This is a genomic window from Paenibacillus sp. TY11 (genome assembly GCF_059772165.1).
In genome coordinates this window covers 229,641-287,311 of sequence record NZ_JCBAIQ010000002.1, presented here as the reverse complement: position 1 = coordinate 287,311, position 57,671 = coordinate 229,641, and the positions used below count along the sequence as shown (strand labels likewise).

The window sequence follows — 57,671 nt, the reverse complement described above, 5'->3', positions numbered from 1 at the left end:
TTTTCGGTAAATTTTTATTTTGCGTGATTTTTATCATGGTTTTTATTGTTCGATTAAGTATGCATAAAAATAGCTTAACTTCATTTTTCTATAAACGAAGTTAAGCTGTTTTTTGGCTATAAGGATGGTTGAGAGTCAAAATTCAAAATGCTTTGCAGCTTTATGTTTAGTGGACATCAGACATTTAATTCTCCGACACGGTTGATGGCTTCATCAGTAACTGGAGCAGAGCGTCGCATCCAGCTGTTACGCCATTTCAACTGCATTATGATGACGAGGGTAAAGGCACAGAACGTGATCAGGCTCAGACAGATGAAGCCTGGCATGTAGGAACCCGTTGATTTGTACAGATGACCCAAGATAAGGGGAAGAAAGTATCCGCCTATGCCACCAGCAGCGCCGACGATGCCGGTCATGAGCCCGATTTCGTTGCCGAACCGCTGCGGTACGAGCTGGAATACGGAGCCGTTGCCAGCGCCAAGGCACATCATGCCTATGAACAGCAGCACTACTACCACGGCAAGTGGCGGTAAAAACGCAATGCCGGCGAGCATAATCCCGGCTCCGGCATACAAGTACATTAACATGCGTGAACCACCGATCCGGTCAGATAAAAATCCGCCTACAGGACGAAAGAAGCTTCCGGCAATTACACAAACGGTCGCAAAATCGGCAGCATGTACCGCGGAGAGGCCATATTGGGTATTGAAGAAAATGGTCAAATAATTAGAAAGACCAACGAATCCGCCGAACGTCACGCAGTAAAAGGCACAGAACACCCAGGCATCCCCTTGTTTGAGCACCGAGGCGTATTGCGACAGACTTTTTGGTGCTGGGCGGTGAGGGCTGTTGCGGGCAAAAATACTGAACAGAACGAAGACGATTAAGATCGGGATGATGGCCAATCCGAAAACGGCCTCCCAGCTGCCAAAATGTTGGGCGATGCGGTTGGCAAACAAAGTCGCGAGGACAGTACCGCTGTTGCCGGCACCGGCAATTCCCATAGCCAAGCCTTGATGCTCTTTGGGATACCATTGACCAGCCAATGGCAGCGCAGCTGCAAATGATGCTCCGGCCACACCCAGGAGCAGGGCGACAACGTACAAGTGCTCCAGCGAATCAACCCACAGCCAGCCGAGCAGGAGCGGGATTATCGTGACAAGCATACCGATCTGCCCGGTGAGCTTGGGGCCGATATAATCCGACATGAAGCCGAGCACGAGCCGCAGCAGGGAACCTCCGAGTACCGGTAGAGCGACGAGGTTGGCTTTTTGTACAGGGTCCATTGGATAATCATTAGCAATTACAACGGCCAACGGTCCGATCATTCCCCATATCATAAAGCTGATATCAAAATACAGAAAGGAGCCAAATAGGGTGGGCTTGTGTCCGCTTTGCCAGAAACTTTTTTTGTTCATTCTCCATCTCTCCTGTTCCTATTTTATTCTTTGTCTGCAAAATGTAATGTGAACATGAAAAGCCGCAAATCTCCCCTGCATGGTGACTGGGGACGATTTGCGGCTTCATTGCCGTGGTTGACGCACCTCATTGTGCGTCGACTTGGTATGATCACGTTGGAGTGAATTTAATTCAAATTATAAAAAGGGATCTGTTTTGTGTCAATATACATAACATAAAAATTATAAAAAATTAAATATCAGGTGAAAATATAGATTTCATGTATTGAATATTGACATGACATTCACAATTCAGTAATCTTAGGTACATATCGGCACAACGATGTGCCGACATTAATGGCAACGGTGCCCTTTTCCTTTGAATGGAGAAGGGCTTTTTCTGTCTTGTTTTAATTCGGAGAATGGGGCTGGTTCGTTATGGTGAAAAGACTGGTCGTCGTCGGTAACGGTATGGCAGGCATCAAATGTGTGGAGGAAATTCTCGGTCTGGAGCCAGAGCGGTTCCAAATCACGATATTTGGTGCAGAGCCCCGTCCCGGGTACAACCGAGTGCTCCTGTCCAAAATGCTTCAGGAGGAGAGCTCATTCAAACATATCGTTACCCATAACTGGGATTGGTATGAAGAGAACGGGGTAAGGCTGCACGCCGGTGAACGCGTCAACCGCATTGATGTTGCAGCTGGTAGGGTGGAAACGGAATCCGGCATTAAAGAGCCTTACGACATTCTCATAATGGCAACTGGCTCATTACCTTTCATACCTCCCATTCCCGGTGCCCGGAAGCAGGGAGTAATCGCTTTTCGTGATGTGAATGATTGTGAAACGATGGCGAGATATGCCAAAACGTACCGCAAGGCCACAGTCATCGGAGGGGGGCTGTTGGGGCTTGAGGCCGCTCAAGGCCTGCTGAATCTTGGGATGGAAACCGAGGTTGTCCACAATGCACAGTATCTTATGAACCGTCAGCTTGACCGGACGGCGGCTGTGCTTCTGCAACGGAAGCTGGAGCAACAGGGCATGCGGTTTCATTTGGCGAAGGAAACGGTCAACATCATAGGCCGGAACAGGGCGCAAGGACTGATGTTTGCGGACGGGAACAGACTGGAAACGGATTTGGTTGTGCTGGCAGTTGGCATCCGGCCGAATATCGAATTAGCGCATGACAGCGGTCTGACAGTAAACCGTGCCATTGTCGTGGATGATTATATGCGCACGAGTATTCCCGGTATTTACGCAGTCGGCGAATGCGCTGAGCACCGCGGGATTTCATATGGGCTGGTGGCGCCGCTATATGAGCAGGGCAAAGTGCTGGCAAAAGTTATTTGTGGTCGTGAAACGGCTCCCTATGAAGGGACGGTCCCGTATGCGCAACTCAAGGTTGCGGGGATCCATGTGTTTTCCGCAGGAGACATTCGCGAAGAGGGAAACGAGACGGCGGTCATGGAATATAACGGTATGCAGGAGGTTTACAAAAAAGTGATGATGCGCACTGGCGCTGTCACTGGCGCCATTTTGTTCGGAGATACGGCGGAAAGCACCTCGCTGCTCGGAATGGTACGGCGAGGCGCGCCGGCTACAGAGCTTATATCCCGAGATAACAGCGGGAGCAGAGCAGAGGATGCGGCGGACGCACTACCGGAAGAGGAGACGGTATGCGCGTGCAACGGCGTGAGCAAGGGGGCTATTTTGCGAGCGATCGCCACGGATAAGCTGAAGACGGTGGAAGAGGTGAAGAGCCGGACAAAAGCATCTGGTTCCTGTGGGGGCTGTCGGCCGCTGGTGGCTGCACTGGTCAAAAATAGTCTGTCCCGATCGACGGTTTCAGGGCCTGTAGTTACTCCGATTGCCCAAGAAGTTGTTCCTGTGTGCGGATGTACGCATTACGATCATGATTCGCTTAAGACAGCTATGTTGAACGCAGTCTGTCGGACTCCGGAGGAAGTGGTGTCCCATCTCGGTTGGACCAGACAGCAGGGGTGTGAATTATGTCGTCCGGCTGTACTTTATTACTTGGAATCTCTCGGGTTGCGGGACAGATCTGCGACAAATCAATTGGGCGCAGGCGTTGCGATTCAGACCACCGCACAGTGCAGAGGAGAATTGGCTTCCGCGGGCCTGCGCTTTACGGACCTGAATGCCGAGAATCGGGCTTTTGTTGAGCCGGTCCTGACGGATCAGGCTTTTGTAGAAGTAGCCTGGCTAAGAGAGCGGCTGGCGGCTGTATGGGGAAGTCTCGCATTGCCGTCGCCGGTTACGGTTGCTGTTTGTCCGGGATCGGAGTATCCCGGAGGTGTACTTGTCCACGACATTGGAATATCCCGATCGCCAGCAGGCTGGGAGGTTTATGCCGGTGGTCATGCGGAGCATCCGGTTCGCCAGGGGCAGCTGCTTGGATTGGAGGAGGACCCGGCAGAAGCGGTCCTGATGGCTGTAGCCTGCTTGCAAATATATCGGCACAGTGCCCGGTATGGGGAGAAAATGTGGGAGTGGATTGAACGGACTGGCGTTCTGGCACTGCGGGAATGTGTGCTCGATGCTGCTCTTCGAAGTGGACTGGCGGGCAGCCTGCGGACCACAATGCTGACAGGATAACGGGTTGAGTAGAATTGTAGCGACAGATTCGTGTGCAGACCATAAAATTGCGAAAAATGGAGAGGGGGAGGTGACTTTTATGTGTCAGTCAGGAGAAGGCAAACCGGAAGCTGGGCTACACGTACCGGCAGTGATGGATACACAGTGCCCGTTTTGCAGCGTGCAATGTAAGATGACCGTCAGCACGGGTACAGAGACACTCGCGGGTATCATCCGGACAGTGTATAAGGCGGAAGGGAAACCTAACGCAGCCTCGCAGGGGAGGCTGTGCATCAAGGGAATGAATGCGCATCAGCATGCAACTCATGCAGAAAGGCTGGTACAGCCCCTCATACGCAAAGCGGGCAGGCTTGTTCCGGTCACGTGGGAGGAGGCGATGGATGCTATAGCTAGTAGTTTCTCTTCGCTGCTGTCCACGCAGGGTCCTGATGCAATCGGCATTTACGGTGGAGGTTCGCTATCCAATGAAACGGCTTATTTACTCGGTAAATTTGCCAGAGTGGCTGTAGGTACGCGTTATATCGATTATAACGGGCGCTTCTGCATGTCGGCAGCGGCATCCGCTGGCAGCAAGGTGTTTGGCGTTGACCGCGGACTGACCTGCAGGCTGGCTGATATTCCGTTAGCTCGTTGTATTGTGCTCGTAGGTACGAATATCGCTGAATGCCAGCCGACGTTAATGCCTTATTTTCACCAGGCGAAGGAAAACGGCGCGTTTGTCATTGTAATTGACCCGCGCGCGACACCAACAGCAGCGGCCGCCGATCTGCACCTGCAAATCAGGCCAGGTGCGGATGCTGTACTGGCCAATGCCATGCTAAAGGTCATCGTGGACGAAGGATTTGCGAATGAAGAGTTTATTCGCAAGCGGACTAACGGGTACGAGCAGCTGTTGACTCATTTGAATGATGTGGATCTGAACGAATCGGCTGCGCTGTGCGGAATTGAACTGGAAATGATCCGACAGGCGGCACGCGCCTTTGGCAGTGTAGGGACTGGTATCGTTTTTACGGCCAGGGGTGTCGAGCAGCAGACAGATGGACATATGGCGGTGCGTGCATTTCTTAATCTGGTGCTGGCCACCGGCAAGATTGGAAGGGAAGGATGCGGTTATGGGGCCATCACAGGCCAGGGGAACGGGCAAGGGGGGCGAGAGCACGGACAGAAGGCTGACCAGCTTCCTGGCTACAGATCGATTGAGAATGAACAAGATCGAGTCTATGTGGCGTCCGTGTGGGGAGTTGAACCGGGTAGTTTACCGGGAAAAGGAGTGTCGGCCTACGAAATGATGGAGCTTGTTCATCAGAGAGAAATCCAAGCTCTGTTCGTGATGGGCTCTAATCCTGTTGTATCTAACCCGAATGTCCGGCTGGTGGAGGAAGCGCTGAAAAAGCTGAATCTGTTGGTTGTGGCGGATATGTTTCTCACTGAAACAGCGCGGATGGCCGACATTGTTTTGCCTGTGACGTCTTATTTGGAGAATACGGGGACGATGACCAATCTGGAGGGCCGCGTTCTGCTGCGGGAAGCGGCGCGGCCCGCACCGGGCGAGGCTAGAGATGACTGGAACATTTTATGTCAGATGGCTGCAAGGCTTAACAAGGGTAGCTACTTCTCGTACAGGGATGCCGAGCAAATCTTTGAAGAACTGAGGCTCGCCAGCCGGGGCGGTCCTGCCGATTATTATGGGATCACATATGACAGGCTGCGTCGTGAGGAAGGAGTATATTGGCCATGCCCGTCTACGGACGAAGCCGGTATGGATACGATGTTTCAGGAAACCTTTGCCCTTCCCGACCGAAGGGCGGTTTTTACAGTGGTTGAAAGCTGTGGAGCAGGAGAGGAGATATCAGAGGAATACCCGCTTATTTTGACAAACGGCCGCGTGCTGGCTCACTATTTGACCGGTGAACAAACACGCAGAAGTCCGTCGCTGGCCGCGCGAGAGATTGAGAATTATGTTGAAATTCATCCGCGTACAGCGCGACGCTGGCATATCAGGGACGGGGAGTGGGTAGAAATAGCATCACAGCGCGGCAGCTTCACCGTCCGCAGCCGGATCAGGCCACATATCCGCGAAGACACGCTCTTCGTACCTATGCATTGGGGTGGGGCGCAAAATGTAAATCGGGCGACCCGGCCCGACCTTGATCCGTTCTGCCGGATGCCCGGCTTCAAGACGGCTGCTGTACGCATCCGTCCCCTTCACCTGGCTGCAGCCGCAACCAGTGCAGATAACGGGGAGTGGTCTCAGTTCTAGAGCAGGAGTGTGTAAGTGGATTTTTCTTTTTCTTTGCATAAAAGGCCAGCCCCCTTTGTATGAGTGCGGGGCTGGCCTTTTTGGTCTGTACAGTTTATGGCCCACAATCGCTAGACTGCGTGACGCCAATATTATAAATGCAATCGGGTTTCGGCTATGCTGGCTCCCGTTTTTATTTCTTTTCTGAGCATAGCTTCACGCCAGCGACAATACAAATCCCAGGCGCCCCCGTTTTCTAGCAGCGGTTTGCAGGTATACAAACCTTCCTCTATGGAGTCGACTCGCCCTGCAACGAACAGTCGGACCGCGCCGTTGAGTAACACTTGATTCGAAAAGGCTATAGGAGCTGTGCCTTGCAGCACTTCCTCCGTTATGCGTAGCTGTTCGGCTGGCGTCCAGTTATGCTCTGGTACCACCGAATCCAGCCCGTACATTTCCGGATCAATAACCTGCAGTGACACCTCGCCGTCAGCAAGCAGGTAAGTCCGGGTCGGCCGGTCGATGAACAGGTCCTCCGATCCTTCGCTCCCCTGGACGATCAGAGCTCTGCGGTAATTCAGATTTTGCATGAGTTTCGCCGTCTTGTCGAACACGGTGTTGTGGAAAACGCCGAATACAATATACGGGGAACAACCGTAATCAACCAGTTTCTCGGTTGTGTTCAGCACTGTGCGAAGCCCTAGCTCTTCGCGAATGGGTCGCAGATCTCGCAGGGGCGCGCACCATTGTTCGGAGGCTACGAACAGTACACCCGTCAGCTTCGCGACATGAATGGCGGTTTCGCGTGTCATGTTCCCGGACGTTACCCCCATTTCCTGCAGCAAAAGCGGGAGCGTAACACCCCATTTGGGAGGGAGAGGTGCACTGCCATGCATCGTTACTGGTATTCCGTACGAGGTGAGTAGAAAGGCGGTTGCGAAGGTGGCGATAAATGATGACTTCCTGCCATCGTACGGACCGGCGAAATCAATACCTTCCTGCATGGGAAAGCGGTGGGTATATTTACGGCAGATATTTACGAATGCTTCCAACTCGGCAATACTTTCCATTTTGATGCGTTCCGCGGCAAAGAAAGCTCCGATTTGAGCAGGGGTTGCCGACCGGGTCATAATAAGTTCAGCAGCAGCTTCGGCTTCGGCGTAATTCAGATCCCGGGCGCCTCTTTTGCCGCGTCCAACTTCTTTTAATATTTCAATGATATTCATGTTCAGGCCCCTTTCAGACTTATGCTTTTAGCATTTGCTGTGCTTTAACAATGGAGATGGCCACATCAACGATCCGTTTGCGATCGTTCATCGCTTTTTTACGCAGTAGATCGTATGCCTCAGCTTCCGGGATTCCGTTTACTTCGCCAAGTATTCCTTTCGCCATATCAATCCATTTGCGTTCTTCCAGTCGAGCGGTCAGTTGTTTGCGTTCACTTTGCCAGTGCTGGCGTTCAAAAAAGCGTTTGGCGCTAAAATGAAGAGCCCAATTCAGCTCATGGGCTGCCATGGAAGGGGTTAGAATGCCGTCGACAGTAACATCGGCTTCACAAGCCTCCGTCGATGACAGTGCTGATTCCGCGCTGCACCACCAGAGCAACGGGACCGCTTTGGTTTGCTTCAGCCTGTCACCCCACATGCTGATCGTGCCGACAGGTATGTTTAGTACCGCCGCATCTGCATCATGGATTAGCTGTTTGATTTCAGATTCATTGCGGCAGGGTAGAGGTAGGTATCCGTTGGACTCTAAAAGGTGCTCAGGTCCTGCATGCCGTGGGGAAACGACGTGTGCCTGCTCGGATACATGGTCAGAATGTAAGTGAATTACCAACAAGGAACGCAAGCGGGCTCCTCCTCTCTGTAACATGAAGGGTAGTTAATGATGGGGATAGTATTCATTGATAACAAATATGACATGGGATTTTGTCTGGCTGCCTATTTTTTTCATCGTTATCAAGTTTAAACGGACTTTTAAACCATTTTGGCGTGTTTTTGACTGAAAATCAATCCTAATTTTGTAGGAGAGTGATATTTTATACGTCATAAACATGTTACATGGTGATAAAATATAATTTTTATAAGATTATGCGTAAGGAATATTGACATCTAACTTGAATCATTATATATTGGCTACAGTACTTTTTAATTCCATACTCTGATGGATACAACGGCGTATTCGATGAAACGGCAATGGAGCCTGTTTTCACATGTGGGAGGGATGTTTTGAATTCCCATATGTGAAGCAGGCTTTTTATGTTTTAGAGGATAGAAATGGAAGGGGAGTGACCTGATGAACAATAACAAAAAGTTAGTGCTGGTCGGCAACGGAATGGCGGGGATACGCACTCTCGAACATTTGCTGAAGATCGCACCAGGGACCTATGAGATTACGGTATTCGGGGCCGAGCCCCATCCAAACTATAACCGGATTATGCTGTCCTCCGTTTTGGCCGGAGGGGCTGGTTTGCAGGATATTGTCATCAACGACTGGAGTTGGTATGAAGACAACAATATCCGATTGTATACCGATGATCCTGTCACAGCTATCGACACGGAAAAGCGGCAGGTGACGTCACGCTCCGGCGTATGCGTCTCTTATGATTTATTGTTGTTGGCAACAGGCTCCAAAGCCTTCATTCTGCCGCTTCCAGGAGCTGACAAGGATGGTGTTATCGGTTTCCGGGATATCCGTGACTGCGAGACGATGATGGAGACGGCGAAGACGCACAAAAAAGCAGCCGTCATCGGCGGCGGATTGCTTGGGCTGGAGGCAGCCAGGGGGCTGCTCAACTTGGGGATGGACGTTACAGTTATTCATATTAACGGATATATTATGGATCGGCAGCTGGATGAGGCCGCTTCCCTTATGCTACGGCGCGAGCTGGAGGAGCAGGGAATGACTTTTCTGGTCAATAAGCGGACGGCGGCTATCACGGGGCGTCGCCGCGTGGAAGGATTGAAATTTGCCGACGGTAGTGAGCTGGAAGCGGACCTGATCGTTATGGCAGTAGGCATTAGACCAGACATTGAACTGGCGGTGTCGGCGGGAATCCCTGCAAATCGTGGCATTATCGTAAATGATTACATGGAAACGAATATCCCCGGCATATACGCCGTTGGCGAATGTGCAGAACACCGGGGAATCACTTACGGGCTGGTAGCTCCATTATATGAGCAGGGTGGTGTGCTGGCTCAGCGACTCGCGGGAATGGAGACTCCCGGCTACAGTGGTTCCGTCACTTCTACAAGGTTGAAGGTATCGGGTGTAGACGTGTTTTCAGCAGGGAGTTACAAGGACGAGCCGGGAACACGTTCCCTGCGGTATCAGGATGATATTGGCGGCGTCTACAAAAAAATCGTCATCAAGGAAGAAAAACTGATCGGAGCCGTTCTGTTTGGGGATACGTCTGACGGAGCTATGCTGTTTTCTCTGATCAAAAGTGGCGAGTCGGTGGTTGGCCGAGAGAAAGAGCTTTTACTCGGCTTCAATCCCGGTCAACCAGAAGCTAGTGGCGCCATGATGCTGGAGCAAATGCCTGATGACGAAATTGTATGCGGATGTAATGGTGTTTCCAAGGGTGATATCGGAGAGGCAGTTGCTGCTGGCTGTCGGAGCCTCGGGGAGATAAAGGCCTGCACGAAGGCATCGGCATCATGCGGCGGCTGCAAGCCATTAGTGGAGGGGCTGTTACAGCTGTACGCAGGCGCCGAAACTGGGGAAGCGATTAAAGAGGGTATCTGTGGCTGTACGACGCTTGACCGGGAAGCGATCATTGACGGTATTCGGAAAATGGGATTGAAGAGCGTCAAAGAAGTTATGAATGTGCTGGGATGGAACGAACCGGAAGGCTGCACCAAATGCCGCCCGGCCCTCAATTATTATCTTGGTATGCTGTGGCCGATGGAATACGCAGATGAGAAGGAATCCAGATTCACCAATGAACGGTACCATGCCAATATCCAGAAAGACGGCACATATTCCGTCGTACCCCGTATTTACGGAGGAGTTACTTCACCTGCCGACTTGAAGAAAATTGCTGCTGTGGCGGAGAAATACAATGTGCCTCTGGTAAAATTTACGGGTGGACAACGTCTTGACCTGCTTGGTGTAAAAAAGGAGGATTTGCCGGGTATCTGGTCCGAGTTGGATATGCCGTCTGGGCATGCTTATGGGAAGACGCTGCGAACGGTTAAGACGTGCGTCGGTAACACCTTTTGCCGCTTCGGCACTCAGGACGCTATGGGCATGGGCATCCGGTTGGAAAAGGCATTTGAACGACTGAATGCGCCATCCAAAGTTAAACTTGCAGTGTCTGGTTGTCCGCGGAACTGCGCCGAAGCGACGATCAAGGATTTGGGCGTCGTCGCTATTGACGGTGGCTGGGGGATCTACGTTGGCGGTAACGGCGGTATTAAGGTACGGGCAGCTGAACTGCTTTGTACCGTTAAAACCGAGGATGAAGTGATGGAATGGACCGGCGCCTATCTGCAGTATTACCGTGAGCAGGCGAATTGGAACGAGCGCACAGCCCACTGGGTGGAACGGGTTGGATTGGACTCGATCAAACAGGCGCTTGCGAATGCGGAGACAAGGCAGCAACTGGTAACCAGAATTGAGGAGACGTTAGGCACGACGACAGATCCGTGGCACGAAATCATTCATAACGAAGAGCTGCGCAAAAATTTTGTGCAGCTGCCGGAGCTTAAGCCAGTAACGGAATAGGGGGCTGACAAAATGAAGACCAATACGACAACCAGCAGAATCAGGGTAGCCGATCTGAACGAAATTGACCGACGTGGAGCAAGGACAGTTCGCGTTCATAATACAGAGATAGCCGTATTCCGCCTGAGCGACGGCAGCGTGCGTGCGCTTGAGAACCGTTGCCCGCACAAAGGGGGACGGTTATCTGAAGGAATGATATGTGGATCAACAGTCCATTGTCCGCTCCATGACTGGAAAATCGACCTATCCACCGGAAGGGTGCGAGAGCCGGATACTGGATGTGTGACTGCTTACCCCACGGAGATTGACAGTGAGAGCGGAGCTGTTTATATCGTAATCTAAGGGTTCTGTGTATATTGTGCTTGGGGCCGTACTTATTTTTTTCTTCTATATATAAGGGTCACAATAATAGAAGGATCTCAATGAAAAACTTTGCTAAGGAGGAAAGATAGGCCAAAGGAAGGGCAGCAGAGAGCTGAGTATACTAAAAAGTCGACCTTATTTTTCGGTCGGCTTTTTTATCTTATATGATTTTGATTAAAAAAATATTTTCTTGACTAAATCTTGACAAACGACCTGTTTTTCTCTTTTAACAGTAAACCGCTTTATCTCTAGACAAACAAAAAAGCCTTGAATATCAAGGCTTTGTGACGAATAGGACGGATGGGGATCGAACCCATGACCCTTACCCTGTCAAGATAATGCTCTCCCGCTGAGCTACCGTCCTACGGTTACTAGATAATATCATGAATTAACCATATATGTAAAGTGAAAAAATAGAAGTCAGCCTGTACTTCATGAACATTTATATATATAATTCAAATTTAGCGAGTTTGCAATTTGAAATTAGTGATAGGAGGAGCAGATGATGGCCGCAGAAATTATAAGTGTAACAACAGAGGAACAGCTACGGGAGGCAATATTGATCCGTACCAAAGTGTTTGTCGAAGAGCAAAAGGTTCCTCTCGATCTAGAAATCGACCATTATGACAAGCTGGGAGATACCGCCCATCATTTGCTAATTTGTGACCATGGTGAAATGGTGGCTACTGGTCGGTTGACATATTACGAGGAAGATACAGCTAAAATGCAACGTATTGCCGTTCTCAAGGAGCATCGTGCCGCAGGTTATGGGCGTGTATTACTGCTGGCACTGGAGGAACGTGCACGCGAGCTGGGGCTAAGATACTCACTGTTAGATGCCCAATGTCAAGCCGAGAAGTTTTACGAAAAGCTCGGTTACGAGACGATTTCCGATGAACCTTTTGACGATGCTGGAATACCGCATGTACGTATGCGCAAAAAGTTGTAGTCGACAGCGCAACGTGCATACAAATCTGTACAATGTGCATGCTAGTAAAAGTTCCTCCACTATACTATGGATAAGGAGCGATGCAGCATGGCTAATACAGAACGGGAGCAAATTACGGCAGTACGTAAAAACGGGGATGGCGACCTTACGTCTTTTCAGACATCTACCGGTCGGATTTTGGACTATAGTCAAGCATTGAACGAGATTGAAGCAGGCTCAATTGCAGGCGTCAACGTGTTCAAGGCCAAGGATGGAAGCAAACGAATTCGAGGAGATGCCGATGGAGATCCTTCTAATAACCTGGATCAACTGCCATTGTTCTGACCTTGACTCGCCACATTAAAATGTTAGCTCATCATTATATTCAAGAATATGCAGCAAAGCCGCCAGGCTATCCTTTGTAGGAAAGCCTGGCGGCTTTTTGTTAATTATCAAGCTGTATTTAGCATGATTACTCTGCACGTTCCAATTCTGCTAGGTGATATACTCGTTGTTGCTCCAGAAAGGACATGACCCCTGCCTTTTCCCTGAATTGTTCCATATCATCACTATAGTGCATCAGATGAATTCGCTTTTGCAGAGGTGTCGTCAAGCTTAGCAGCTCGTCCAACGTCGTATGGACTTCTCCAGCACCTTGTAATTGAACCTCGTGCAGAATACTCCGACATCCTCGTTCATGCACCAGATGATGAAGCAAATCAGGATCAAAAACCATGTCTGCACTATAAAAAAGGCGGTCATTAATGAACAAGGCGTAACTGCTTTTACCAGGAATATGCCGTGTAGGGATTAGCTCGACCTGGATACCGGATACTAATATGGTGGGTACATCAGGCGTTATTACGCTTACCTCGAAAACATCTTCAAGCTTGTCAATCATACCCTGCTGTGACATGCCGCCCTTGAGCGTATGCTCCCATAAAGGGTGGATTAGTGGTTCGGCGATATAAAGCAGAGGTTTGCGACGATGGAGAATATTCATTTGAAAACCGAATTCCTCCAGACCTCCGACATGATCTGCGTGAATATGTGTGATTAAAATAGCGTCAATATCAGGCAGTGGGACGCTCATTTGGTGTAATGCTAGAGAAGCGGTTGTGCCGCAATCGATCAGCAGTTTGCCTTCTCCGCTGTCCAGCAGCGCGTTGTTGTTGTAATAATGCTTGGCAAAGGCACTGCCGGTGCCTAGCATTTGTATCGTTAGGCTCATTATGGATTCACCCTCCAGACTATGTGTAATAAGACATTCTACAGTCGTATTTTATCACCTATGCTGTTGGAACTAAAGATTTGGCTCCTAGTGTAAAAACTTTGGACAATTTGTGAAACACAGCGCAACTTGTGCGGCTGAGCTAGGTATAAATGTACGACAGAAGGTTTTTAACTGATGACGATGGAGGGATATGTAGCGATGAAATGGAGAAAAGTGATGGCCCTAGTGATGGCCTTTTCAATAATGGGAGGGACCGTCATTTCGGCGGAATCCGCCAAGGACCAAGTGCAGTTGATTATTAATGGAGAAGTGTCAAAAGATAGCGCAGTTGTCATTGATGGGAAAACCTATGTACCCATCCGTGATTTTAACGGACTTGTAAATTTTGATCCATCCGGTGGAAAAGTTGTTTTCGACCAACCGAACGTGCATATGTTCCTGTTCAAGGGGGATACTGTGTTTGGTAACGTGAATAAAGGCAATAAAGTGAAATTCAATGTATTCAGTCAAATTGATACCTTGAAAACGGATATCTCTGGAGTGAAGGTAGCGATCACCGACCCTTCGGGCAACGTAAAGGATATTCAGTCCCAAGATATCAAAGGAGCGCAAAAGGATAACTTCTGGTTCCGTACGAACGACTTTACGTATGATTTCAAAACAGCAGGGAATTATCGGGTCGGTTTCTACATTAAAGAGAGCAAAGACGGCAGTTATACACTGGTATCCGAAAAAGTCATTACAGCGATAAATTAGGCATACCACAAATTGACCTGCACCCTTGATCATGTTACGATACGGGGGAAAATAAAACAATTTGAAGGTAGGTATTTCCATGAGTGATCACAAACATGAACACGGTGAAGCCTGCAACCACGATCATGACCACGAACATGAAGAAATGGTTCTTACGCTAACTGATGAAAATGGTAAAGATGTAGAAATGGTGCTGGTAGAGACCTTTGACGTAGAAGATCACGTTTATGCTCTTCTGCTTGAGCGAGGCAATCCCGAAGCGGATGGCATTATTCTTCGTATGGAAGAAGAAAACGAAGAAATGGTGCTTTACAATATTGAGGACGAAGATGAGTGGAAACGTGTAGAAGCAGCATATAGCGAGCTTGTTGCCCAATACGAATAGGATTGGATGTAGCAGCTGTTATAACTCTTCAAGACACTAGAAAAGCCCCAAACGGGGGCTTTTTTTTGTTGACTATCAACATATTTTGCAAGCATGTGTTAACAGATCATTATTATGAAATAGCGTCAGTTTCGACGATAACCTTCACCTGATGTACTGTTCGGTCCTCAGGTCCTTTAACAGGCAGGCCTACTTCCACATGATCTACAATATAATCAATATTGTCCTGCGAAATAACTTCTCCTGGCAGTAAGATCGGAATGCCCGGTGGGTACACATAAATGAATTCTGCAATAATACGACCAGCAGATTCCTTGAAGGGCACGATTTCCGTATCTCCATAAAAAGCGTCTCTCGGAATGAGGGAGAGCTGCGGTATGTCCGGTATCTTTACAACCAGCTCATGCTGCTGACCTGTGGAATAGTGTAGAGAAGCCAGCTCCCGCAGGGCATTCAACAAAATTTCAATTTCCTCTTTGGTATCACCAGGGGTCACCAAACAGAGAATATTGTACATATCGCTAAGCTCAACCTCGATATTGTAGTGATCTCTCAGCCAATTTTCCACATCGTATCCGGTAAGGCCCAAATGGCGGATATGAATCGTGATTTTGGTTGGATCATAATCGTAGGTAGCTTCCGTGCCGAGAATTTCACTACCAAAGCAATATAGCCCTTCAATCTTGTTGACCTCTGAGCGGCAATATTCAGCCAAATCAAGGGCGCGTTGTGCTATTTCATGGCCGTTAAGTGCCAGGTTGCGTCGGGATGTGTCCAACGAAGCCAACAGGATATACGAAGTGGATGTCGTTGTCAGCATACTGAAAATAGTTTGTACACGTTGCGGATTAACGTATCCGTTTTTCGTATTTACATTCAGAATCGAGCTTTGTGTCAAGGAACCGCCCAGCTTGTGGACGCTTGTAGCTGACATGTCTGCACCCGCCTCCATGGCGGACATTGGCAGATCAGAATGAAAATGAATCAGTACCCCGTGAGCCTCATCGACCAGGACCGGCACATTATAGCTGTGAGCGAGATCTACAATTTCTTTTAAATCGGCGCACACACCGTAATATGTCGGGTTGATGACAAGGACGCCCTTGGCGTCAGGGTGGCGTTCCAATGCCCGGCGTACGGACTTGGTTGTAACCCCGTGGTGAATACCGAGATTCTCATCACTGACTGGAGAAATGAATACCGGCTTCGCACCAGCGAAGATAATGGCAGACATTATGGATTTGTGTACGTTTCTGGGTACAATAATTTTATCACCTGGCAAGCAGATGGACATAATCATGGTGATGATGGCTCCGCTTGTCCCCTGTACACTGTAGTAAGTGTAATCTGCTCCGAAGGCCTCTGCTGCAAGCTTTTGAGCTTCTTCGATGACGCCTGTTGGTTGATGCAGATCGTCCAATGGAGCGATGTTGATCATATCTATGGAAAAGGCATTATCCCCCATAAATTCGCGAAATTCCGGATCTGCTCCGACTCCCTTTTTATGACCTGGGATGTGAAATTGAACCGGGTTGCCCTGAGCGTGCTTTTTCAAAGCAGTAAAAAGCGGGGTGTTGCTTTGATTCATTAGTGTTGTCACAACCTTTCATGCAGGATTTCGACAATCCTGTGCTAAGTGATAATAGAACAAAATTGAGTATAGCAGTTTGAAGTAGGAATGCAAGCGATTGAGGGCGCATTTATTTGCGGAAGAGTGGAGTAGGCGGAGAACCTGGTCTTTATAGCCAAAAAACGAAGGTGGAGGATGTGAATAGATGAGGCAAATAGGAAGAAAAAAAGCTCCGCAGCGGTTGTTGTCTCCTTTTTTTGCGAAATTATGGGTACTGGTATTTCTGGTCGAATTTATGAAGGGATCTCTTCTGGTATCCATCCTGCCGGTATATATGGGAGAAACGCTTGGGCTATCGGCCGGAATTATTGGTTTAGCCTTTTCACTTCAGTATTTTGGAGATAATGCGTTCCGGGCGCCGGCGGGCTGGATGGCTGAACGGCTCGGCTACCGCGGAACGATGTCGACCGCGCTGTTGTTTACACTTGTAGCGATCCTTATGCTGAGCGTACTGACAGAGCCTGTGTGGCTCGTCGTCGCGTGTCTGCTGCTCGGACTGGGTACTTCTCCTCTCTGGCCTTGTGTTATGACCGGAACGACCGAAATGTCCGGGCCTAATAACAGCAACGGCGCAGCGATGGGTACACTGGAAATTGCGTCCATGGGCGGAACAGGATTGGGTCCGCTCATTATGAACTTCGCCATATCCCACTACGGGCATTCTTACGGCATGGTGTTCATGATTTTGATAGGATGCAGTATTGTATTGTTGTTGGTTGCTCTCATGCTGCCCGGACCGAAAAGGTCTGCTGACAAAGGTGACCACGCACAGAGCGCTCTAGTATCTTCTGATGGGTCCGCAAAGCAGAAGCGGCAAGTTCTGGGAGGAATCCAGGAGACGATCAGCGTGCTCAAAACAAAGCTTAACGTCAATCCGTTAATTTACCCGGCGCTGTTTTTGCAGTCTTTTGTTATCGGTTTGATCAGCCCGGTACTGACGCTGTACGCCCGGACGGATCTCGGGATTTCACCGAACCTGTACAGCGTGCTTCTGATTGCAGGTGGTGGGGTGACTGTGCTGGCGCTGATCCCTTGTGGCAAGCTGGTGGACCGACTTGGAACTGAGTATTTTCTACACGTTGGCTTTTTGCTTGCCGGGATTACGCTGTTTTTTTTCTCCACTGTTCAATCTATTCCACTGGTGTTTGTATCCGTAGCGTTTATTGGTTTGGGATATGCGCTCATTTTGCCTGCATGGAACACGTTTCTTGCCCAACTGATTCCGGAAAGCGAGCGAGCAACGGTATGGGGCTTTTTTTTAACACTTCAAGGCTCTGGCATGGTTATCGGCCCGCTCGTTTCAGGAGTGTTATGGGACCGTGCCGGACACACAGCTCCATTTATCATCAGTGGTGTCGTGATGCTGCTCATGTTTGGCTGCCACCTGGCTCTGGCGCGTAATCCACGCAGGAAGACTGTGGAGGCCTGAACAGCATCCTTAAAGCGCTCGGGGGCTACTCTTTCGGGAAAGCCATTCGATACAGCGGCAGCAAATGCTCAAAGGTGGAACGCACCGCCTGTAGTAACGCAGCTCCGTCGCTGGCGAGTGGATCTTCCCGGTCAATACGGATTCCACACATGACCTCCGCTTTTTTTACCTGCTGCAGCTTGTGGATGATCGTTTGAAAATCTTCATTATCCATGTGTTGCTGTTCCGTTCCTTCTGGAGACATATGATCCATGGACCAGTAAAAATGATCCGGTAGGTTAGAACGCACATCGCTCAGGTTGGCTTCGAGCGCTTGGGCAAATGTAGCCTTATTCGGACTTTCATAAATAATTGCGAAAATGACGAATAGATGTGAAGCGAACATACCTACCTCAAAATGCGGAAACGCCTTATATCCGCGCTTATTTGCCGCCCAGGCTACCCAAGTATCTTTGGGGGGATTGACTTTGCGTCGTGCATGCTTGGCAACGTGAACGTGCATAGGCTCCCCACATAAGTCCGTCAGAAATGGGGCTAATTCCTCGCCAATCGCCTCCAGCTTGGGCCGAACCTGCTGAATTAGCACCTCCATACGAGGCTCCAACCCCGGTATTTCAAAAACATCAAAGTCCTTTGTAGTAAATCCACTAAATGTCATTCCTTTTCCTCCTGTAACTGGGTTAAGCCATATCGTGTGGCGTAATATGTCCGATTATAGCATAATGCCAACGGGCTTGGCCGACTTTAGACCAGGTTTGAAACAAGCATATAAGGCAAAAGTAGGATTGTGCGCTGTTACTCATAAAAATAGGTCAATAACCAAGTACCCTTACATAAAATGAAGTATAAAATAGAGCAAGGGAAGATCAAGCGGGAAAGCCGCAGGCTTGCTGTAGCCGGACTTCTTGAATCGGACTTGAAAAAGGAGGGAATGCCGTGAACAAGGGCTGTGAGGTAGAATATTGCAATCTAGAGCTCCGGTTTAGCCGTCGGCATATCCATAATCTGATCAAGGATTTGATATCGGAAGGGTATTCGCTGTACTGGAGCGAGGATGAGTCGTACCTGGTTTTGTCGGTGAGAACCGGGCGCAAGCTGGTGAAGCTCCGTTTTCAACAATTGCGCACAGGACACTACAAGTTGGCTGGAGATTATGTAATCCGCGATGCCAAGCTGGCTGAGTGGTTGGAGAAGCTGATTGGAAGCACCCGAGGTCATGCCATTGTCAAAAGAGTCAAGGATCATCATATTTTGGTAGAAAATATTTTGTTCGGTGAGGTCATTCGTCTGGTCGAAGTTACTGGCTTTAAGCAGCGTGTCATTTATCAGAAGGGACCGGTGCTGTCAGCACAGGAAATGGAGGATATGTACGCTTCCAATGAAGGAGAAACCCGGCTGCTGCTGCTCAAAATTGAAGTGGACGATGAATTGGAGAAGCTGTTCACAGCGATGACAGAGGGAGATACGGCTAAAATCGGGAATTGCCATGAACGCCTGCAAACGCTATCCCACCAACTGTTGATGATGGAAGCGTAGTACATCTGAACACCTCATGTAAATGGGGTGTTTTGATCTGCGAATAGACAGGGGTTCACTTCTGACACCAAAAACGTTAAAATAGAAGTGCACGTGTTCCGATTCACATAAAGTGTAATGCGGTAAAGCGGCGATATAGAATACAAAATATGTTGCAAAGGATGAGGAACCAGATGGCAAAACAGCAAATTGGTGTGATCGGCCTGGCGGTAATGGGTAAGAATTTGGCCCTTAATATTGAGAGTAGAGGCTTTACCGTCTCGGTTTTTAACCGCTCTCCAGAAAAAACGCACGATCTTATCAAAGAAGCAGAAGGTAAAAAACTGACAGGTACTTTCTCCATTGAAGAATTTGTGAACTCACTGGAATCACCCCGTAAAATCCTGATCATGGTTCAAGCTGGTAAAGCTACAGATGCCACGATTGAACAGCTTGTGCCTCATCTGGACAAGGGCGACATTATTATAGACGGAGGCAATGCCTACTTCCCTGATACACAGCGCCGCAGCAAGGAGCTGGAGGAAAAAGGACTTCGCTTTATTGGTACAGGCGTATCCGGTGGTGAAGAAGGTGCCTTGAATGGTCCTGCCATCATGCCGGGTGGACAAGAAAGTGCCTACAAACTGGTAGAGCCGATTCTGACGGCAATCTCTGCTAAAGTGGAAGGCGACCCATGCTGTACATATATCGGTCCCGACGGTGCTGGTCACTATGTAAAAATGGTGCATAACGGTATCGAGTACGGCGACATGCAATTGATCGGTGAAGCTTATCATCTGTTGAAATCAGTCCTGAACGTGAATGCGGAAGAGCTTCATGAAATCTTCACGGAATGGAACAAAGGGGAACTGGACAGCTACCTGATCGAAATTACAGCTGACATCTTCTCCCAGTATGATCCTGAAACAGGCAAGCCAATGGTAGATGTTATCTTGGATGCTGCAGGTCAAAAAGGTACAGGTAAATGGACAAGCCAAAGCGCGCTGGATCTGGGTGTGCCATTGTCCATGATTACCGAATCCGTATTCTCCCGCTTCTTGTCTGCTATGAAGGACGAGCGCATTGCGGCAAGCAAAGTGCTGAGCGGTCCTAATGTTGAGTCCTTCAGCGGCGACAAAAAAGAATTTATCGAAAGCGTACGTAAAGCACTGTTTGCAAGTAAAATTGTGTCTTATGCTCAAGGTTTCGCTCAAATGCGTGCAGCTTCCGATGAATATGATTGGGATTTGAAATACGGAAAAATCGCTATGATCTTCCGCGGCGGTTGCATTATCCGTTCGCAATTCCTGCAAAACATCAAGGATGCATATGATCGTGATCCTGCCCTGAAAAACCTGTTGCTGGATTCTTACTTTAAAAACGTAGTAGAAACGTATCAAAACGCATGGCGTCAAGTGATTTCTGTGGCTGTATCTCAAGGTATTCCAGTGCCTGGCTTCTCCAGCGCGCTTGCATACTATGACAGCTACCGCACTGAGCGTTTGCCAGCAAATCTGCTGCAAGCGCAACGTGACTACTTCGGTGCACATACGTTCAAACGTGTGGACAAAGAAGGCGTATTCCATCATCAATGGTTCTAATGAACTGACGGATATCAAGGATAGCGGTATGTAATACAACGGAAGCTTTTTTGCCCTTCGGGTAGAAGAAGCTTCCGTTTTTTTGATTTGTAATTATGGGTTCGATTTTGATGGCGGTAGAGGATTGTGTAATCTTTTGACGCTATGGTATGATAGAAACAGAATATTTTAATGCATTACCGCGTCTAAGCTTTGAGCTAAAACAAAAGAGACGGGAAGTTCCCGTCTCTTTTGTTGAGTAGCTTTTTTACTGCTCCTGTGACCATTGCAGCATGCCACCGGTCATGTTAGTACAGCCTTCATAACCTAGCTGCTGCAGATATTCGCAGGCTCGTTCACTGCGATAACCGCTCCGGCAAATAAAGATGATTTCACCGGTGCGTTCAATTTCCTCAAGACGGCCCGGAAGCTGTCCGAGCGGAATGTGCTTGGCACCTTCAATCATGCCTTCCGCTACTTCTTCCGCCTCGCGGACGTCGATCAATTGCAATTGCTCTCCTGCTTGCAGGCGTGCGCGAAGCTCAGAAGGTTCAATCAGGGCGATTTGCGTCATGGCTGGACCTCTTTTCTGGTGTAAAATGGGTGCTACGTGTGTTTTTGACGTGTGCAAAACATCACACTCTCTATGTATGATAGCTAAGCATTCTCTAAGCTGTCAATTGGCCTAATCCTAAAAACGGATTAGAGACGAATCAACCGACGGATTAAACTCGGACGACCTAGATTAATATTCCTTATTTTTTGGGGTGGAGAAATGAATGCTACAACTTGTATAATTAACGTAAAATAGGATGGTTTGAACCGAAAAGGAGCAATGTACATTATGGATGTTATCGTTAGACCTACCCCTTCCTTGCAGGGAGAGATCGGGGCCTTGTCCTCCAAGAACTACACTACTCGTTATCTGCTCACAGCGGCACTTGCGGATGGACAAAGCACTATTTATTATCCAGCGCATAGTGAAGATAGTGATGCTATGCGTCGCTGTATCGCCGATCTGGGTGCAGTGCTGGAAGAGGATGATGAAAAAATAGTTATTACAGGTTTTGGTAGCCATCCTCAAGCTGTGAAGGAATTAAATGTGGGAAATGCAGGAGCGGTACTCCGTTTTTTGATGGGAATTGCTTCCCTTTGTCCGGATGTTACATTTGTTAATACATATCCCGACTCATTGGGTAAAAGACCACATGATGATCTAATCGATGCACTGGGGCAACTGGGTGTGAAGGTAGAACATCGCGAAGGTAAGTTGCCCATTCGTATTCAGGGTGGACAGGCGAAGGGCGGTAAGATTCAGGTGTCCGGCTCGGTTAGCTCACAATATTTGAGCGCTCTGTTATTCCTTACGCCTTTACTGGAGGAAGACAGTGAAATCGAAGTGCTGCATGATTTGAAATCCAAGGTGGTCATTGGGCAGACCCTGGAGGTATTGCAAGAGGCCGGTATTATCATTCATGCAAGCGATGATTACATGTCTTTCCGTGTCCCGGGGCGGCAATCATATCAGCCACGGACGTATACTGTACAGGGAGATTATCCAGGGAGTGCAGCGGTGCTAGCGGCGGCTGCAGTAACGAATTCCGATGTTACTATCCATCGTCTAAAAGAGCAGAGCAAACAGGGAGAACGTGCTATTGTAGATGTGCTGCGCATGATGGAAGTGCCACTGACGCATGAGAACGATACCGTTGTTGTGAAGGGCAATGGCCGATTGAAGGCCGTCGAGTTTGACGGTGACGCCGCGACAGACGCTGTGCTCGCAATGGTGGCTGCGGCTGTATTTGCTGAAGGTACGTCCCGTTTTTATAACGTGGAGAATTTACGGTATAAGGAATGTGACCGCATTACCGATTATTTGAATGAGCTGACGAAGGCTGGAGCTCGGGTAGAAGAACGCCAAGCGGAAATTATCGTTCATGGCAGGCCGGAGGGTGTCGAAGGGGGCGTGGAAATTAACGCGCATTTTGATCACCGTGTTATTATGGCCTTGACGATTGTAGGTTTGCGCGCACAGAAGCCGCTAGTGATCAAGGATGCGCATCATGTCGCCAAATCGTATCCGCAGTATTTTGACCATCTGACGACGCTTGGTGCTTCTGTAGAATGGGTAAAATAAAGGCAAGCGATTTTTGAACAGGAGGGGACAGAATGGCTTTTGAAAACCCGTCGAGGGAAGAGATTAAAACTATTTTGGAACAAGTAGGCAATATTGCGGTTGTTGGTTTGTCTGATAAATCAGATCGAACCTCTTATATGGTTTCTTATGCCATGCAGAAGCGGGGATACCGGATTATTCCGGTTAATCCTGCGGCGGCAGGGCAAACGATTCTTGGGGAGACTTGCTATGCCAGTCTTGATGAAGTACCTGAGCCTGTCGAGCTGGTCAATGTATTCCGTCGCAGTGAATACTGTGCAGAGGTTGCGCGTGAAGCAGCCGCTATTGGAGCCAAGATTTTGTGGCTTCAACAGGGAATTATAAGCCAGGAAGCCGCTGACATTGCGCAGGAGAATGGAATGACGGTTATTATGGATCGTTGCATTAAGGTGGAGGACTCAGTGACCCAAGCTGTACGTAAAGGATAACCATGGATCTGTGACCCAAGCTATACGCACATGAAGAAAAACCTTCTTCCCTTGCTTCACAGGGGTGAAGGTTTTTGGTGCGAAATGAGAACTATGGTACAGTATATTATACTTTCAGGAATCCATATAATGTATGTATGCCTTGATTATGAAATGGTTTAGATGAATTCATTAGTGTTATCTGTTGTAGTGATAAAGTTATTTTGACCTGTAGAAGCGTAAAAAAATATTTTTGGCAGACAGAATCATTGCTTTGACAAAAGTATTTATTCGGCTTACCATCATGGATAGAAAGGAGAGGAATGCCATGAATTGGCTCGGATCCTTACAACAGCTCGGTCGTGCTGTCATGCTCCCGACGATGGTGCTACCAGCCGCTGCAATATTGCTAAGTCTCGGCAGCCTTCCTTGGTCCACATGGGGATTCCCTATGGTGTCTGATATGGCAAATGCGGCGGGACACGGGATTTTTTATTTTTTGCCGTATCTGTTTGCGGTTGGTGTTGCACTTGGTATGTCGAATCAGGCAGGTCAGGCGGGACTGGCAGCATTGGCTGGTATGGCTATATATGATCAGGTTACATTGAGATTTGGAAACGGACTCATTCAACCGGCGACGCTCATTGGTATCATTTTGGGGGTCATTTCAGGGGTAGCCTATAATCGCTTCAAAAGCATTAAGTTGCCCGAGGTGCTTCAGTTTTTTGGGGGTACCCGATTTGTTCTGCTGCTTATTGGCCTGTTCTCCGCTGTGTTTGCAGGACTCATGCTGATTATTGCTCCACTCATTCAGAGAGGACTGCAATTTATAGTAGGTCTGGAATCGAGCTTGGGCGGCTTTGGACTGTTTATTTACGGTATTCTATATCGGCTGCTGGCTGCCTTTGGTCTCCACCATCTGCTTAATAATATATTTTGGTTTCAACTGGGTACATATAAAACGCCGTCTGGCAACGTTGTGCAGGGAGATTTACCCCGGTTTTTTGCTGGCGATCCGACAGCGGGCTATTTCATGTCCGGGTTGTTCCCCATTATGATGTTTGCGATCCCTGCCATTGCGCTGGCGATCATTCAGGAAGCACGTGAAGATTTGAAGCCAAAGGTGCAAAAAACGTTTTTGACGGCTGCGCTTGTCTGCTTTTTTACTGGAGTGTCGGAACAGATCGAGTTTGCCTTTTTGTTTGCTGCTCCTTATTTGTTCCTCGTTCATGCGGTCATGTCTGGGCTGGCTATGTGGCTTACCTTTGAGCTGGACATTCATCACGGATTTTCCTATTCGGCGGGTTTTATAGATTATGTCCTTAATTTTCATCTATCACATAACGCCTGGTTGTTAATTCCAGTGGGAGTGGCGTACGGGCTTGTGTATTATGTCCTGTTTCGATGGGCTATCCGGCGATTCCGTATTCCAACTCCTGGCCGCGAGGAAGGTTCGGTTCTGGAGGATTGGGCCGGCAATATTCCTTACAGTGCTCCGCTTATTTTGGAAGCACTCGGTGGGAAGGAAAATATTGTGCAGGTGGAGGCCTGCATCACACGTTTGCGGCTGACCGTTCACAATGACAGGCTGATTGATACCGGAGCGATGAAGGCTTTGGGATCGGCTGGTCTCATCAATCTGGGCGGGGGGAATTTGCAGGTCGTATTTGGAACGTATTCAGAACTGATTCGTGAGGAAATTGCGAAGCTGATGGAGCGTGATCTCCCTCAAATTTTGTTCAATGCTCCTGTACATGGAAAAATGCTACCGATTCATGAAGTGCCTGACAAAATTTTTGCGACGAAGCTGGTCGGGGACGGTGTTGCTTTTGTTCCTGAACGCGGTGAACTTGTGTCTCCGGTGTATGGTACTGTGATGCACCTGTATCCGACTATGCACGCTTTAGGCATCTCCACACGAGAGGGACTTGAGGTTCTGCTTCACATCGGGATTGATACTTCACAGCTAAAAGGGAATTTTACTGCTATGGTAGAAGCAGGCGATACGGTGGAACCGGGGCAACTGCTGATCAAATTTGATTTGCAGGCGCTGCGAGAGCAAGCTCCATCGCTGGTGACTCCTATGGTCATCACGAATCCGGATCGCGTCAAGTCGTGGAGCTTTGCTCCGTTTAAAACAGTGAAAAAAGGTCAGGCCTCGGTAATGTCCGTTGTGCTGCATGACAGGAATGTTGGAGGGGTAGAAACATGATAGAAGGCATCGGCGCCGCAGCAGGTGTGGCAATCGGGAAGGCATTTGTCCTGCCGAGCTGGGAGTGGGATTTACCTGATCAAAAAATGGATGCGGTAGATCTTGCGAAGGAATTTGAACGGTTGTATGAAGGGATACGTACATCCAAAAGTGAAATCCAGTTTATTAAGGATGAGTTTCGAGAGATGGTGGGGCCGGAGGAATCCAGCATTTTTGATGCTCATCTTGCGATATTGGAAGATCCGGAATTCATGAACGAAATTCGCGGAATTATTGAGCGTCAGTACAAGGCGGCCGAGGTGGCTGTAAAGGAAGCCATTGATCATTTTGTGACGATGTTTGATTTACTGGATGATGAATATATGAAGGAGCGGGCAATCGACATCAAGGATGTGGGGAACCGACTGCTCAAGCATTTGCTGGGTGCACCGGAAGTGACTCTTCCCAAGGACACACAGCCCTATATTCTGGTAGCCAAGGAGCTCTCACCCTCCCAATCGGCACACTTGAATCCTAGCTATGTGTTAGGGATTGTGACTATGAATGGTGGTAAAACATCGCATTCTGCGATCATGGCCCGCGCGCTTGGTATTCCACTCGTTTCAGGACTGGAGAGCAATCTGAATTTGCCCGTTCAGACCGGAGATATGATGGTTGTGGACGGAGACCTGGGCAAGGTTTATGTGAATCCGGAGAAATCTGTAACTGACCATTATACAATCTTGCGCGACGAGCAACGACGCAGAAAAGAGCAGCTTCAGGTACTTGCTTCTGTAGAAGCCGTAACCAAGGATGGAACCACACTGAGGCTGGCGGCCAATATTAGTTCCGTTAAAGAGCTGGAGGCGGCTTTGAAGCATGGTGCTCAAGGTGTGGGGCTGTTTCGCACGGAATTTTTATACATGGATCGCAAATCTGCTCCAGATGAAGAGGAACAGTATGGAGTATATCGACTGATAGCGGAAAAGGCGGGGAGCCACTCCGTAGTCATCCGTACATTGGATATCGGCGGAGATAAGCCGTTGGACTATCTTCAACTACCAGAGGAAGAGAATCCTTTTCTAGGCTACCGTGCTATACGGATCAGTCTGGATTGGAAGGAATTATTTAAAACCCAGTTGACTGCAATTTTGCGAGCCAGTGCAACGGGAAATATCAAGGTAATGTATCCGATGATTTCATCCGTGGAGGAAGTCCGCCAGGCAGATGCTCTCTTGAAGGAGGCTATGGCGGATTTGGATGCAAGAGGGCTTGCCTATAATCCTAAAATTCCGCGAGGGATTATGATTGAGGTACCGGCTGCGGCGATGATCGCTGATCTATTAGCGGCTGAAACGGATTTTTTTAGTATCGGAACGAATGATCTGGTTCAGTATGTGCTGGCTGTAGACCGTATGAACGAGCAGATTGCACATATGTACCATCCATACCATCCAGCTGTGCTTCGTATGCTGCGCATGACTGCACAAGCGGCACATCAAGCAGGAATTGATGTGAGTGTATGTGGTGAGATGGCTGGAGATGAACGGTCCGTTCCGCTTTGGCTGGAACTGGGGATACATCAGCTTAGCATGTCCCCCCAATCTTTATTGCGGGTCAAGCATCGTGTGCTGAATACGACTGCATCTGAGGCAACGACGGTCGCTCGAGCTTGCTTTGGCATGTCCACTGGTGCAGCGATCGAAGACAAGCTGAGTGCAGCTAATGTCAGCTGCACTCCGGCCGGGCCTGGGGGGCAGTAATATTTAATGTCCGCAATGCTTCGCACAGCCTTCACATCAGGAGAAGCCAAAACCCCGTCTGTTGAGTCTGCTGCTGCAGCCCTCAATGGAGAGCATGGGTTGGACGAAAAAGCACCTTCAAAACCATGAATAAAGTGGTTTTGAAGGTGCTTTTTTCTCATATTGTTAAGCAGCCTCTTGTGATCACGGACAATTCATAATTAGCAATTACCCTGACTCCATATGGCCGTAGATAAGGTTATTCAAGCCCTGAGTGTTAGGACTTAATGTCAGGACTTAATGTCTTATTTCTGGGCGTTATCTGCTAACAAATCGCAGAATGCTTTTCCGTAAGGTGGAAGATCGGGCGGTCGACGAGCGGATACAATATGTCCGTCCGTCACAACAGCCTCATCCTTCCAGATAGCTCCTGCATTTTCCATATCATCACGGATACCTGGTGTGGAGGTTACCGTAACACCATCCAAAATTTTAGCAGAAATCAGTACCCAACCTGCATGGCAGATTTGTCCGATCGGTTTATGAGCGGCATGAAACTCCTGTACGAGTTGAATGACCTTGGGATAGCGGCGCAGTTTATCAGGTGCCCAACCGCCAGGGACAAGAATCCCGTCGTAATCGTTGCTATTCAATTCCTCAAAGGCATATTCTGCTTCAGCAGGTACGCCATATTTTCCAATATATTTTCTACCCTTTTCAGCACCGGCTAAATGTACTTCTGCGCCTTCTTCACGCACGCGGTACACCGGGTACCATAATTCCAGATCCTCGAATTCCTCATCTACCAGGGCGATAACCTTTTTTCCGGCAAGTCTTGACATCCAACCATCCTTTCGTGCGTCACATGATGACACCTTTGTTTTGTAATCTGTACTTTTACATCTTAAGAAAAAGAACGCCCGAAGTCCATTCCTTCGCAGATTCTCAAGATAGTAGTCTGCTCTTTGACAGCAATTATCGTCATTTTCTGACCCGCCAAAGCTTTGGTAATTTGTTCATAGCTGCAATCTGTGGAAGGATTTGAGGTCCCAAAGTCGAAATAAAACAAGGTATGATAGATTTAATAGAGTTAACAAAACTTTTATAGACTAGTAGATAGATATATCTGGATTCTGATGAGATCCTCATATAGTTTGATCCTACGTAATGAGGTGGTTAAATGCATAAGCAATGCCAATGTGGCAAACCGATGGGACTGGAACTGAGAAAGGTAATATATGCGAGCAAGGTTGAAATTTTGCACGTCCCCGTATTCTCATGCCCGTCATGCTTTTCCAGTGAGGTTTTGCAGCATGTGACGAAGGACATCAAGGAACTCTTACAAAGTCTAGGGAACAAGCCTACGGCACGAAGAATATCTTTTGCGCGCAACAATGAATTGGCAGAAATTATTCGCAAGCTTGTGCTGGAGGAAGCGGACAATCCCAATGTGGATTGGCAATCCGCTTTGGAGGAGCGAATGGAGCTTCGAATTAATCTCTTGCTGGATCTTTATCGCTATGCGAGAAGTCTGGGAGATGAAGATTGGATGAATGATGTAGAGAAAAGATTGGTTCAATTATCCGGTTTTACCAGTGAATCGGTATTTACGAATACAAAAAACTAAAAAATATGAAAATTTTCATGGTCACCATTGGATTTTACATGTTCTTTTTGTTACGATGTGAATAGGCCATACGACAAGACACAGAAAGGAATGTATATCCAATGGCGACGATGACGAAAATGACTACTGTTCAACAATTAAATACGGCTCTGGAAGCGTCATCAGACAAGCCGTTGCTTCTCTTTAAACATAGCACACGTTGTCCGATAAGTGCAGGCGCATATCAGGAAGTGGAGTCCTATTTGCAAGGCGCTCCCGACGAAAATATTGAATACGGTATCATTTATGTAGTAGAAGATCGGCCGGTGTCCAATGAGGCTGCGGACAGGCTTCAGGTGAAGCATGAATCGCCGCAGGCCATTTTAATCAAGGACGGAGAGGCTATCTGGCATACATCCCATTCGAATATTACAGCCCGTGTGCTCCACGATCATCTCACATAGATAGAATGAGTGCTGTCGTTGCATAAAGTAGTATTTTGTCGTATCATGGTTCTAATTAGTTGATCTAGGATTCGGTTGAAAATTTATTGGCAATGGAGAGAAGGAATGTGACGGTAACGATCTATGATGTAGCTCGCGAAGCTGGTGTCTCAATGGCCACGGTGTCCCGCGTAGTTAACAATAATCCTAATGTAAAACCTCAGACCCGCAAGAAAGTGTACGAAGCGATTGAACAATTGGGATATCGCCCAAATGCGGTGGCTAGAGGTCTGGCCAGCAAGAAGACAACGACCGTTGGCGTGGTTATTCCGGATATATCGAACTCAATTTTTGCAGAAATTGCGCGCGGTATTGAGGATATAGCGAATATGTATCACTATAATATTATTTTGTGTAATGCTGACAAGCGGAAAGAAAAAGAGATTCGTGTCATCAACACATTGCTTGAAAAGCAAGTGGATGGACTTCTGTTCATGGGCGGTACAGTAACGGACGAGCATATTCAGGCGTTCCATACAGCCGCAGTCCCTATCGTTCTATGTGCTACGAGTGATGAAAAAGGTAGCTATCCTTCGGTCGATATTGACCATGAAGCCGCTGCTTTTGATGCAGTAAACACGTTGATCCGCCATGGACACCGTCAAATCGCAATGATCAGTGGTACGCTTCAAGACCCAGCTAACGGCTATGCACGTTTCCAAGGTTACAAGAGAGCGTTGGAAACAGCCGGAATTGATTATCAGGAGGATCTCGTGCGAATCGGGAACTACCGTTATGAATCCGGTGTCGAAGCCATGAAATACTTCCTGGGCCTGAAGAAGAAGCCAAGTGCGATTTTTGCTGCTACGGATGAAATGGCAATTGGGGCGATTCACAGCATTCAGGATGAGGGATTGAAAGTACCTGATGATTTTTCGGTAATCAGTGTTGACAATATTCGTATGGCCTCCATGGTTCGGCCTCAGCTGACAACCGTCGCACAACCGATGTACGATTTGGGTGCGGTAGCGATGCGTTTGCTGACCAAGTTGATGAAGAAGGAAAACGTGGAGAACCCTCGCGTTATTTTGCCGCATGAAACCATTTTGCGGTTGTCAGTTAATTATTTAGACTAGGTGCAGTGCTGAATAGGATATACCTTCGATGAAAGCTCCTTTGATGGAGCTTTTTTCGCGGATACATAGCTTTTTATGGACATCATCATCAAACCAAGAATAGAGGGATGCGTAATGAGCCGACTTTACGGATTAATGGGTGCTATGGATGAAGAAATTGAATTGCTGCTGTCAGCAATGACAAAAGCGAGCACGACGATCAAGGCTGGAATCACATACACTACAGGAATCATTCACGGGCAAAAGGTTGTCGTATGCAAGTCCGGTGTGGGCAAGGTCAATGCTTCGGTAACAACACAAATCCTGATTGATCATTTTGGCGTAGAACAAATTATATTTACGGGAGTGGCGGGAGCGGTACACCCCGATTTAAACATTGGGGATATTGTCATCTCATCAACATGTATGCAGCATGATATGGATGTAACGCCTTTGGGTTATGCCAGAGGGATCATTCCTTATCAGGACACCTCAGAGTTCGTAGCTGATCCTGAGCTTGTCCGCCTGGCTGAACAAGCCTGCAAATCGTTTGGCGATCGATATATTGTCGGTAAGGTGCTTTCCGGCGATCAATTTGTCGCAAATCGTGAGTTAGTAACTGCATTGCATCAGGAAATGGACGGCGCTTGTACCGAGATGGAGGGTGCAGCAGTGGCTCAGACGGCTTATATGAACGCTGTGCCTTATGTTGTCCTACGATCTATGTCAGATAAGGCTGATGGGTCAGCTCATGTTAATTATGCTGATTTTACGGTAGAAGCTTCACATCGCTCGCATCGTATTGTGGAGTACATGCTCAAGCATTTGAGCTAATGGTGCAATATTTAATACATGAATCTTCGGACAAACCGGATACGGTCAAATTGCTCCCGTGATGCGAGAGGCACATCCTCTCCCATTCGTACCATCAGACAGTTCGCTGGATGTGAGCATATTTCAGGATCATCCGTGGCGTACCAGACCATATCTACGGTTTTCATTAGACGTTCCATCATGCGGCGGTATTCCCATACGGAAAGACCGCTGCCTTTTAAATCCCAATGCCAATAGTATTCGGTCGTAAAAATAATATAGGATTCAAGCTGTTCGTCCTCAAAGGCAATCCGAATCATTCGGCTACCCAGGCCCAGACCACGATAGTCATCGGCCACCTCAACAGCTCCAAGTTCCAGTAAATCCTTCATGCCAGCTTCCGACCAGCGTTCCATCTCATCCGGGTAGTGGAAAGTGACGTATCCCAGAAGGGTTTCCCCGTTATGGGCAATGATAATTCTGCCTTCTGGCAGTTCCGAAATTTCCACCAGCGCGTCGAACTGCTCCTTTGGTTTACGAAAGGCGTCCAATTGCGTATGCATTTGAAATGAACGCAGTTGATCAGCGGATACCGGTCCTTCTACGTAGATTGTTTGTCCGTTATGATCCAGCGTGTCCAAGTGGTACAGTTTTAAATGCTGCATGTGTGCGACCTCCTTGTTTACCATCAGCTAGCTCTCCACATCCCCTACTTATAACAAAAAAACAAATAAATGAAAAGGATGGTCGTCACATCCTCATCTATGATATACTGTTTTAGACATAGAATGTTCACAATTAGATGTTTTAAATCAGATATTAAACCAAAGGGATACATTTGCTTTCATTGAATTTGTAAGCGCTATCTTGTCCTGTGCAATTCTCATTATCATTTTATGAGGAGGCTGTATGCATGAAGAATGAAGAACTCCAGGCTGTAGTTCCCACATCCAACATGGGCCCGTACGAACAAGCTTACAACCGATTTCAGTGGGAAGACGCAGAACGTCATTTTACGTGGTATGAAACAGGCAAGGTGAATATGGCACATGAAGCCATTGATCGACATGTAGAGGAAGGGCGTGGTGAAAAAACAGCACTTTTGTATTGTGATGCCAGCCGTGATGAATCTTACACCTTTTCTCAGCTTCGTGCCAGCTCTAACAGGTTTGGTAATGTGCTACGCAAATACGGTATTGGCAAAGGGGAGCGGGTGTTTATTTTCATGCCACGTTCACCTGAGCTGGTGATTAGCTTGCTTGGTATTTTAAAGGTAGGGGCTGTTGTGGGCCCTTTGTTTGAGGCGTTTATGGAAACGGCGGTCAAGGATAGGCTGGAGGATAGCGGGGCGGTGGCGCTAGTGACCACACCTGCACTTCTTTCGCGGATAAAACGCGAGGAGCTACCTGAGTTGCGGCATATTTTTGTGGTTGGTGATATGGATGAACGAGAGCAAGGGATTATTGATTTTGAAACGGAAATGCTTACTTCCTCAGAAGAACTTGAACCTGAATGGCTGAGTCGTGAGGATGGATTAATCATTCATTATACGTCAGGCTCCGCAGGCAAGCCGAAAGGCGTGTATCACGTACAAAATGCGATGATTCAGCATTATTATACTGGCAAGATGGTGCTGGATCTGCGGGAAGATGATGTGTATTGGTGTACTGCTGATCCAGGCTGGGTCACAGGAACGTCATATGGCATTTTTGCTCCATGGCTGAACGGAGCGACGAATGTTATTCGTGGGGGCCGTTTCAGCCCAGAGGACTGGTACCGGACGATTGAGCGTTACGAAGTGACCATATGGTATAGCGCTCCTACAGCGTTTCGAATGCTGATGAGCGCAGGGGAGCAGGTTGTTGCCAAGTATGATCTCGGTAGTCTGCGGCATGTGTTATCCGTGGGAGAACCACTCAATCCCGAAGTGGTGCGATGGGGATGGCAAGTATATACCCAGCGCATTCATGATACTTGGTGGATGACGGAGACAGGGGGACAGTTGATCTGTAATTACCCTGAGCTGCCGATTAAGCCGGGTTCGATGGGAAAGCCACTTCCAGGTATTCAGGCTGCTATTTTGGACGACAGAGGGCAGGTGTTGCCTCCTAACCGGATGGGTCATTTGGCGATCCGTACACCATGGCCATCTATGATGAACTGTATATGGAATAATCCGAACAAGTTTCAGGAATATTTCCGCTTTCCCGGTTGGTACGTGTCCGGTGACTCTGCCTATATGGATGAGGATGGTTATTTCTGGTTTCAGGGACGGATTGATGATGTTATTAACTCCTCCGGGGAGCGAATTGGTCCTTTTGAGGTGGAGAGCAAGCTTCTGGAGCATCCTGCTGTAGCGGAAGCCGGAGTCATTGGAAAACCAGATACCGTGCGGGGAGAGATCATTAAAGCTTTTGTTGCACTACGTGAAGGCTATACACCATCTGAAGCTTTACAGCAGGACATCTATCGCTTCGTCAAGGAAGGGCTGTCTGCTCATGCTGCTCCACGCGAAATTGAATTTAAGGAAAGGTTGCCCAAAACCCGTTCCGGTAAAATTATGAGACGTGTACTGAAGGCCTGGGAGCTTAACCTTCCTACAGGTGACTTGTCTACCATAGAGGATTGAAGTGCTGTGCATGTTAGAATTAAAAAGGGAGTCTCCAAAGCCTTAATGGCTAAGGTGACTCCCTTTTTGTTAGGGTGAATCATTCATCTTCACCCAACCTATCGTTGTCTGCTTGTGTCCTCAGTTATGGACGGACGGCTCCTGAAGGAGCCGATTCCCCCATGGCATTCATGGAAGTGACACGGAACCAGCCTTTTGGCTTTCTACCCGACTTATATTCAAAGCTGGTAGAGGCGGTAGAGCCTACGTTTGTAAAAGGCTCCGCACCGCTTTCACTGTAATACACGTTATAGCCTGTAATAGCGTCCCCAGGTTTTCCTGCGCTCCATTGGAGCGCTACGGACGAGCCTGCGGCTTTAGCTTGAGGCTGTCCAGGGGCAGTAGGGACCTCTGTAGGCTGTGCACCTGTTCCATCTCCCTCGCCCGGAACGTTTGGCCACTCAGAATCTATAGGTGGTACTACAGGTGCTGCGCTTACTTTCGTGCTTGGCCCGGACTCATGCCCGCCTACATCAACGGCGGTCACGTAGTAGCTGGAGCTGCTGCCCCCAGGGCTGTCAGAGAACACCTTGGAGCCATCAGCCATAACGACCTTGCCAAGCCGTTGGAAGCTGCCCCCATCTGTAGAACGATATAGACGGTATCCTACGACGTCGCTGTTTCCGCTTGGGCTAAAGCTGATTATGGCTTTGCCGTCACTATAGCTTACGTTGACGCTAGATGGAGCGTTAGGGGCTGCTCCATCGTCCTTGCGTGGATCAATCCGAGTAGGAGCTTCCTTATCTGCATCCTGAGGCAGATAGTAGGACAACGAGTTATGTCGTCTCATTACCTTAAAGGCTTGCTGAAGTTCTTTAATCAATTCTGAGATTGGCTTTTCCCGTTTCCTAACGGTCCGTTCATACAACATATCATCCGGTGTACCATCGCGTGGAATGTAATTCACACCTTGATAGGTAATATATTTCGCACGGGTAACACCATTTTCACTGTTTTTGGGTTGATACTTACTGTTATAAATGTCCGAACCATACGCGGACGCTGTACGGCTTACAATGCCGTCAGGTCTCTTGAAACTGTCCGTTTGGAACAACTGAGAATCTTTAGCCGTTACTTCATTCATGATTAGAGCCCATAAGCGACGAGCCCGCTCTTTTTGCGCTTTCGTTTCAAGCTTATTGACAGGTTGCTTGTAACCAACCCATACACCCAGCGTGACGTCAGGCGTAAAGCCCTCAAACCAAACATCAGTGTAAGATTGCGTAGTGCCTGTCTTGCCTGCAATCGGAATCTTGCCGGATTGATCAAAGTTCCGCTTCACCAGTCTGCCTGTGCCTTCCGACACGGCGGTACGCAACATATCCGTCATCAAGTAGGCGGTTTGCGGTGTGAAGGTCTGCACAGGATTAGGCTGATGCTTATATACAATATTGCCTTGCGAATCCACAATCTTTTCGATCATATAGGCGTCATTAAACACACCGCCATTTGGAATGGCTCCATATGCATTCGTGAGCTCCTCGACGGTCACCCCATGGGCCAAGCCGCCAAGTACACCCGTTTGGGCGTTGTTATCACTTGGTTCCAAGGTGGTTATGCCCAGCTTTTTGGCAAAAGCCCAGGCTTTGCTGATACCTACTTTTTCGTTAAACAGCTTGAGTGCTATCGTATTTAGCGATTGGTTTAGTGCATAACGCGCCGTGACCAATCCTTGATAGCGATTGTTAGCATTTTTCGGGATGTGATATCCATTACTGCCATCTTTCAAAATAATAGGAGCATCATCCACGATACTGCCAGGCTGCACAAGACCGCTGTCCAATGCAGGGAGATAGGCAGCAATTGGTTTCATAGCCGAACCTGGCTGACGTACCATCTGGGTAGCATAATTCATTTGCTCCTTTTGGAAGTCCCGACCTTCCATCATTCCGAGAATGGCGCCTGTTTTATGCTGAATCAGAATAGCCGCTGCTTGTTCGTCACCCTTGGTTTTACTGGTAGCAGAGAAGTTGTCTTTATTTTCTGCAATTTGGCGCATAGATTTGTATACGCTCTTATCAATGGTGGTGTACACCATATAACCGCCTGTGCGAAGCTGCTGTTCGGCTTCTTTGAGTAAATCGTTATCATCCTTGGTCTTGGTATCTGCACTGGCATTAGCTGCTTGACCCGGATTGGTGACAGACATGAGTGCCTGCGCGGCTTGCCGCTCGGTTTCCATCATAAGGTATGGATAGGTGTTATAAGCTTTAACAGTGCGTGGTGCGAGAGATTTTTTGATATCAAAAGCCATCGCTTCATCATACTGTGCTTTATTGATTTTGTTCTCCTCCAGCATTCGACTGAGCACCAGGTGCTGGCGGTTTATGGCTCTTTTAAAGCCAGTTTCATTAAACTCGCCCTTACCGTTGTAAGCAGAATAAGAAGAAGGAAGCTGTGGTAGACCTGCCAGATAGGCGGCTTGGGCTACATTAAGCTTGCTCAGATCATTCTCATTAAAAATACCTTTGGCCGCTGCTTTAATGCCAAAGACGTTGTAACCGCTTGAACCGTTACCAAAAGGTACTTTATTGAGATAGGCCGTAATAATTTGCTGCTTGCTCAGGAAGCGCTCAAGCCGCAGAGATAGCAAAATTTCTTTGACCTTGCGGTCATCCGTGCGATCGAGATTTAGAAAGACACGACGCGCGAGCTGCTGGGTGAGGGTGCTCCCCCCGGTTTGTACAGATTCATGCAGCGCCTTTTGCTTCACAGCACGCAGCGTTCCCGACAGATCGACTCCTCTATGCTCGTAAAAATGGTTATCTTCAATGGCAATGACTGCGTCAATGACGAGTTGTGGAATCTCCTTAAACGTGACAGGTCTTCGATCTTCCTCTGTCCGGAGTTGTCCGATGGGAGAGCCATCATTGAAATAAGCGAAGCCTGTAATTGCATTCTTATCTACTTCCTGTAGGATCATGGATCTGGAACGCACGGGTTCGCTTTTTACAATAGAAGCAACATAGCCGGCGGCGGCTCCTCCTGCGAATAGTGCCCCCATAAAACCAATGATGACGACCCACTTTATGACACGGCCGAGCCTTCGCATGGTTGTCCGTAAGCGGGAAGGCTTTGGCTCTGATACATTGTTTTTTTCTTCAACCATTAAGTCTTCCTCCTTTATAACAGCCATTATTATAGCATAAAATTACAAAATGAACCCATATGCTAAAAAGCCTGTCTTTTGGTGTCGTTGACTACATAAAAGCAGTGTGTTATAAATAGGTCAAAGTAAATATCGTGAAAAGCAGAGAAAGACTTCAGTAGAAGGCGGATTCACGTTGTACAGAGAGCCGGTGGGTGGTGTGAATCGGTAGCGTCCCTCCTTTGAATTACCGTCTGGAGCTGTCTGGATGAATGGAAAGCTTTTGCAGGTTTGCGAAGCTACCATAGTAATCCAGTACCGGGTGTAGGCCCGTTATAGGAATGAAGTGAAAGAAATGTCTGTCTTTGACATGCGTTTCTTTAATTAGGGTGGTAACGCGAGCAGCTCCTTCTCGTCCCTTGGGATGAAAGGGGCTTTTTTGTTTGTCTAATATGTAATATTTTGGATGAAAAATAGGAGGTATACAGCATGAAGTGGGAAGAATTGAAGCCGGAGCAACAGGTAGAGGTAGAGCGACAGTTAGAGGCGATACAGCGGGGTGTGGCGGAAATTGTACCGGAGGATGAGCTGAAGCGTAAGGTTATCAAATCGGTCGTTAGCGGCGAGCCACTCAAAATTAAGCTGGGTCTTGATCCATCTGCGCCTGACATTCACATCGGACATACGGTTGTTATGCACAAACTGCGCCAGTTCCAGGAATTAGGCCATCAAGTGCAACTGATTATCGGAGATTTTACGGGCAGAATTGGTGATCCGACAGGTAAATCGGAGACTCGTAAGCAACTGACTGAGGAAGATGTACAGCGTAATGCACAAACGTACAAGGAACAAATTTTTAAAATTCTCGATCCTGAAAAAACAAAGGTATTCTACAATTCCGAATGGTTAGGGCCAATGTCTTTTGCTGATGTAGTAACCCTATCCGCCAAGGTAACGGTTGCCCGTATGTTGGAACGGGATGATTTTACAAAAAGGTACCAAAACGGATTGCCGATCAGCATCCATGAGTTCTTTTACCCGCTGATGCAGGGCATGGATTCCGTGGCTCTCCAAAGTGATATTGAATTGGGGGGGACGGATCAGAAGTTTAATCTGCTGATGGGCAGAACCCTGCAGAAAGAATACGGAGTTGAGCCGCAGGCTACTATTACATTACCATTGCTTGAAGGGCTGGATGGCGTCCAGAAGATGAGCAAAAGTTTGGGGAACTACATTGGTGTTGATGAGGAGCCGAACGAAATATACGGGAAATCCATGTCCGTTCCTGACGAGCTGATGCTGAAATATTTTGAACTTGCAACGGATATCAACAACGAGGAACTGGCAGAGCTGGCGAAAGGTATTAAGGACGGTTCAGTGCATCCACGTGATGCCAAAATGAAGCTGGCCGGTACGTTAGTACGCATGTACCACGGTGAAGAAGCGGAGGAAGCAGCGAAACAGCATTTTGTGACAGTATTCCAGCAACGCGCGCTGCCTGACGATATTGAAGAGTTCACCTTGACGGCTGATCAGTTAGAAGAAGGCGGCATTCGTGTTATCCAGTTGCTGACTCATCTGGGCTTTGCAGCATCTAACGGTGAAGCCAAGCGTAGTATTCAGCAGGGTTCGGTCAAAATTAACGAAGAGAAATGGACCGATGTGAACGAAGCATATATGCCGCAGGAAGGCGACATTGTGCAAGTAGGTAAACGAAAATTTGCTAAAATCAAGCTGAGTTAATTAGAATACATTTAAAAGCAACGCTGAGACCTGTATAGCATCTCTGCGTTGCTTTTTTTATTCTTACTGAGTGAATAAAAAGCTATAAGTTAGACGCTACGATAACATAAAAAAATAACATGAAAAAGCACCCGAATAAATTCGGGTGCTTTTCGGTGCTAATACAAAGATTAGCGGTTGTAGAATTCGACGATTTGTTTTTCATCGATATCTTGGGACAATTCGCCACGCTCAGGCAAACGAATGTATTTGCCTTCCAGAGCTGCGTCATTGTACTCCAGGTAAGCTGCCAAGTGGTTGCGGTTTTCCAAAGCTTCTTTGATGGAAGACAGGGAACGACTTCTTTCACGAAGACCGATCACGTCGCCAAGGCTTACTTGGTAAGAAGCGATGTCAACTTTTTTACCGTTCACAGTAACGTGACCGTGAGCTACCAATTGACGTGCGCCTGCACGGGAATTAGCAAAGCCAAGACGGAACACAAGGTTGTCCAGGCGGCTTTCCAGCAAGAACATAAAGTTCTCACCAGCGATACCGTGCATGTGTTGAGCTTTGTTGAACAGGGTACGGAATTGTTTTTCACCCAAGCCGTACATGTGACGCAGCTTTTGTTTCTCTTGAAGCTGCATACCGTAGTTGCTGATTTTTCTCCGTTGGTTTGCACCATGTTGTCCCGGAGGGAAAGGGCGTTTCAATTCTTTACCTGTGCCGCTCAGGGAAATACCGAGACGACGGCTCAATTTAAATTTAGGACCAGTGTAACGTGCCATTATAGAGTTAACTCCTTCATAATTAAAATTTGAGTTGGGGCTCTCTTTGCGCTCCAATTTGTTCGGCGCTACCTATTAAGGTGAACGCACTACTGACAGAAAAGTTCAGCCGCTGTCCTGTCAGCAACAAAAAAGATGAGGGTGACACAAACTGTTACGCCCAAAATTTAAGATCCGCACAGTAGATAGTCTGCCGTACAGTCTTTTTCAATAATATATACTATATGTAAGAGTAGGTCAATGTCAAGAAGAGAAAAAGAATGAAAACGTCAAAATTTGTCGATAGGGCTTTAGAACTAAAAAAGTGGGACGAATTTCTGAAAAATGGATGCAAATTTCTAGAGTTGAGAGTAAAATAGATCATATTATGAGCTATAGTGGTGTATAGCCGCTGTCTTGGTACAGCTAATTTTGCTGTGAAGGAGCGCCTTAATATGTCGGAATTTTCAACAACGGATCAGCAAATGCTTGACAGTAAAACAGTTCAGGCTAGCGGTGCTCCGCTGTTTGATGATAAAGGATATACGTCTTTTGCCTGGCTCCAGAACATGGATATGACACCCTATGATTTCCCCTATATTAACCAGCTTCTTGTCCAAGGATATCGGAATTGGTTACATCAGAACAATGGTATATCCTGGATTAACGAAGAATATACTGCTGTTTTTAATTTTACAGGTGTTCGGGTCGCTGGTAGGGAAGAGGATGATGACGAGGATTTGGATTTGGTCGAACGTTGTTGCATATCTAGAGAGATGGAAGTGGGCCAGCGCAAACTTCGTGATGGAAGCCTTGCATTTGTATACATGGTTCCCATACTATGCCGCAATTACAAGAGGGAGCCCTTCGCGGCTCTTCGTTTTACACGGCCCGCTCAACATTCTGTCTCGGAGCAGGACGCATTGTTAGTAGCTGCTTTGCATTTTAGATCCTGCTTTTACTCGAAGTTCGAGTATATATTTATGGAAGATATCCTTGGGATGAAGAATCGAAGCGATCGTGAAGGCAGACGCCGCTCTATTTTATTTCAGATTGTAAAACGGATGCATGACAAGATTGATGTGGAAGGCGTGCTGGACGAAGTGTTTGGGAGCATCGCCTATTTGTTTCCCCATGTGGATATCACGTTGTATATGAGTCAGGATCGGCATAGTCGCAATCCGCAGGTCAAACCTTTGCTGCTGCATGAACGGGACGAGGATGTATGTGTCCGTGCATTTATGAAAGGGCAAATGGCTGTGAATGAGCCTGTCGGTACACAAGACGAAATGACTGAAATCGGTATCCCATTACGTGGCAAGCAGGGCGTATACGGTGTTTTCCATATGATTCTTCCGGCCGGTGCGGATAGTATGAAAAAAGTGGATGTAGAGCTGATTGCCATGATGGCGGATACGGCTGGCACCGCGTTTGAAAATGCGAAGCTGCTAGAGCAATCGAATGTACTTATCCATGAATTGCGTCTCATTAATGAGCTGGTTCAGCGCTTGAATCAGAGCCTGAAGTTAAATGAAATATTTGAGTTTGCCGTGCAGGAGTTATTAAAAATGTTCATGGCCGACTTTTGCTGTATTGTGCAACTTGATCAGGATGGAAGCTGTTTTAAGGTCATGTCGAGTAATGTGGAAAGCTTAAGGCTGGAAAGTTACCCTCGTGAAGATGGATTTGCTGGACTGATACGCAAAACAGGAGAACCAGTGATTGTATCGGACTACAAAAAGGATGGGAAGATATCCTCTCAGTTTATGAATGCGACGGACTCCCAGTCTTTGATGGCTGTACCTATGAAGACGAGCGGTACTCCTAGAGGGGTTATACTATTGACCAGTAAGCTCCCACACTTTTTCTCTTACGATAATTACAAGATGCTGCAAATGCTAGCCCCTCATATCGGGTTGGCGGTAACCAATGCTATGCTACACGCTGAGGTGCGGCGGCTGGCTAATATGGATATGTTAACAGGTCTGTATGTACGTCATTATGTGGACCAAATCATTCAGCAACATCAGGAAAAAGATTTCTGTGGATCTCTTATTTTGGTGGATATTGATCAATTCAAGCAGGTGAATGATACGTATGGGCATCAGACAGGTGACGAAATTTTGAAAAGCGTCAGCAATATCGTTCGTTCGGCGACCCGTGATGAGGATGTATGTGCCAGATGGGGCGGTGAGGAGCTTGCCATTTATTTGCCGCAGTTGGGGGTGCAGCAGGCGCTCGGATATGCAGAAAAAATACGTTACCGTGTACAGCATGAAACCGAGCCTCAGGTGACTGTTTCTTGCGGGATTGCTGAATGGAACTGGCTGGACGAGCAGATCAGTATTGAATCTTTATTTTATAGGGCTGATATGGCCTTGTATGAAGCGAAAAATGAAGGACGTAATCGAATAGTTATTGATCATGCAGCCGATGTGTAGAGAATATTCCTTAGGGAATGTTCTCTTTTTGTCTTGCATAACCCATTGTAGACAGGTAATCCTAAACGTAGCTATATCGTGTGTATGACTGAACTAGGGATACCACGATGAAGTGAACCAGGTAGCATGACTGTCCTGAAGCAGGATTTTTGCTCATGAGTACGGTTATGTTCAGGATAGGGTGGATGATGGGATGCATTGGAGAAAGCAATGGATGATGCAGGTTTGTGCGTTTCTTGTAATATGTGTGTTAAGTGGTTGTGCACTGGAGCGACAATATACTCCTGAGCAGATTTTTAAAAGAGCTGTTGCAGGAATGGCCGGCAAAGAGATGGTAACGTTTACTGGACGGACTGGAATCAGAGCTGACAGCGGTCTGCCAACGAATCAACAGTTTGAATATCACGGGAGACTAAGAAATCACGATGAATTGATCATGCACTGGGGCTCTGAAGAGGCTTTTCGTAAGCAAGGTGGCTACGTAGCCCTGAAACAAGGTAAGTCCGAGCATGGTGTTACACGTGAACGTTTTCTTCGTCAGAATGGAAAATGGATTGCGCTGACATCCGGTTATACTCCTATGGTTGGAAATGGTATGTTAAATCGCTTCAATCCGATTCAGGAACTAGAGGAATTAAACACACTGAATAAGAGCATTCGTATGGAGACCGGAGCTGCCCGGGGAACCTGGGTGGTGCGGATTGAGCCAGAACCTGCATCGGCAAAGCGCTGGTTGAAAGAACGTTTAATGAAAGAAATGAATACATTAAATCCACAAATCGGGATATTAAAAATGCAGCATACAGGAACGAATCGAGAGCTGCAAAAAAAGCTGAGCCAAATATGGGCGCAGAGTTGTGAGGATATGAATAACCAGCTGGAGCATTCCGTTGTGCGAACTGTGTATCATCTGACCATAGATCGCCAAACGGGTTTACCCTTAAAGCTGTCATCGGAATGCCGAATTTCCCGACAGGGAGCGAATGAAGAGCTACATCAAGAGGCTTTGATAACCAGAGTTGCTTTTGAGGACTACAAGTAACGTAACGGGCGTGATACAATGGATTTTGAATTAACCATTGTTCAAAAAGAACGAAATAGAGAAGGAGACACACTACATGAAAGATCCTAGAATACTTAAGCTAGCAGAAAATCTAGTAGGTTACTCTGTTGAAGTGCAGCCTGGAGAAAATGTACTGATAGAAATGATTGGTACAGAGCGCGACTTGCTTAACGCCATCATTCATGAAGTTGGTAAAAAAGGCGGAAATGTTTTTGTTCAGCTTACAGACCGTAAGGTACAGAGCGCTATGCTTCGCCACGCGACAAAGGAAATGCTGGAAACCTGGGCTGAAATTGACCTCAACCGGATGAAACAAATGCACTGCTACATCGGAATTCGTGCAGGTGAAAATGTAAATGATCTGTCGGATGTGCCGGAAGATAAAATGAAAATGTATAATTCCATTTATCAGCATGCGGTACATAGCGAACAACGGGTGAAACACACAAAATGGGTAGTGTTGCGTTATCCGAATGACAGCATGGCTCAGTTGGCGAATATCAGCACAGAAGCGTTCGAAGATTTTTATTTCGATGTGTGCAATCTGGATTACGCGAAAATGGACAAAGCTCAAGATGCATTGGCAGACTTGATGAACCGGACAGACAAGGTACGGATCAGCGGGCCGGGTACGGATCTGAATTTCTCTATCAAGCAAATCGGAGCCATCAAGTGTTCAGGTCAATGCAATATCCCGGATGGCGAAGTATACAGCGCGCCTGTACGTGATTCCGTTAACGGAACCATTAGCTATAATGCACAGACCCTGTATAATGGTATTACCTTTGAGAATGTTAAATTCCGTTTTGAAAATGGTAAAATCGTGGAAGCGACGAGTAACGATACGAAGCGGCTTAATGATATTCTCGATTCTGACGAGGGAGCACGTTATATTGGCGAGTTTGCAATCGGGTTTAATCCGCACATTTTACATCCAATGAAGGATATTCTGTTTGACGAGAAAATCGCTGGCAGCTTACATTTTACACCGGGTCAAGCTTATGAAACAGCGGATAACGGTAATCGTTCATCGATCCATTGGGATTTGGTTTTGATTCAGCGTCCAGAATATGGCGGCGGTGAAATTTATTTTGATGATGTTTTGATTCGTAAAGACGGCATTTTTGTACTGCCTGAGCTGGAGCCATTAAACCCTGAAAATTTGAAATAACGATATCCCTTCTTGATGAGAAAGCGATTTCAATGTATCATAATGGATGAGTAATGATACATGACAATCCAGTAAAGCGAGGGATCTCTATGTCCAATAATAACGCGGCGGTTGTTGAAATTGCACAGACGGCGAGCAAGTTCACTTCTTCCATCGTCCTTCATTCCGAAAATAAGTATATTGATGTGAAAAGTATACTGGGCTTGTTTACGACCCTGGTCAGCAGCCACAGCTATGAACTACACGTTCATGGACCAGATGCGGAGGAAGCCAAGAAAGCGATCATTGAGGTGTTCCAGAAGCACGGACTGCACATTTCAGTAGCCAGCTAACTTTATTCATGAAGCAAAAGCATCCCTACCTGTAACTGTAGGGATGCTTTTTTTGTCAGGTTCTTGTATTAGCCTGCAATTTGGTCTAATATTAAGGTTAGGACGTCTTGTGCGACATTGAGACATAGGGGGGAAGAATCCATGACTTCATCTGATTTGCAGGAGCAATTGAATATCAAGGCCATTAATCTGCTTCAGGAAGATGCAGATAAAATAAAGAAGCTTATTGAAGTACAGATGGAGAATCTGGCAACCCGTTATTGCCCTCTCTATGAGGAAGTGCTGGATACTCAGATGTACGGATTTTCCAAGGAAGTGGATTTTGCGGTTCGCGCCGGACTTCTTCCGGAAATGGTAGGTAAACAGCTGGTCAGTGAGCTGGAACGCAATCTGGCTATTCTATATGAGGCCATGAATAATAAGGCCAATTAGGAAGATGGTTGAATTGATGAGAGCATGCGGAGTTTGAGAGCATGCTTTTTTTGATGCCTTTTTTATGAAAAAGGGGACGAGTCCCCTACTTTTATAATGTTTAGGATAGTAGCAGCGCCCTTCTACAATCCTAATGCACATTTTAAAAACTTGAAAGCTACACAAGGAAGAAGGATACACCTAACAATATATACACTACCAGTAGCATGAGTCCCTCATACCAGTTGGTTGAGCCGTCCTGGGTGATGGATTTGGCGATAAATACAGCGACGGCAATGGCGACCAGCTCAATTGTGGTAAAAACGATATTCATCGTGTTTCCCATAAAGTAGCTGACAAAAATCAGCACAGGGGCAACGAATAGTGCAATTTGCAAACTGCTGCCGACTGCAATTTCGACCGATGCACCGATTTTGTTCTTCATCGCCAGTAAAATGGCAGCGCTGTGTTCGGCCGCATTACCAATAATAGCGACGAGGAATGCACCTACGAACAATTCGCTGAGCCCAAATTGGGTCGTAAGTACCTCCAGTGTACCTACCAGCCATTCGCTGACAAAAGCGACCATAATGGTAGCGAGTACCAAATAGGCAATGGATTTGTTTCTGGACCACATAGGGGCATGCTCATGTGGCAATTCTTCATCTTTTTGTTCGGTCACGTCAGCTAAATAGTCCTTATGCGTAATCATAGAAAAAATAAGCCACGCAATATACGCGACAATTAGCGTACCTGCGACAATGAGACTGAGCGTATCTGATTCGCTATCCGTAATGACGTGTGTGTTCAGAAAGACAGCAGGAACGAACAAGGCAATAACAGCCACGATCATCAGTGAGCCGCTTAATCCAGCCAGCGATATATTAAAATTTTGCACTTTGTATTTCAAACCGCCAGCGAACAGACTTGCTCCGAGCACCAGTAGCAGATTGCCGATGATCGATCCGGTGAGACTGGCCTTTACCATATCGTAAAGACCTTCTTTGACAAGAAAGATGGCGATGATCAGTTCGGCTGCGTTACCAAAGGTGGCATTTAAGAATCCACCTAAACGTTGGCCAGCATAATGAGCAACACTTTCGGTCGCTCTGCCGAGAAAACCAGCTACGAATACAACAGAAATCGCGCAAATAACAAATTGGGTTATAGCGTTCCAATGCGTGTAATGAGCGACTGCACTAAGAGCAAATGTCGCTATAAGCAAAGCGGGAGATAACCATTTTTTCAATGAAGAGCACCTCGATATCAATGGATGTGTACAAGTTTGGCGAATGCTGTCACTTGTATGGATTTTCTAAATTAATATACCCAAAATGATATAGGTTGTAAACGAAAGTTGTTTTTCATACGTAGGGTTTGCATTTGGAGTGGCTGAGGCTTTACAATACAAATAAAGGATGGATGAAGGGGGACATAGGTCATGGCAGAGCAAATTCAACAACTGGAAGCAGGAAACATCAAGATTTCCAACGATGTCGTAGGTAAAATTGCCGGGATGGCCGCATTAGAGACACCGGGCATTGCTGCAATGTCAGGCGGCTTATCGGAAGGCTGGGCCAAAAGGCTGAGCGGTAAAAATGTGCAAAAAGGCGTATCAGTGGAGGTTGGACAGCTAGAAGCTGCCATTGATCTACGTATTATCGTGATCTACGAAACACCTATTCATGAGGTGTCCCGAATTCTTCAGCAAAATGTACGAGAAGCCGTCGAAAGCATGACGGGTTTGCGGGTCGTGGAAGTGAACGTAAAAGTGGAAGGTGTCGCTTTCAAGGACGACGCAGTGTAAAAGAATCAGGACACGATAAATTGACGTTTTTCAACAGTATAGCATTTTTGCAGATGGATCCCGTATTTATGCATCATACAAAAGAACTTCCAAAGCCACCGTTGTAAGTGGTCAATGGAAGTTCTTTTTTTAGCGAAAACGGTTGGTTCTACGAGTTTGAAAGCGGTTGGGTACTTCATTACGGACAGCTACCCCTGTAGTGCGTTCCTGCACCGCTTGTTTGGTATTCTCACGGGAAATACTGAGCATAATGCCCATGGAAAACATCGTGACAAGCAGGGAAGAACCGCCAAAGCTGATAAAAGGAAGCGTTACTCCGGTGATTGGAATCGTTTGGGTTACCCCGCCGATATTAATGAACGCCTGAATGGCGATCAATCCCATGATGCCGGTGCCAACCAACGTTCCGAACGGATCATGGCAACGTAGGGCGATAATCATTCCTCGCCAAATGAAATACAAATATAGCATCAGGAATATGGCTGTTCCGATAAATCCGAATTCTTCACCGATCACGGAAAAAATAAAATCATTAAACGAATTGGGAAGATAGTGAAGCTTGATAATACCCTTACCAAATCCTGATCCAGTTAGGCCGCCTTCACCTATAGCTTGCAAGGACTGCACCAGATTATATCCGGTTCCTTGTCTATATTTCTCGGGATTAAGATAGGCTTGAAAACGTCCGATTTTATAATCTTGCTTGGCAGCAGCTTGTCCATCCACTGTTCCGGAATCTCCTCCGAACAACGATCCAATACCAAACACGATGGAAGCGCCTAGCACGAGCAGGGCGATTGATGCTGTAATATGCTTGACACTGGCTCCCCCGGCATAAATAATCAGACCACTGGTGGCTACCAAAATGAAGGTGGAGCCGAAATCAGGTTGAAGCATGATGAGTCCTGCAACAGAGCCTACAATGACAGTTACAGGTATGTAGCCAGTCCGCAAATCTCTAAAGCGATCTCCTTTTTTGACGATCAGTGCGGATAAGTAAAGGATGATGGAAATTTTCGCAAGCTCCGTTGGCTGGAAGCCAACACTACCAAACCTGATCCAGCTTTTTGCGCCGTTAAGAGAGCCCGTAAAAAGAACGATGATTAGCAGGAATATGCTTATGAAAAATAAAGGCACAAAAAGCTTTTTATATTTTTCCATCTTAATATTCATAGCTACCAACATAATAAAAAGTCCAAGTACAGCAAATGCAGATTGGCGCTTCACAAAATATAAAGAGTCAAAATTGTATTCTTTATTCAGCAAAGCTACGCTGGAGCTGGAGCTAAATACCATGATTACACCGAATCCAACCAGCAACAAAGTGAGGATCAGCAATTGGAAATCCGGTGTGCCTCTTCTTCGAGTCTCCGGCTTCGTATTTCTCATATCAGCTTCCCCCGGTATTCGCCGCAAGGTATATTCCTCGCAGACGGTTATCATTTTATCGTTTTCCATTTTATCATAGTATGTTTGATGGGCTTCTGCAACCTCCTTGGAGCAACAGATATCCCAACAATTCCATATCTGCTACAATAGGATAAAAATAAAGACTTGAGAGCAGCGGCGCCTACGTGGTGAAGCTACATGATTTATCGGGGAACTTGCCCGGTGCTTTAAAAAGAGAGGTGGAGCATAATGACACAACATGCGATAGACAAGACCTGGTTTGATCATTTGCAAGAAAACATGGTGGAGTGGCGCAGATATTTACATAAGAATCCCGAAATTTCTTTTCAGGAAAGTAAAACCGCAGCTTTTGTAGCGGATAAGCTGGAGAGTTGGGGAATAGAGGTTCGCCGTCAGGTAGGGGGACACGGTGTTGTAGGTACCATTCGTGGTGCCAAACCCGGACCTGTCGTCATGCTGCGCGCCGATATGGATGCTCTTCCTATTCAGGATGAAAAGGAATGTGAATATCGCTCCAGCGTGGATGGGGCCATGCATGCTTGCGGGCATGACGGACATACGTCCGTATTGCTTGGAACGGCAAACTATTACAGTCTGAACCGCGACAAGCTGGAAGGAGAAATTCGGTTGTTGTTCCAACCTGCGGAGGAATTGCTGCCTGGCGGTGCGGTCAATGTAATGAAAGATGGTGTATTGGAAGGTGTGGACGTCATTTATGGTATCCATTTATGGACACCATTTCCGGTCGGGACGGCTGCGAGCTGCGCAGGGCCGTTAATGGCGGCGGCAGACGATTTTTATATTGAAATTACAGGTAAGGGTGGGCATGGTGGTATGCCCCAGTCCACTAATGATAGTGTGTTGGCGGGTTCAGCTCTTGTAATGCAGCTACAAAGTATCGTAAGCCGTTCAGTAGATCCGTTACGACCTGCTGTGCTGACGGTGGGAACCATCCAAGGGGGTTCTGCGCAAAATGTGATCGCGGAAACCTGTCGCTTGAGTGGGACAATTCGTACGTTTGATGAGGAGACCCGGACGGTCATTAAGGAGCGACTGCATCAGGTGACAGAGCTTACAGCTGCAACATACGGTACAACAGCACAGATTCGCTATATTATGGGATACCCGCCAGTTGTCAATGATGCACATGAAGCTTCTCGTTTCTTTAAGGAAGCAAAATCTGTTTTTGGCGAGGGGAGTGTACAGGAAGCGTCGAAGCTGATGCCTGCCGAAGATTTTGCGTATTATTTGGAACGTGTACCAGGTTGCTTCATGTTCGTGGGAGCGGGTAACCCAGCTAAAGGAGCGGTTTATCCGCACCATCATCCGAAATTTGATTTTGATGAGGATGCCATGATTAATGCAGTTCGTTTGTTTATTGCCATGTCTACCGGATACGCAGCGGGAACGAAAAGCAGGGGCAATTAACGGCTAATATGAGTTGAATTGGGAACGGGTCAACCCGGAGTATGAGCTGAATAAAATGGGGTACCCTACTCTTGAAAAGGAGGGAGTACCCATGAAAAAGGTTCAGGAAGTTATGACTAAAAAATGTGTAACGGTGACCCCACAAGACAACATTTATGAGGTTGCAGTCAAAATGAAGGACAATGATACTGGTTTTATCCCGGTTGTGGAAAGAGAAGGCAGTGACAAGCTGATCGGTGTAATAACGGACCGTGATCTTGTCGTTCGTGGTTATGCGGACAAGCATTCCGGTTCCAGCTCAGTTGATGCGGTAATGACGACAGGTATTCGTACAGCTAGTGCGGACATGTCGGTGGACCAAGCAGCTGAACTGATGGCAGAGCAGCAAATCCGTCGTTTGCCCGTGACAGAAGGAGACCGTCTGATCGGGATTGTTTCGATCGGGGATTTGGCTGTTCGTAATATTTTTGCAGATAACGCTGGAGAGGCGCTTAGCCATATTTCCGAGCAGGTCCACTAGAAGAATAATAAGGTAGGCATGACTTTGGGACTGTCTTTATCCCAAGCTTCTCATCAGGAGTTCAACCCGAGAATGGGTTGGGCTCCTTGCTATTCCGGTTGATATGCGAATAAACGGATAAGCTATTTACTATATAACTTTAAAAATGATGTATTGTTAGATTGTCAGGAGGTAGTCATGAATCCAGATCATCCTTGTATTGTACAACGCGATTTTACCGTTCTGCTGGAAATGGGCTTGCCCGATTCGGAATGGGCTCGTTCACAGTTGCAGATTTACGCGGAGCTTGTTAAAAGCCCGTCCGCTTTTCATACATATCACATCACTCCATTGTCTCTGTGGAACGCGGCTGCCCTCGGGTGGAGTGCTGAGGACATTCAAAATAGTTTACACTCCATGTCCCGTTGGGATATTCCACGTGATTTGTTGAAGGATATTGAACAGCTCGTTTCTCGTTATGGGACGTTGACGCTGTCACGGGCGAGTGCGGAAGAAGAACGAACTTATAGCACAGATACTGTTGACGCATATAGTGTTGAGCATGATTCAGATGGAGGCATGAAGACAGAGAAAGCCAAAAGCTATACAATAGGTGATCGCTTGATCTTGACAGCAGAGACTCCGACTTTACTGGATGAGCTACTGACCAAGCAAGAACTAAAACAGCTTGGTTTACTTCGCGCTGATGAGGTAAGCGCTTCTATACCGCCCGAAAATCGCGGCTTGCTGAAGCAGGAATTAACTCGCATGGGATATCCCGTTGTGGATACGGCAGGCTATCTTGAGGGGAATCAGCTCCGTTTTTCCTTGGGGCAGGGACAAACGGAGTTGCAGCTTCGTGATTATCAAGTGAAGGCCGCTGATGCGTTTGAAGGAGCTGACGGTTTAGGGGGCAGTGGTGTGCTGGTGCTTCCATGCGGAGCTGGAAAAACAGTGATAGGCATGGCGGTGATGGATCGGTTTCAGTGCGAGGTGCTTATACTAACTTCTAATACTACTTCTGTCCGACAATGGATAGAAGAATTACAGCAAAAGACGAATATTCCTGTCGATTCCATCGGGGAATACAGTGGTCAGAAAAAGGAGGTGCGCCCGATTACAGTGGCAACTTACCAGATTTTGACACACCGTCGCACCAGAGATGGGGAGTTTGAGCATATGAAACTGCTGAGTGAGCGGAAGTGGGGTCTCATTATATACGATGAGGTACATTTGCTGCCTGCTCCAGTATTCCGGGCGACGGCAGACATTCAGGCTACCCGTCGTTTGGGGTTAACGGCCACGCTGGTACGGGAGGATGGCTGTGAACGGGATGTGTTCTCTTTAATTGGACCCAAACGGTACGATATGCCGTGGAAGGAGCTGGAGCGACAGGGCTGGATCGCTCAGGTCGATTGTGTGGAGCTGCGGCTTCCGATGACAACTGAACTTATGGAGCGCAGTATGCGTGCCGAGGGCAGGCAGCAGTACCGAATTGCAGCCGAAAATCCGGTCAAGCTGGAGGCGGTGCGCAGTTTGATGCAGCAACACAGCGGCTTGCCCACGCTTATTATTGGTCAATATTTGGACCAGTTGCGTATATTGGCTCAGGAGCTGGGCGTCCCACTGATTACGGGTTCAATGAGTCAGACCGAACGAGTACGTTGGTTCGATGCGTTTCGCAAGGGTACAATTCGGACCCTATTGGTGTCCAAGGTGGCAAACTTTGCGGTGGATTTGCCGGATGCGGCAGTAGCCATAGAGGTATCGGGTAGCTTCGGCTCCCGCCAGGAAGAGGCGCAGCGACTTGGCCGCATTTTGCGACCAAAGTCGGGCGAGAATAAAGCTTATTTTTATGCGCTAGTGACGGAGAACAGCAAGGAGACGGATTTTGCAGCTCGTCGCCAGCTGTTTCTGATTGAGCAGGGCTATGAATATGCGGTTCGCAGATTTGGTATGACAGAGGCTATCGGAAGCCGGGATGATGAGACCCGAGATGGCGGAAAGAAAAAGGAGGCGTAATCAAGGATGGGCGTAACGAACACGCAAGACAGCTGGAATGAGCTTTCATCGGATGAGCTGTTGGTGCTTAGGCGATGCTTTATCCGGTACGCGGGACAGCCCATGAAGGAAGAAGAGCCTATACAGCTTACCCGGGGGGCGTTAAGCGGAGTGGAAACGAAACTGGCACTGCATGGATTACGCGTCCGAGGCTGGCTGGAGGCAGTTACCAAATCGTGGGGCGAACGGATTTTATATATTCCGGTTCATCGACTACCGGATCTGTACGATATGTTGTTAGAGCAAAATCCGATGAACATAATGCATACGGATCATCCGATGACGGTACATGAAGCAATGACAGGACTGGAGTCGGAGTTGCTGCATGCGTTGTCACGTATTGCTGTACAGGGAGTTCCTTTGACGGCCAAAGGAACCATACATAAGCGGTCATTGCAAAAATTGAATGAACTGACCCCCTTTCGCCCGGAGGACCTGGAGGGACTTGGGTTGCATTATGCGCATGCCGAGCTGTATCCAGTGCAAACGGTGGTAATGATGGATTTGCTACTCAGTTTGGGGCTGTTAGTAAAGGAAACTGTATCTTTTCGCATTCAGGAAGCGGAACTGGCGACTTGGATTCGTTTGTCTGCTTGGCAAATGCGCAAGCATATTTTTGCTACACTCATGGAAAGGTACGGCAAGGCCGAAGCGTCCATGCAGCATTTTCGCTATATGCTGTGTGCTGCCTACCGGTATGTAGGAACTGAAGGCTGGCTATCTATCAAATGTCTGCTGCAATGGATGCTTCAGGTGGGCCTGATCGCCCAGGAGAGTTCGAGCGGAGAGGATTCCAAGAACAGTGCCCTTTTAGACTTTGTTTCTACACTCTCAAATTCCGAGAGCTATGAGGGTGAAACGGTATCTGATTTTAGTCTCAATGGACATTACATGGATGAGATGAAGGGTTGGCTAAAGGCCCTGACTGCTTTTGGAATGGGCGATTGGGGCCAGGCCACATCGGGCGAACTGTGCTTTCGCTGGAATGTATCTGTGGTAGATATGCTTCGTTTCAATAATGACAAGGATACACAACAAGAGCAAGGTACCTTTTATGTACAACCTGATTTTGAAATCTTGGTGCCGCCAGATGTAGCATATGATGTGCGGTGGCGACTGGAATGCTGCTGTGAACGTGTGACAGGAGATCGGATGGTAGTATACCGGATCACCAGAGAAAGTGTTACAGAGGCAATCGAGCTGGGCATGAAGGCTAAAGCGATTCCTGCTCTTCTGGACAAGTACAGCCGGACAGGTGTACCTGATCATGTACGGATGGCGGTAGAGCAGTGGGCAGGCAATGTCGGACGGACGGCTTTTGCAACAGTAACACTTTTGCGATGTGGCACACAGGAGGATGCGGACATGGTTGCACGCCATCCCGCGCTGGAAGGATTGCTGGAGCGGCTCGGCGACAGGGACTTTATTATTCCGGCGAACTCGGCTGTCAAAATACGAAAAACGCTTGCTGCAATTGGATTAAGTCCACGTTGTGAGCCGGAAGGTGTAGACGAACCAACTCATCATTATCCGCTAATGGCGGAGACAGAGAACGTAGGTTCAGGCATTCCCGACAGTCAAATTAGCCCAGATCATTCAGGGGGAAATGATAAAACCGTTGGTGAAATGGAGTTCGACCCCATTCAAGTCCGTCCCATATTTTCCCAAGAGGGAAGAGCGGGTTTGGTTTATACAGGGCGCACGCTGCATTTTTACGAACAAGAGCACACGCTGCCTGATCCGTCTGACTATTTTCCAGAAAGATCCACAGTGTCCTCCTCATGGACAAGAGAATGGAGGAGTTACCATACTTCCACTGCCCGGCAGTTGATTGAGCAAGCGATTCGTTGGCAGGCGGCGGTGGGACTGCGAATCGGTGGGAAAGAGGTTAAGTGGATACCGGAAGCGGTGGTTCCCGGTGAACCATGGAGTGTCACAGGCTGGTACGCCTCAGGAATGGATGACGAAACGCCGTCTCGTGCGACCTTACAGCCAAGTGAATGGTCAGACATGCGGCTGCTGGTTCCTTTTACATAATAGAGCCGGGAAGTCCATGAAACTTCTTCTTCTCAAAAGAAGGATGTGGTATGATAAATGAGTCTACTTTTACTGGGTGGAACTTTATATAAAGTGAGATGAACATTCATGAGCGTAGCCGAATTGAATACGGTCAATATGGCAGAAGTGCTTATTAACGCCTATGAATTGGGCGATATGGTCAACCGGTCCTTTGAGGTATCGGATTATTTATATTGGAAGCAGCGTGTGGAAATGAACCCGTCTATTCAGGCGTGTGTACGCAAGCTGGATGCCAAAAAGGAGCTATTCGCGGAAACGGAGCGTTTTGGGCATTTTCATCCGAACTATCATGAAGCGAAGGACGCAGTGCAGGTCGTTGAGCTGGAACTGGAACAGTTCGAAGATGTTAAGGAGTTCAAACGGGCTGAAAAGGCGTTGGACGATATGCTTCATGCCATGTCTGAAACGATTGCATATTCTGTGTCCGAGACCATTAAGGTACCGAGCAACGATCCGAATGTGAAAAAAGGTGGATGTGGCAGCGGAGGGAAATGCTCCTGTGGATAGGTCATAGGAATGATACCGAGTGGAGGGGAGATGGAGCGAATGTTTGCCGAGCGGACAGGGTACATCATTTGGGTAAGCGATATCAAGGCTGCCCGCAATCTGGAGAAATACGGAAATGTCCACTATATTTCAAAGCGTATGCATTATGTAGTTATGTATATGAACGCGGATCGGGCAGAGGATACCGTTAAAAATATTCGCAGACTTTCCTATGTACGTAAGGTCGAGCGCTCTTTCCGAAATGAGATTAGGACGGAGTACAACGACGATAAGGAAAAGATGAAAGAATATGAAATATAAGCTTCGAATATCTATAAATTGTAAACTTTTTTTAAAAGGTCAGCCTACGGGCTGGCTTTTTTTTGTAAACCCAGGACTTTTGCATAATAGTCTTAATGCTGTTAGACCTAAAAAATCTTTAAAAACCACCTATAAACTTCAATTTTGTAACTTGTAGTCCCGGGTCTGTTGAGGTAACATATGAATATATTGGTAGATATAAAGACCTATCTGGTGGGGAGAGTGATCCCGTGCGTGACAAGGCAATGCAGCGATGGAGTACATACGAACCGTTCTACGTAGAGATGGGCGATAAGAAAGTCGCCGATATCGTGATTACAAATCATGCGAAAACACGTTACTTAGATCGGGTAGAGCAGAAACAGTCCGAGACGAATCATATCGCCGCCTGGCTTTGGGAATGCCTGAAGCAAAACAGGATGGAGTCCTACTATCATAACGAAGAGGATGTATATTTAATTGATGGTGATCTGGTCGTCGTGGCCGAATTTGGTGAGCTGCCAGGCGAGATGGATATTGCGGGGAATCCGCTTCACAAGATGATTGTCATTACCTTTTTGGGCCGGATGTCGGAGACCATTGAATTAAGGGATTTGAAGTCGTACTATTCATGGCTACGCCATTCGCGGCGCATGACACTGATGAAAAGCACTCGTAAGCAAAAATAGACGGTGATTTGGCGGACGGTTCCAGATGAAAAAATCTCCACACTCATTGAATACCGTCAAGTTTGAGTAGAAGTATGCAGCTTTCACAGCTGTATACTTTTTTTATTTTATAAGAATAAAACTCCCCAATTCGGTAAGTTTACTTGGAAATTCTTCGACAGACGTCTTTCTTATGTTAATATAAGAAGATTAGAGAGGGGAGAGGCTGTCAGTATGAACTTTCATCAGTTGCACATTTTTTATACCGTAGCGGAGCGCGGGAGCTTCTCGGCGGCGGCACAAGCGCTGCATATGACGCAACCTGCGGTGACGATGCAAATTCAGTCTTTGGAAGATTATTTTGGCACGAAGCTACTACACCGATCAACTAAAAAAATCGAGCTGTCGGAGGCAGGAGCGACACTACTGCCTTTTGCGAAAAAAAGCATGCAACTGATCAGGGAAGCTGACGAGGCGATGTCTGCTTTTACTCACATGCTGGAGGGAAGATTGCATATTGGCGCAAGCCTAACGATTGGTGAGTATATTGTGCCAAGAATGCTGGGGCCGTTTGGTCAGGAGTATCCTCATATACGCATGGCGATGAATGTGATGAATACGACTCAAATTATGGATGATATACTAAAGCATCAGTTAAATTTAGGGCTGATTGAGGCCCCAGTCCAACACCCGGATATTGTGGTGGAACCTGTAATGCAGGACGAACTGAAACTGATTGTTCCTTCGGGACATGTACTGGCCAAGGCCAAAAAAGTAGTTCTAGAAGATGTGTTTAAGCATCCTTTTGTAGCTAGAGAAAAGGGATCTGGTACACGTCAAGTGATAGAAGACGGGCTGAAAAGTCGTGGTGCGGATGTCTCCCGACTTTCTATTGTAATGGAGATGGGTAGCACTGGAGCGGTCAAATCAGCGGTGGAGGCTGGATTGGGTATTACTATGCTGTCACCTTCTTCGGTGAAGCATGAAGTTGCGCTCGGATTGTTGAAGATCGTAAATATTTCAGATATCACTTTCAAACGAGAATTTTATGCAATTCATTTGAAGTCGGCGTTGTTGCCGATTCCGGTAGTAACCTTCCTGTCTTACTTGCGTCGTCATGAACAGGGAGCGGACGTGTTCGAGGACTCGCAGGACGAGCTTGCAAAGATGAAAGAGGAGGAGAATGTGTAATGAAGGAGCAGACTAACTCGAAACGATATGATTTGCATACGCACACCCAAGCATCTGACGGTATGCAGCCACCTGCGGATAATGTGCGCTGGGCCAAGGAAAAAGGACTGGCAGGTATTGCAATTACAGATCATGATACGGTGGCTGGCCTGGATGAAGCACTGGAGGAGGGACGACGCATAGGGATTACTGTGGTGCCGGGTGTGGAAATCAGTACACGGGCTGGCGGTAAGGATATTCATATACTCGGTTATTTTATGGATTACCGCAATAAAGTATTTTTGGAGCGGTTAGAAAAGCTGCGTCAGGCGCGGGATACCCGTAATGATTTGATTTTGAGTCAATTGCGTAGCCTGGGCGTAGAAATCACGCTGGATGAGGTGATGGCTACGATGGGCAGACCACTGGCGCCGGATGAAAGCATTGGACGTCCGCATATGGCAGATACGCTGATTCAAAAAGGATATGCGAAGGATATGCGGGATGCGTTTGACCGTTACTTGGCAGAAGGAGCGCCCGGATATGTGTCTGTACCCCGTATAGAGCCTGCGGAGGCCATAAGCTGGATTCGTGAAGCAGGAGGGGTACCTGTGGTGGCCCACCCCGGCTTGTACGGAAATGATGAACTGGTTCGCTCCATTATAGAGGAGGCGAAGCCTGTGGGCTTGGAGGTGCGACATTCGGACCATGATGCTGAGGCTGAGAGCCGATATACTGCGATAGCGGCGCACTATGGGCTCATCGCAACTGGCGGCTCGGATTTTCACGGTGCACGCCAAGGTGTTA

At 47.5% G+C, this 57,671-nt stretch carries 50 protein-coding genes, 1 tRNA gene and 1 other annotated feature (1 of these 52 only partly in view); of the genes, 37 read left to right on the top strand and 14 right to left on the bottom strand.

Going from position 1 to position 57,671, the window contains the following annotated elements; translation table 11 throughout:
- Positions 1-176: 176 nt before the first annotated feature.
- Positions 177-1,418, bottom strand: coding sequence for a nitrate/nitrite transporter (locus AC6EJC_RS03500; RefSeq protein ID WP_444952751.1), 1,242 nt, complete (start codon positions 1,416-1,418; stop codon positions 177-179).
- A 417-nt stretch (positions 1,419-1,835) separates the two neighbouring features.
- Here AC6EJC_RS03500 and nirB (AC6EJC_RS03495) point away from each other — a divergent pair, with 417 nt between their 5' ends.
- On the top strand, positions 1,836-4,010 hold the full coding sequence (nirB, locus tag AC6EJC_RS03495; protein ID WP_444952750.1) for a nitrite reductase large subunit NirB: 2,175 nt from the start codon (positions 1,836-1,838) through the stop codon (positions 4,008-4,010).
- A 79-nt stretch (positions 4,011-4,089) separates the two neighbouring features.
- The gene (gene nasC, locus AC6EJC_RS03490) at positions 4,090-6,270 is read left to right on the top strand and encodes an assimilatory nitrate reductase catalytic subunit NasC (protein ID WP_444952749.1); all 2,181 of its coding nucleotides are present in this window, start codon (positions 4,090-4,092) and stop codon (positions 6,268-6,270) included.
- Between the two features lie 131 nt (positions 6,271-6,401).
- Here nasC and AC6EJC_RS03485 read toward each other — a convergent pair whose 3' ends face one another.
- Together AC6EJC_RS03485 and AC6EJC_RS03480 are read right to left on the bottom strand one after the other, a co-directional pair.
- On the bottom strand, positions 6,402-7,475 hold the full coding sequence (locus tag AC6EJC_RS03485) for an anthranilate phosphoribosyltransferase (protein WP_444952748.1): 1,074 nt from the start codon (positions 7,473-7,475) through the stop codon (positions 6,402-6,404).
- 19 nt (positions 7,476-7,494) lie between these two features.
- A complete protein-coding gene (locus tag AC6EJC_RS03480) occupies positions 7,495-8,097 on the bottom strand; it encodes an ANTAR domain-containing response regulator (RefSeq protein WP_444952747.1) in 603 nt (200 codons plus the stop codon).
- A gap of 447 nt (positions 8,098-8,544) precedes the next feature.
- Between AC6EJC_RS03480 and nirB (AC6EJC_RS03475) the strand changes: the two genes are divergently transcribed.
- Both nirB (AC6EJC_RS03475) and nirD read left to right on the top strand, forming a co-directional pair.
- Positions 8,545-10,977: a nitrite reductase large subunit NirB gene (nirB, locus tag AC6EJC_RS03475; RefSeq protein WP_444952746.1), complete on the top strand. Its 2,433-nt coding sequence runs from the start codon at positions 8,545-8,547 to the stop codon at positions 10,975-10,977.
- Positions 10,978-10,989: 12 nt separating this feature from the next.
- The gene (nirD, locus tag AC6EJC_RS03470) at positions 10,990-11,319 is read left to right on the top strand and encodes a nitrite reductase small subunit NirD (RefSeq protein WP_444952745.1); all 330 of its coding nucleotides are present in this window, start codon (positions 10,990-10,992) and stop codon (positions 11,317-11,319) included.
- A gap of 313 nt (positions 11,320-11,632) precedes the next feature.
- On the opposite strand, the gene AC6EJC_RS03465 is transcribed toward nirD, so the two are convergent.
- Positions 11,633-11,704, bottom strand: a tRNA-Val gene (locus AC6EJC_RS03465).
- Between the two features lie 141 nt (positions 11,705-11,845).
- Between AC6EJC_RS03465 and AC6EJC_RS03460 the strand changes: the two genes are divergently transcribed.
- A complete protein-coding gene (locus AC6EJC_RS03460; RefSeq protein WP_444952879.1) occupies positions 11,846-12,289 on the top strand; it encodes a GNAT family N-acetyltransferase in 444 nt (147 codons plus the stop codon).
- A gap of 87 nt (positions 12,290-12,376) precedes the next feature.
- On the top strand, positions 12,377-12,613 hold the full coding sequence (locus tag AC6EJC_RS03455) for a DUF3892 domain-containing protein (protein WP_013371899.1): 237 nt from the start codon (positions 12,377-12,379) through the stop codon (positions 12,611-12,613).
- Between the two features lie 127 nt (positions 12,614-12,740).
- Here the strand turns inward: AC6EJC_RS03455 and AC6EJC_RS03450 are convergent, their stop codons facing one another.
- Positions 12,741-13,499 (bottom strand): MBL fold metallo-hydrolase, encoded by a 759-nt coding sequence (locus AC6EJC_RS03450; RefSeq protein WP_444952744.1) that lies wholly within the window; start codon positions 13,497-13,499, stop codon positions 12,741-12,743.
- Positions 13,500-13,700: 201 nt separating this feature from the next.
- On the opposite strand from AC6EJC_RS03450, the gene AC6EJC_RS03445 reads away from it, so the two are divergent.
- Positions 13,701-14,258, top strand: coding sequence for a copper amine oxidase (locus AC6EJC_RS03445; protein WP_444952878.1), 558 nt, complete (start codon positions 13,701-13,703; stop codon positions 14,256-14,258).
- 79 nt (positions 14,259-14,337) lie between these two features.
- On the top strand, positions 14,338-14,643 hold the full coding sequence (locus AC6EJC_RS03440) for a DUF1292 domain-containing protein (protein WP_007431055.1): 306 nt from the start codon (positions 14,338-14,340) through the stop codon (positions 14,641-14,643).
- A 112-nt stretch (positions 14,644-14,755) separates the two neighbouring features.
- Here AC6EJC_RS03440 and AC6EJC_RS03435 read toward each other — a convergent pair whose 3' ends face one another.
- Positions 14,756-16,231, bottom strand: coding sequence for an aminotransferase class I/II-fold pyridoxal phosphate-dependent enzyme (locus AC6EJC_RS03435; RefSeq protein WP_444952743.1), 1,476 nt, complete (start codon positions 16,229-16,231; stop codon positions 14,756-14,758).
- Between the two features lie 187 nt (positions 16,232-16,418).
- Here AC6EJC_RS03435 and AC6EJC_RS03430 point away from each other — a divergent pair, with 187 nt between their 5' ends.
- Entirely contained in the window at positions 16,419-17,702 is a 1,284-nt protein-coding gene (locus tag AC6EJC_RS03430) for an MFS transporter (protein ID WP_444952742.1), read from the top strand.
- A 25-nt stretch (positions 17,703-17,727) separates the two neighbouring features.
- Here AC6EJC_RS03430 and AC6EJC_RS03425 read toward each other — a convergent pair whose 3' ends face one another.
- On the bottom strand, positions 17,728-18,360 hold the full coding sequence (locus AC6EJC_RS03425; RefSeq protein WP_444952741.1) for a YktB family protein: 633 nt from the start codon (positions 18,358-18,360) through the stop codon (positions 17,728-17,730).
- A gap of 278 nt (positions 18,361-18,638) precedes the next feature.
- Between AC6EJC_RS03425 and AC6EJC_RS03420 the strand changes: the two genes are divergently transcribed.
- Positions 18,639-19,238, top strand: coding sequence for a YkzI domain-containing protein (locus AC6EJC_RS03420; protein WP_444952740.1), 600 nt, complete (start codon positions 18,639-18,641; stop codon positions 19,236-19,238).
- Positions 19,239-19,411: 173 nt separating this feature from the next.
- Complete coding sequence (gene gnd / locus AC6EJC_RS03415; RefSeq protein WP_444952739.1) at positions 19,412-20,818, top strand: NADP-dependent phosphogluconate dehydrogenase; 1,407 nt, start codon at positions 19,412-19,414, stop codon at positions 20,816-20,818.
- 247 nt (positions 20,819-21,065) lie between these two features.
- On the opposite strand, the gene AC6EJC_RS03410 is transcribed toward gnd, so the two are convergent.
- Positions 21,066-21,371, bottom strand: a complete 306-nt coding sequence (locus tag AC6EJC_RS03410) for a rhodanese-like domain-containing protein (RefSeq protein ID WP_010345522.1) — start codon at positions 21,369-21,371, stop codon at positions 21,066-21,068.
- A 270-nt stretch (positions 21,372-21,641) separates the two neighbouring features.
- Here AC6EJC_RS03410 and aroA point away from each other — a divergent pair, with 270 nt between their 5' ends.
- From aroA to AC6EJC_RS03385, 5 genes are all read left to right on the top strand, one after another.
- Positions 21,642-22,934, top strand: a complete 1,293-nt coding sequence (gene aroA / locus AC6EJC_RS03405) for a 3-phosphoshikimate 1-carboxyvinyltransferase (protein ID WP_444952738.1) — start codon at positions 21,642-21,644, stop codon at positions 22,932-22,934.
- A 32-nt stretch (positions 22,935-22,966) separates the two neighbouring features.
- Complete coding sequence (locus AC6EJC_RS03400; RefSeq protein ID WP_444952737.1) at positions 22,967-23,401, top strand: CoA-binding protein; 435 nt, start codon at positions 22,967-22,969, stop codon at positions 23,399-23,401.
- Positions 23,402-23,708: 307 nt separating this feature from the next.
- On the top strand, positions 23,709-25,592 hold the full coding sequence (locus AC6EJC_RS03395; RefSeq protein ID WP_023989337.1) for a glucose PTS transporter subunit IIA: 1,884 nt from the start codon (positions 23,709-23,711) through the stop codon (positions 25,590-25,592).
- A complete protein-coding gene (ptsP, locus tag AC6EJC_RS03390) occupies positions 25,589-27,334 on the top strand; it encodes a phosphoenolpyruvate--protein phosphotransferase (protein WP_444952736.1) in 1,746 nt (581 codons plus the stop codon). The genes AC6EJC_RS03395 and ptsP overlap by 4 nt, the downstream gene beginning before the upstream one ends.
- Positions 27,335-27,340: 6 nt before the next feature.
- Positions 27,341-27,463 (top strand): hypothetical protein, encoded by a 123-nt coding sequence (locus AC6EJC_RS03385; RefSeq protein WP_444952735.1) that lies wholly within the window; start codon positions 27,341-27,343, stop codon positions 27,461-27,463.
- A 155-nt stretch (positions 27,464-27,618) separates the two neighbouring features.
- Here the strand turns inward: AC6EJC_RS03385 and AC6EJC_RS03380 are convergent, their stop codons facing one another.
- Positions 27,619-28,155, bottom strand: coding sequence for a type 1 glutamine amidotransferase domain-containing protein (locus AC6EJC_RS03380; protein WP_444952734.1), 537 nt, complete (start codon positions 28,153-28,155; stop codon positions 27,619-27,621).
- Positions 28,156-28,493: 338 nt separating this feature from the next.
- Here AC6EJC_RS03380 and AC6EJC_RS03375 point away from each other — a divergent pair, with 338 nt between their 5' ends.
- The 4 genes from AC6EJC_RS03375 to AC6EJC_RS03360 all read left to right on the top strand — a co-directional run bounded on the left by AC6EJC_RS03375 (position 28,494) and on the right by AC6EJC_RS03360 (position 31,311).
- A complete protein-coding gene (locus AC6EJC_RS03375) occupies positions 28,494-28,940 on the top strand; it encodes a hypothetical protein (RefSeq protein ID WP_444952733.1) in 447 nt (148 codons plus the stop codon).
- A gap of 101 nt (positions 28,941-29,041) precedes the next feature.
- Positions 29,042-29,383 (top strand): bacillithiol system redox-active protein YtxJ, encoded by a 342-nt coding sequence (gene ytxJ / locus AC6EJC_RS03370; RefSeq protein ID WP_444952732.1) that lies wholly within the window; start codon positions 29,042-29,044, stop codon positions 29,381-29,383.
- Positions 29,384-29,490: 107 nt separating this feature from the next.
- The gene (gene ccpA, locus AC6EJC_RS03365) at positions 29,491-30,498 is read left to right on the top strand and encodes a catabolite control protein A (RefSeq protein WP_023989333.1); all 1,008 of its coding nucleotides are present in this window, start codon (positions 29,491-29,493) and stop codon (positions 30,496-30,498) included.
- 114 nt (positions 30,499-30,612) lie between these two features.
- On the top strand, positions 30,613-31,311 hold the full coding sequence (locus AC6EJC_RS03360) for a 5'-methylthioadenosine/adenosylhomocysteine nucleosidase (RefSeq protein ID WP_444952731.1): 699 nt from the start codon (positions 30,613-30,615) through the stop codon (positions 31,309-31,311).
- An 11-nt stretch (positions 31,312-31,322) separates the two neighbouring features.
- On the opposite strand, the gene AC6EJC_RS03355 is transcribed toward AC6EJC_RS03360, so the two are convergent.
- Positions 31,323-31,955, bottom strand: coding sequence for a GNAT family N-acetyltransferase (locus AC6EJC_RS03355; protein WP_444952730.1), 633 nt, complete (start codon positions 31,953-31,955; stop codon positions 31,323-31,325).
- A gap of 248 nt (positions 31,956-32,203) precedes the next feature.
- Here AC6EJC_RS03355 and acsA point away from each other — a divergent pair, with 248 nt between their 5' ends.
- Complete coding sequence (acsA, locus tag AC6EJC_RS03350) at positions 32,204-33,919, top strand: acetate--CoA ligase (protein ID WP_444952729.1); 1,716 nt, start codon at positions 32,204-32,206, stop codon at positions 33,917-33,919.
- A 124-nt stretch (positions 33,920-34,043) separates the two neighbouring features.
- Here the strand turns inward: acsA and AC6EJC_RS03345 are convergent, their stop codons facing one another.
- Positions 34,044-37,067: a transglycosylase domain-containing protein gene (locus tag AC6EJC_RS03345; RefSeq protein WP_444952728.1), complete on the bottom strand. Its 3,024-nt coding sequence runs from the start codon at positions 37,065-37,067 to the stop codon at positions 34,044-34,046.
- A 135-nt stretch (positions 37,068-37,202) separates the two neighbouring features.
- Positions 37,203-37,469 (top strand) — a binding site (T-box leader).
- A 66-nt stretch (positions 37,470-37,535) separates the two neighbouring features.
- Between AC6EJC_RS03345 and tyrS the strand changes: the two genes are divergently transcribed.
- Complete coding sequence (tyrS, locus tag AC6EJC_RS03340) at positions 37,536-38,789, top strand: tyrosine--tRNA ligase (protein WP_444952727.1); 1,254 nt, start codon at positions 37,536-37,538, stop codon at positions 38,787-38,789.
- A 170-nt stretch (positions 38,790-38,959) separates the two neighbouring features.
- Here the strand turns inward: tyrS and rpsD are convergent, their stop codons facing one another.
- On the bottom strand, positions 38,960-39,559 hold the full coding sequence (gene rpsD, locus AC6EJC_RS03335; RefSeq protein ID WP_025684247.1) for a 30S ribosomal protein S4: 600 nt from the start codon (positions 39,557-39,559) through the stop codon (positions 38,960-38,962).
- 434 nt (positions 39,560-39,993) lie between these two features.
- On the opposite strand from rpsD, the gene AC6EJC_RS03330 reads away from it, so the two are divergent.
- The 5 genes from AC6EJC_RS03330 (at position 39,994) to AC6EJC_RS03310 (ending at position 44,977) form a co-directional block, all read left to right on the top strand.
- Positions 39,994-41,979, top strand: a complete 1,986-nt coding sequence (locus AC6EJC_RS03330; RefSeq protein WP_444952726.1) for a sensor domain-containing diguanylate cyclase — start codon at positions 39,994-39,996, stop codon at positions 41,977-41,979.
- A 217-nt stretch (positions 41,980-42,196) separates the two neighbouring features.
- Positions 42,197-43,021 carry a hypothetical protein gene (locus AC6EJC_RS03325; protein ID WP_444952877.1) on the top strand — a complete coding sequence of 275 codons (825 nt, stop codon included), beginning with the start codon at positions 42,197-42,199 and terminating at the stop codon, positions 43,019-43,021.
- A gap of 76 nt (positions 43,022-43,097) precedes the next feature.
- A complete protein-coding gene (locus AC6EJC_RS03320; RefSeq protein ID WP_013310916.1) occupies positions 43,098-44,213 on the top strand; it encodes an aminopeptidase in 1,116 nt (371 codons plus the stop codon).
- Between the two features lie 89 nt (positions 44,214-44,302).
- Complete coding sequence (locus tag AC6EJC_RS03315; RefSeq protein ID WP_444952725.1) at positions 44,303-44,545, top strand: HPr family phosphocarrier protein; 243 nt, start codon at positions 44,303-44,305, stop codon at positions 44,543-44,545.
- Between the two features lie 141 nt (positions 44,546-44,686).
- The gene (locus AC6EJC_RS03310; RefSeq protein WP_007431028.1) at positions 44,687-44,977 is read left to right on the top strand and encodes an Fpa/YlaN family protein; all 291 of its coding nucleotides are present in this window, start codon (positions 44,687-44,689) and stop codon (positions 44,975-44,977) included.
- A 157-nt stretch (positions 44,978-45,134) separates the two neighbouring features.
- Here the strand turns inward: AC6EJC_RS03310 and cax are convergent, their stop codons facing one another.
- Entirely contained in the window at positions 45,135-46,205 is a 1,071-nt protein-coding gene (gene cax, locus AC6EJC_RS03305) for a calcium/proton exchanger (protein ID WP_444952724.1), read from the bottom strand.
- Positions 46,206-46,397: 192 nt separating this feature from the next.
- Here cax and AC6EJC_RS03300 point away from each other — a divergent pair, with 192 nt between their 5' ends.
- Entirely contained in the window at positions 46,398-46,763 is a 366-nt protein-coding gene (locus AC6EJC_RS03300; protein ID WP_322153556.1) for an Asp23/Gls24 family envelope stress response protein, read from the top strand.
- 129 nt (positions 46,764-46,892) lie between these two features.
- On the opposite strand, the gene ftsW is transcribed toward AC6EJC_RS03300, so the two are convergent.
- Positions 46,893-48,152, bottom strand: a complete 1,260-nt coding sequence (gene ftsW / locus AC6EJC_RS03295; RefSeq protein ID WP_444952723.1) for a putative lipid II flippase FtsW — start codon at positions 48,150-48,152, stop codon at positions 46,893-46,895.
- A 249-nt stretch (positions 48,153-48,401) separates the two neighbouring features.
- Here ftsW and AC6EJC_RS03290 point away from each other — a divergent pair, with 249 nt between their 5' ends.
- The 9 genes from AC6EJC_RS03290 to AC6EJC_RS03250 form a co-directional block, all read left to right on the top strand.
- On the top strand, positions 48,402-49,601 hold the full coding sequence (locus AC6EJC_RS03290; RefSeq protein ID WP_444952722.1) for a M20 family metallopeptidase: 1,200 nt from the start codon (positions 48,402-48,404) through the stop codon (positions 49,599-49,601).
- Positions 49,602-49,692: 91 nt separating this feature from the next.
- The gene (locus AC6EJC_RS03285; protein ID WP_444952721.1) at positions 49,693-50,121 is read left to right on the top strand and encodes a CBS domain-containing protein; all 429 of its coding nucleotides are present in this window, start codon (positions 49,693-49,695) and stop codon (positions 50,119-50,121) included.
- A gap of 177 nt (positions 50,122-50,298) precedes the next feature.
- Positions 50,299-52,122 (top strand): DNA repair helicase XPB, encoded by a 1,824-nt coding sequence (locus tag AC6EJC_RS03280; protein WP_444952720.1) that lies wholly within the window; start codon positions 50,299-50,301, stop codon positions 52,120-52,122.
- Positions 52,123-52,128: 6 nt separating this feature from the next.
- Positions 52,129-54,198 (top strand): helicase-associated domain-containing protein, encoded by a 2,070-nt coding sequence (locus AC6EJC_RS03275; protein WP_444952719.1) that lies wholly within the window; start codon positions 52,129-52,131, stop codon positions 54,196-54,198.
- Positions 54,199-54,306: 108 nt separating this feature from the next.
- Entirely contained in the window at positions 54,307-54,747 is a 441-nt protein-coding gene (locus AC6EJC_RS03270) for a YlbF/YmcA family competence regulator (RefSeq protein WP_444952718.1), read from the top strand.
- A gap of 39 nt (positions 54,748-54,786) precedes the next feature.
- On the top strand, positions 54,787-55,047 hold the full coding sequence (locus AC6EJC_RS03265) for a YlbG family protein (RefSeq protein ID WP_444952876.1): 261 nt from the start codon (positions 54,787-54,789) through the stop codon (positions 55,045-55,047).
- A gap of 230 nt (positions 55,048-55,277) precedes the next feature.
- The gene (locus tag AC6EJC_RS03260; protein ID WP_025717787.1) at positions 55,278-55,715 is read left to right on the top strand and encodes a hypothetical protein; all 438 of its coding nucleotides are present in this window, start codon (positions 55,278-55,280) and stop codon (positions 55,713-55,715) included.
- Positions 55,716-55,928: 213 nt separating this feature from the next.
- Positions 55,929-56,885 carry a selenium metabolism-associated LysR family transcriptional regulator gene (locus tag AC6EJC_RS03255; RefSeq protein WP_444952717.1) on the top strand — a complete coding sequence of 319 codons (957 nt, stop codon included), beginning with the start codon at positions 55,929-55,931 and terminating at the stop codon, positions 56,883-56,885.
- Positions 56,885-57,671: the 5' portion of a PHP domain-containing protein gene (locus tag AC6EJC_RS03250; RefSeq protein ID WP_444952716.1), read on the top strand. It continues 83 nt past the right edge of the window; the window shows 787 of its 870 coding nt (coding positions 1-787); the start codon lies at positions 56,885-56,887; the stop codon falls past the right edge of the window. The genes AC6EJC_RS03255 and AC6EJC_RS03250 overlap by 1 nt, the downstream gene beginning before the upstream one ends.

Excerpts from the sequence above, each read along its gene's own strand:
- AC6EJC_RS03395 (WP_023989337.1), top strand. The coding sequence starts at position 23,709 with ATGAATTGGCTCGGATCCTTACAACAGCTCGGTCGTGCTGTCATGCTC.
- AC6EJC_RS03270 (WP_444952718.1), top strand. The coding sequence starts at position 54,307 with ATGAGCGTAGCCGAATTGAATACGGTCAATATGGCAGAAGTGCTTATT.
- AC6EJC_RS03325 (WP_444952877.1), top strand. The coding sequence starts at position 42,197 with ATGCAGGTTTGTGCGTTTCTTGTAATATGTGTGTTAAGTGGTTGTGCA.
- AC6EJC_RS03280 (WP_444952720.1), top strand. The coding sequence starts at position 50,299 with ATGAATCCAGATCATCCTTGTATTGTACAACGCGATTTTACCGTTCTG.
- tyrS (WP_444952727.1), top strand. The coding sequence starts at position 37,536 with ATGAAGTGGGAAGAATTGAAGCCGGAGCAACAGGTAGAGGTAGAGCGA.
- AC6EJC_RS03455 (WP_013371899.1), top strand. The coding sequence starts at position 12,377 with ATGGCTAATACAGAACGGGAGCAAATTACGGCAGTACGTAAAAACGGG.
- AC6EJC_RS03345 (WP_444952728.1), bottom strand. The coding sequence starts at position 37,067 with ATGGTTGAAGAAAAAAACAATGTATCAGAGCCAAAGCCTTCCCGCTTA.
- AC6EJC_RS03380 (WP_444952734.1), bottom strand. The coding sequence starts at position 28,155 with ATGTCAAGACTTGCCGGAAAAAAGGTTATCGCCCTGGTAGATGAGGAA.
- AC6EJC_RS03275 (WP_444952719.1), top strand. The coding sequence starts at position 52,129 with ATGGGCGTAACGAACACGCAAGACAGCTGGAATGAGCTTTCATCGGAT.
- ptsP (WP_444952736.1), top strand. The coding sequence starts at position 25,589 with ATGATAGAAGGCATCGGCGCCGCAGCAGGTGTGGCAATCGGGAAGGCA.
- nirD (WP_444952745.1), top strand. The coding sequence starts at position 10,990 with ATGAAGACCAATACGACAACCAGCAGAATCAGGGTAGCCGATCTGAAC.
- AC6EJC_RS03375 (WP_444952733.1), top strand. The coding sequence starts at position 28,494 with ATGCATAAGCAATGCCAATGTGGCAAACCGATGGGACTGGAACTGAGA.
- nirB (WP_444952746.1), top strand. The coding sequence starts at position 8,545 with ATGAACAATAACAAAAAGTTAGTGCTGGTCGGCAACGGAATGGCGGGG.
- AC6EJC_RS03330 (WP_444952726.1), top strand. The coding sequence starts at position 39,994 with ATGTCGGAATTTTCAACAACGGATCAGCAAATGCTTGACAGTAAAACA.
- AC6EJC_RS03430 (WP_444952742.1), top strand. The coding sequence starts at position 16,419 with ATGAGGCAAATAGGAAGAAAAAAAGCTCCGCAGCGGTTGTTGTCTCCT.
- AC6EJC_RS03255 (WP_444952717.1), top strand. The coding sequence starts at position 55,929 with ATGAACTTTCATCAGTTGCACATTTTTTATACCGTAGCGGAGCGCGGG.
- AC6EJC_RS03290 (WP_444952722.1), top strand. The coding sequence starts at position 48,402 with ATGACACAACATGCGATAGACAAGACCTGGTTTGATCATTTGCAAGAA.
- AC6EJC_RS03320 (WP_013310916.1), top strand. The coding sequence starts at position 43,098 with ATGAAAGATCCTAGAATACTTAAGCTAGCAGAAAATCTAGTAGGTTAC.
- AC6EJC_RS03285 (WP_444952721.1), top strand. The coding sequence starts at position 49,693 with ATGAAAAAGGTTCAGGAAGTTATGACTAAAAAATGTGTAACGGTGACC.
- AC6EJC_RS03315 (WP_444952725.1), top strand. The coding sequence starts at position 44,303 with ATGTCCAATAATAACGCGGCGGTTGTTGAAATTGCACAGACGGCGAGC.
- AC6EJC_RS03360 (WP_444952731.1), top strand. The coding sequence starts at position 30,613 with ATGAGCCGACTTTACGGATTAATGGGTGCTATGGATGAAGAAATTGAA.
- AC6EJC_RS03410 (WP_010345522.1), bottom strand. The coding sequence starts at position 21,371 with ATGACGCAAATCGCCCTGATTGAACCTTCTGAGCTTCGCGCACGCCTG.
- AC6EJC_RS03400 (WP_444952737.1), top strand. The coding sequence starts at position 22,967 with ATGGCTTTTGAAAACCCGTCGAGGGAAGAGATTAAAACTATTTTGGAA.
- acsA (WP_444952729.1), top strand. The coding sequence starts at position 32,204 with ATGAAGAATGAAGAACTCCAGGCTGTAGTTCCCACATCCAACATGGGC.
- AC6EJC_RS03450 (WP_444952744.1), bottom strand. The coding sequence starts at position 13,499 with ATGAGCCTAACGATACAAATGCTAGGCACCGGCAGTGCCTTTGCCAAG.
- AC6EJC_RS03310 (WP_007431028.1), top strand. The coding sequence starts at position 44,687 with ATGACTTCATCTGATTTGCAGGAGCAATTGAATATCAAGGCCATTAAT.
- nasC (WP_444952749.1), top strand. The coding sequence starts at position 4,090 with ATGTGTCAGTCAGGAGAAGGCAAACCGGAAGCTGGGCTACACGTACCG.
- gnd (WP_444952739.1), top strand. The coding sequence starts at position 19,412 with ATGGCAAAACAGCAAATTGGTGTGATCGGCCTGGCGGTAATGGGTAAG.
- aroA (WP_444952738.1), top strand. The coding sequence starts at position 21,642 with ATGGATGTTATCGTTAGACCTACCCCTTCCTTGCAGGGAGAGATCGGG.
- AC6EJC_RS03460 (WP_444952879.1), top strand. The coding sequence starts at position 11,846 with ATGGCCGCAGAAATTATAAGTGTAACAACAGAGGAACAGCTACGGGAG.
- rpsD (WP_025684247.1), bottom strand. The coding sequence starts at position 39,559 with ATGGCACGTTACACTGGTCCTAAATTTAAATTGAGCCGTCGTCTCGGT.
- AC6EJC_RS03355 (WP_444952730.1), bottom strand. The coding sequence starts at position 31,955 with ATGCAGCATTTAAAACTGTACCACTTGGACACGCTGGATCATAACGGA.
- AC6EJC_RS03385 (WP_444952735.1), top strand. The coding sequence starts at position 27,341 with ATGTCCGCAATGCTTCGCACAGCCTTCACATCAGGAGAAGCCAAAACC.
- AC6EJC_RS03500 (WP_444952751.1), bottom strand. The coding sequence starts at position 1,418 with ATGAACAAAAAAAGTTTCTGGCAAAGCGGACACAAGCCCACCCTATTT.
- AC6EJC_RS03265 (WP_444952876.1), top strand. The coding sequence starts at position 54,787 with ATGTTTGCCGAGCGGACAGGGTACATCATTTGGGTAAGCGATATCAAG.
- nirB (WP_444952750.1), top strand. The coding sequence starts at position 1,836 with ATGGTGAAAAGACTGGTCGTCGTCGGTAACGGTATGGCAGGCATCAAA.
- AC6EJC_RS03440 (WP_007431055.1), top strand. The coding sequence starts at position 14,338 with ATGAGTGATCACAAACATGAACACGGTGAAGCCTGCAACCACGATCAT.
- ytxJ (WP_444952732.1), top strand. The coding sequence starts at position 29,042 with ATGGCGACGATGACGAAAATGACTACTGTTCAACAATTAAATACGGCT.
- AC6EJC_RS03425 (WP_444952741.1), bottom strand. The coding sequence starts at position 18,360 with ATGACATTTAGTGGATTTACTACAAAGGACTTTGATGTTTTTGAAATA.
- AC6EJC_RS03485 (WP_444952748.1), bottom strand. The coding sequence starts at position 7,475 with ATGAATATCATTGAAATATTAAAAGAAGTTGGACGCGGCAAAAGAGGC.
- AC6EJC_RS03300 (WP_322153556.1), top strand. The coding sequence starts at position 46,398 with ATGGCAGAGCAAATTCAACAACTGGAAGCAGGAAACATCAAGATTTCC.
- AC6EJC_RS03445 (WP_444952878.1), top strand. The coding sequence starts at position 13,701 with ATGAAATGGAGAAAAGTGATGGCCCTAGTGATGGCCTTTTCAATAATG.
- AC6EJC_RS03435 (WP_444952743.1), bottom strand. The coding sequence starts at position 16,231 with ATGAATCAAAGCAACACCCCGCTTTTTACTGCTTTGAAAAAGCACGCT.
- ftsW (WP_444952723.1), bottom strand. The coding sequence starts at position 48,152 with ATGAGAAATACGAAGCCGGAGACTCGAAGAAGAGGCACACCGGATTTC.